Annotated in this window: 49 protein-coding genes and 3 pseudogenes (2 of these 52 running past the window's edge); 37 read left to right on the top strand and 15 right to left on the bottom strand. The window is 72.0% G+C overall.

Annotation, left to right across the window (positions count from 1 at the left end; translation table 11 throughout):
* Window positions 1-118, bottom strand: the 5' portion of a protein-coding gene (locus tag ACZ4NB_RS09525) for a winged helix-turn-helix domain-containing protein (RefSeq protein ID WP_467659711.1). It extends 2642 nt beyond the left edge of the window; 118 of the gene's 2760 nt are visible here — the first part of the coding sequence; the start codon lies at window positions 116-118; its stop codon lies off the left edge, out of view.
* Window positions 119-540: 422 nt separating this feature from the next.
* Here ACZ4NB_RS09525 and ACZ4NB_RS09520 point away from each other — a divergent pair, with 422 nt between their 5' ends.
* Window positions 541-1923 (top strand): diacylglycerol/lipid kinase family protein, encoded by a 1383-nt coding sequence (locus ACZ4NB_RS09520; RefSeq protein WP_467659709.1) that lies wholly within the window; start codon window positions 541-543, stop codon window positions 1921-1923.
* Here the strand turns inward: ACZ4NB_RS09520 and ACZ4NB_RS09515 are convergent.
* On the bottom strand, window positions 1872-2813 hold the full coding sequence (locus tag ACZ4NB_RS09515; protein WP_467659707.1) for an MBL fold metallo-hydrolase: 942 nt from the start codon (window positions 2811-2813) through the stop codon (window positions 1872-1874). The two genes, ACZ4NB_RS09520 and ACZ4NB_RS09515, sit on opposite strands and share 52 nt — an antisense overlap.
* A gap of 232 nt (window positions 2814-3045) precedes the next feature.
* Here ACZ4NB_RS09515 and ACZ4NB_RS09510 point away from each other — a divergent pair, with 232 nt between their 5' ends.
* From ACZ4NB_RS09510 to ACZ4NB_RS09455, 12 genes and pseudogenes are all read left to right on the top strand, one after another.
* Window positions 3046-3291 carry a hypothetical protein gene (locus tag ACZ4NB_RS09510; protein WP_467659705.1) on the top strand — a complete coding sequence of 82 codons (246 nt, stop codon included), beginning with the start codon at window positions 3046-3048 and terminating at the stop codon, window positions 3289-3291.
* Window positions 3278-4669, top strand: a complete 1392-nt coding sequence (locus tag ACZ4NB_RS09505; RefSeq protein ID WP_467659703.1) for an amidase — start codon at window positions 3278-3280, stop codon at window positions 4667-4669. Before ACZ4NB_RS09510 ends, ACZ4NB_RS09505 begins: the two co-directional genes overlap by 14 nt.
* A 96-nt stretch (window positions 4670-4765) precedes the next feature.
* A complete protein-coding gene (locus tag ACZ4NB_RS09500; RefSeq protein WP_467659828.1) occupies window positions 4766-5320 on the top strand; it encodes a TetR/AcrR family transcriptional regulator in 555 nt (184 codons plus the stop codon).
* A gap of 212 nt (window positions 5321-5532) precedes the next feature.
* Window positions 5533-6006 carry a carboxymuconolactone decarboxylase family protein gene (locus tag ACZ4NB_RS09495; RefSeq protein ID WP_467659701.1) on the top strand — a complete coding sequence of 158 codons (474 nt, stop codon included), beginning with the start codon at window positions 5533-5535 and terminating at the stop codon, window positions 6004-6006.
* A gap of 149 nt (window positions 6007-6155) precedes the next feature.
* The gene (locus ACZ4NB_RS09490; RefSeq protein ID WP_467659699.1) at window positions 6156-7091 is read left to right on the top strand and encodes an RNA polymerase sigma-70 factor; all 936 of its coding nucleotides are present in this window, start codon (window positions 6156-6158) and stop codon (window positions 7089-7091) included.
* Window positions 7027-7566, top strand: a pseudogene (locus tag ACZ4NB_RS09485) (CapA family protein); the annotation flags it as partial. The gene ACZ4NB_RS09490 and the pseudogene ACZ4NB_RS09485, both read left to right, overlap by 65 nt.
* 13 nt (window positions 7567-7579) lie before the next feature.
* A complete protein-coding gene (locus ACZ4NB_RS09480) occupies window positions 7580-7909 on the top strand; it encodes a CapA family protein (RefSeq protein ID WP_467659697.1) in 330 nt (109 codons plus the stop codon).
* A 70-nt stretch (window positions 7910-7979) separates the two neighbouring features.
* Entirely contained in the window at window positions 7980-9182 is a 1203-nt protein-coding gene (locus ACZ4NB_RS09475; protein WP_467659695.1) for a DUF6183 family protein, read from the top strand.
* A 169-nt stretch (window positions 9183-9351) separates the two neighbouring features.
* Complete coding sequence (locus ACZ4NB_RS09470; RefSeq protein WP_467659693.1) at window positions 9352-10191, top strand: SDR family oxidoreductase; 840 nt, start codon at window positions 9352-9354, stop codon at window positions 10189-10191.
* 65 nt (window positions 10192-10256) lie between these two features.
* The gene (locus ACZ4NB_RS09465; protein ID WP_467659691.1) at window positions 10257-11756 is read left to right on the top strand and encodes a cytochrome ubiquinol oxidase subunit I; all 1500 of its coding nucleotides are present in this window, start codon (window positions 10257-10259) and stop codon (window positions 11754-11756) included.
* Window positions 11753-12793, top strand: a complete 1041-nt coding sequence (locus ACZ4NB_RS09460) for a cytochrome d ubiquinol oxidase subunit II (RefSeq protein WP_467659689.1) — start codon at window positions 11753-11755, stop codon at window positions 12791-12793. The genes ACZ4NB_RS09465 and ACZ4NB_RS09460 overlap by 4 nt, the downstream gene beginning before the upstream one ends.
* A gap of 48 nt (window positions 12794-12841) precedes the next feature.
* Complete coding sequence (locus ACZ4NB_RS09455; protein WP_467659687.1) at window positions 12842-14641, top strand: cation:proton antiporter; 1800 nt, start codon at window positions 12842-12844, stop codon at window positions 14639-14641.
* A 45-nt stretch (window positions 14642-14686) separates the two neighbouring features.
* Here the strand turns inward: ACZ4NB_RS09455 and ACZ4NB_RS09450 are convergent, their stop codons facing one another.
* Entirely contained in the window at window positions 14687-16522 is a 1836-nt protein-coding gene (locus ACZ4NB_RS09450) for a glycoside hydrolase family 15 protein (protein ID WP_467659686.1), read from the bottom strand.
* 184 nt (window positions 16523-16706) lie between these two features.
* Here ACZ4NB_RS09450 and ACZ4NB_RS09445 point away from each other — a divergent pair, with 184 nt between their 5' ends.
* The 6 genes from ACZ4NB_RS09445 to ACZ4NB_RS09420 all read left to right on the top strand — a co-directional run bounded on the left by ACZ4NB_RS09445 (window position 16707) and on the right by ACZ4NB_RS09420 (window position 23437).
* Window positions 16707-19559: an AfsR/SARP family transcriptional regulator gene (locus ACZ4NB_RS09445; protein WP_467659685.1), complete on the top strand. Its 2853-nt coding sequence runs from the start codon at window positions 16707-16709 to the stop codon at window positions 19557-19559.
* Between the two features lie 117 nt (window positions 19560-19676).
* A complete protein-coding gene (locus ACZ4NB_RS09440) occupies window positions 19677-19841 on the top strand; it encodes a hypothetical protein (RefSeq protein ID WP_467659683.1) in 165 nt (54 codons plus the stop codon).
* Window positions 19842-19936: 95 nt separating this feature from the next.
* Window positions 19937-20497: a MauE/DoxX family redox-associated membrane protein gene (locus ACZ4NB_RS09435; RefSeq protein ID WP_467659681.1), complete on the top strand. Its 561-nt coding sequence runs from the start codon at window positions 19937-19939 to the stop codon at window positions 20495-20497.
* Window positions 20498-20553: 56 nt separating this feature from the next.
* Window positions 20554-21117, top strand: a complete 564-nt coding sequence (locus ACZ4NB_RS09430) for a TlpA family protein disulfide reductase (RefSeq protein WP_467659679.1) — start codon at window positions 20554-20556, stop codon at window positions 21115-21117.
* A complete protein-coding gene (locus ACZ4NB_RS09425) occupies window positions 21114-22997 on the top strand; it encodes an ABC transporter ATP-binding protein (protein WP_467659677.1) in 1884 nt (627 codons plus the stop codon). Before ACZ4NB_RS09430 ends, ACZ4NB_RS09425 begins: the two co-directional genes overlap by 4 nt.
* Entirely contained in the window at window positions 22994-23437 is a 444-nt protein-coding gene (locus ACZ4NB_RS09420) for a S26 family signal peptidase (protein ID WP_467659675.1), read from the top strand. The genes ACZ4NB_RS09425 and ACZ4NB_RS09420 overlap by 4 nt, the downstream gene beginning before the upstream one ends.
* A gap of 60 nt (window positions 23438-23497) precedes the next feature.
* On the opposite strand, the gene ACZ4NB_RS09415 is transcribed toward ACZ4NB_RS09420, so the two are convergent.
* Window positions 23498-24217: a hypothetical protein gene (locus tag ACZ4NB_RS09415; RefSeq protein ID WP_467659673.1), complete on the bottom strand. Its 720-nt coding sequence runs from the start codon at window positions 24215-24217 to the stop codon at window positions 23498-23500.
* A gap of 398 nt (window positions 24218-24615) precedes the next feature.
* Between ACZ4NB_RS09415 and ACZ4NB_RS09410 the strand changes: the two genes are divergently transcribed.
* From ACZ4NB_RS09410 to ACZ4NB_RS09385, 6 genes are all read left to right on the top strand, one after another.
* Window positions 24616-24795, top strand: coding sequence for a hypothetical protein (locus tag ACZ4NB_RS09410; protein ID WP_467659671.1), 180 nt, complete (start codon window positions 24616-24618; stop codon window positions 24793-24795).
* Window positions 24796-25001: 206 nt separating this feature from the next.
* Complete coding sequence (locus ACZ4NB_RS09405; RefSeq protein ID WP_467659670.1) at window positions 25002-26468, top strand: sensor histidine kinase; 1467 nt, start codon at window positions 25002-25004, stop codon at window positions 26466-26468.
* A 26-nt stretch (window positions 26469-26494) separates the two neighbouring features.
* Window positions 26495-26869 (top strand): roadblock/LC7 domain-containing protein, encoded by a 375-nt coding sequence (locus ACZ4NB_RS09400; protein ID WP_393491289.1) that lies wholly within the window; start codon window positions 26495-26497, stop codon window positions 26867-26869.
* Between the two features lie 20 nt (window positions 26870-26889).
* Complete coding sequence (locus ACZ4NB_RS09395) at window positions 26890-27219, top strand: DUF742 domain-containing protein (protein ID WP_467659826.1); 330 nt, start codon at window positions 26890-26892, stop codon at window positions 27217-27219.
* Window positions 27200-27814: a GTP-binding protein gene (locus tag ACZ4NB_RS09390; RefSeq protein ID WP_467659668.1), complete on the top strand. Its 615-nt coding sequence runs from the start codon at window positions 27200-27202 to the stop codon at window positions 27812-27814. The genes ACZ4NB_RS09395 and ACZ4NB_RS09390 overlap by 20 nt, the downstream gene beginning before the upstream one ends.
* On the top strand, window positions 27811-29196 hold the full coding sequence (locus tag ACZ4NB_RS09385; protein WP_467659666.1) for a cytochrome P450: 1386 nt from the start codon (window positions 27811-27813) through the stop codon (window positions 29194-29196). The genes ACZ4NB_RS09390 and ACZ4NB_RS09385 overlap by 4 nt, the downstream gene beginning before the upstream one ends.
* Before the next feature lie 253 nt (window positions 29197-29449).
* Here the strand turns inward: ACZ4NB_RS09385 and ACZ4NB_RS09380 are convergent, their stop codons facing one another.
* From ACZ4NB_RS09380 to ACZ4NB_RS09370, 3 genes are all read right to left on the bottom strand, one after another.
* On the bottom strand, window positions 29450-30361 hold the full coding sequence (locus ACZ4NB_RS09380; RefSeq protein ID WP_467659664.1) for an SAM-dependent methyltransferase: 912 nt from the start codon (window positions 30359-30361) through the stop codon (window positions 29450-29452).
* A 527-nt stretch (window positions 30362-30888) separates the two neighbouring features.
* Complete coding sequence (locus ACZ4NB_RS09375; protein WP_467659662.1) at window positions 30889-33027, bottom strand: toll/interleukin-1 receptor domain-containing protein; 2139 nt, start codon at window positions 33025-33027, stop codon at window positions 30889-30891.
* Between the two features lie 200 nt (window positions 33028-33227).
* Complete coding sequence (locus ACZ4NB_RS09370) at window positions 33228-34040, bottom strand: maleylpyruvate isomerase family mycothiol-dependent enzyme (protein ID WP_467659660.1); 813 nt, start codon at window positions 34038-34040, stop codon at window positions 33228-33230.
* A 293-nt stretch (window positions 34041-34333) separates the two neighbouring features.
* On the opposite strand from ACZ4NB_RS09370, the gene ACZ4NB_RS09365 reads away from it, so the two are divergent.
* Entirely contained in the window at window positions 34334-35740 is a 1407-nt protein-coding gene (locus tag ACZ4NB_RS09365; protein WP_467659658.1) for an amino acid permease, read from the top strand.
* Window positions 35741-35915: 175 nt separating this feature from the next.
* Entirely contained in the window at window positions 35916-38747 is a 2832-nt protein-coding gene (locus ACZ4NB_RS09360; protein WP_467659656.1) for a helix-turn-helix transcriptional regulator, read from the top strand.
* A 102-nt stretch (window positions 38748-38849) separates the two neighbouring features.
* On the opposite strand, the gene ACZ4NB_RS09355 is transcribed toward ACZ4NB_RS09360, so the two are convergent.
* Entirely contained in the window at window positions 38850-39989 is a 1140-nt protein-coding gene (locus ACZ4NB_RS09355; RefSeq protein WP_467659654.1) for an RICIN domain-containing protein, read from the bottom strand.
* Window positions 39990-40423: 434 nt separating this feature from the next.
* Between ACZ4NB_RS09355 and ACZ4NB_RS09350 the strand changes: the two genes are divergently transcribed.
* The 3 genes and pseudogenes from ACZ4NB_RS09350 to ACZ4NB_RS09340 all read left to right on the top strand — a co-directional run.
* Window positions 40424-41113, top strand: coding sequence for a DinB family protein (locus ACZ4NB_RS09350; RefSeq protein ID WP_467659652.1), 690 nt, complete (start codon window positions 40424-40426; stop codon window positions 41111-41113).
* Window positions 41114-41566: 453 nt separating this feature from the next.
* Window positions 41567-42154, top strand: coding sequence for a response regulator transcription factor (locus ACZ4NB_RS09345; protein WP_467659650.1), 588 nt, complete (start codon window positions 41567-41569; stop codon window positions 42152-42154).
* Window positions 42155-42312: 158 nt separating this feature from the next.
* Window positions 42313-42597, top strand: a pseudogene (locus ACZ4NB_RS09340) (GNAT family N-acetyltransferase); the annotation flags it as partial.
* A gap of 29 nt (window positions 42598-42626) precedes the next feature.
* On the opposite strand, the gene ACZ4NB_RS09335 reads toward ACZ4NB_RS09340, so the two are convergent.
* The 5 genes from ACZ4NB_RS09335 to ACZ4NB_RS09315 all read right to left on the bottom strand — a co-directional run bounded on the left by ACZ4NB_RS09335 (window position 42627) and on the right by ACZ4NB_RS09315 (window position 50026).
* Complete coding sequence (locus tag ACZ4NB_RS09335; RefSeq protein WP_467659648.1) at window positions 42627-44471, bottom strand: ATP-binding cassette domain-containing protein; 1845 nt, start codon at window positions 44469-44471, stop codon at window positions 42627-42629.
* Entirely contained in the window at window positions 44468-46222 is a 1755-nt protein-coding gene (locus tag ACZ4NB_RS09330; RefSeq protein WP_467659646.1) for an ABC transporter ATP-binding protein, read from the bottom strand. Before ACZ4NB_RS09330 ends, ACZ4NB_RS09335 begins: the two co-directional genes overlap by 4 nt.
* Before the next feature lie 255 nt (window positions 46223-46477).
* Window positions 46478-46606 (bottom strand): SapB/AmfS family lanthipeptide, encoded by a 129-nt coding sequence (locus tag ACZ4NB_RS09325; RefSeq protein ID WP_136738041.1) that lies wholly within the window; start codon window positions 46604-46606, stop codon window positions 46478-46480.
* 63 nt (window positions 46607-46669) lie between these two features.
* Window positions 46670-49294, bottom strand: coding sequence for a class III lanthionine synthetase LanKC (gene lanKC / locus ACZ4NB_RS09320; protein WP_467659644.1), 2625 nt, complete (start codon window positions 49292-49294; stop codon window positions 46670-46672).
* A 171-nt stretch (window positions 49295-49465) separates the two neighbouring features.
* Window positions 49466-50026 carry a hemerythrin domain-containing protein gene (locus tag ACZ4NB_RS09315; protein WP_467659642.1) on the bottom strand — a complete coding sequence of 187 codons (561 nt, stop codon included), beginning with the start codon at window positions 50024-50026 and terminating at the stop codon, window positions 49466-49468.
* Between ACZ4NB_RS09315 and ACZ4NB_RS09310 the strand changes: the two genes are divergently transcribed.
* The 6 genes and pseudogenes from ACZ4NB_RS09310 (at window position 50003) to ACZ4NB_RS09285 (ending at window position 54614) form a co-directional block, all read left to right on the top strand.
* Complete coding sequence (locus tag ACZ4NB_RS09310; RefSeq protein ID WP_467659640.1) at window positions 50003-50455, top strand: MarR family winged helix-turn-helix transcriptional regulator; 453 nt, start codon at window positions 50003-50005, stop codon at window positions 50453-50455. The genes ACZ4NB_RS09315 and ACZ4NB_RS09310 overlap by 24 nt on opposite strands.
* Before the next feature lie 2 nt (window positions 50456-50457).
* Window positions 50458-50637: pseudogene (locus ACZ4NB_RS09305) on the top strand (VOC family protein); the annotation flags it as partial.
* A 98-nt stretch (window positions 50638-50735) separates the two neighbouring features.
* Window positions 50736-51479, top strand: coding sequence for a hypothetical protein (locus tag ACZ4NB_RS09300; protein ID WP_467659638.1), 744 nt, complete (start codon window positions 50736-50738; stop codon window positions 51477-51479).
* Between the two features lie 163 nt (window positions 51480-51642).
* On the top strand, window positions 51643-52074 hold the full coding sequence (locus tag ACZ4NB_RS09295) for a Fic family protein (protein WP_467659636.1): 432 nt from the start codon (window positions 51643-51645) through the stop codon (window positions 52072-52074).
* A gap of 197 nt (window positions 52075-52271) precedes the next feature.
* Entirely contained in the window at window positions 52272-52853 is a 582-nt protein-coding gene (locus ACZ4NB_RS09290) for a hypothetical protein (RefSeq protein ID WP_467659634.1), read from the top strand.
* Window positions 52854-52970: 117 nt separating this feature from the next.
* On the top strand, window positions 52971-54614 hold the full coding sequence (locus ACZ4NB_RS09285; RefSeq protein WP_467659632.1) for an amidase family protein: 1644 nt from the start codon (window positions 52971-52973) through the stop codon (window positions 54612-54614).
* Window positions 54615-54675: 61 nt separating this feature from the next.
* Here the strand turns inward: ACZ4NB_RS09285 and ACZ4NB_RS09280 are convergent, their stop codons facing one another.
* Window positions 54676-55554, bottom strand: coding sequence for a LysR family transcriptional regulator (locus tag ACZ4NB_RS09280; protein WP_467659630.1), 879 nt, complete (start codon window positions 55552-55554; stop codon window positions 54676-54678).
* Window positions 55555-55671: 117 nt separating this feature from the next.
* Between ACZ4NB_RS09280 and ACZ4NB_RS09275 the strand changes: the two genes are divergently transcribed.
* Entirely contained in the window at window positions 55672-56649 is a 978-nt protein-coding gene (locus ACZ4NB_RS09275; RefSeq protein WP_467659628.1) for an aldo/keto reductase, read from the top strand.
* Between the two features lie 75 nt (window positions 56650-56724).
* On the opposite strand, the gene ACZ4NB_RS09270 is transcribed toward ACZ4NB_RS09275, so the two are convergent.
* Window positions 56725-57011: the 3' end of a LysR family transcriptional regulator gene (locus ACZ4NB_RS09270; RefSeq protein WP_467659626.1), read on the bottom strand. The gene runs 628 nt beyond the window's last position; the window shows 287 of its 915 coding nt (coding positions 629-915); the start codon falls outside the window, past its right edge — the gene reads right to left on this strand; it ends in the stop codon at window positions 56725-56727.

Below are 57011 nucleotides of genomic sequence, written 5' to 3'. Positions count from 1 at the left end.
TCGGCGCCAGCTGCGCGGGGGTGCCGCCGCCGTCGGACACCGTGGCGAGCGTCCGTAGAGCGGGGGTGGTGGACTCCCCGTCGTCGGCTGCCGCTGCTGAGGCTGTGCTGCGGGGCATGGACATCACCGTCTGGGTGCGGGCTCCCTGACACTGACACCGCCGTCCGCCCGCCGCCGCACTGTGCCGGACGAGGCAGCCATCTCACGTCGATCCGCTTCCCGCCCCGTGAGGACCCGTCTCCCACTGTGCGGCCACGGAACCATGATCGCCATACGAGGGGCCGAGGCGGCACCGGGCGCTGCGTACCGCCCAGGGGCCCGGCGCACCATCACCGTCACCGTTCACCCTCCCGGGGTGATGCCGGGGCCGGCCGCGGGCGGTGGACTGGCAGCCGGCAAGCAGGAGTGGCAATCCGGAGCGGTGGCACGCAAGGCGTTGCTCCCGGGGACCGCAGGGCATTGCCCCCGGGGCCATGTCCCGGGACGACATGGCCCGGGAGATGCCCAAACCACCGGGCCCCGCGACCGCCAGGAGTCTCCATGGGCAGTACGGACACCGGCGCACGCGACCGGGCGCAGCGCTGGTCCGCACTCCTGGCCCTGGCGGCCGGAGCCGCGGCGGCCCTGGTCCCGCTGCTGTTCGCCGGGCTCCGGAGCTTCGCTCTCCTGGGCGTCGGGCTGGCCGGACTCGCCGTCGGTGCGGCCGGCGTCTGGTGGATGCTGACCCGTCGCGGACTGGTCAGGGTGCTGGCGGGCGCCCTGTCCGTCGTCGCTCCGGCCGTCGTGCTCGTGCTGTACGCATCGGCGGGTCTGCTGTGGGTGGTACTGGTCTGTCTCGCCCTGTGCGCACTGGCGGTCTCCGCCGGCGGAGCCGCGCTCAGCAGGGACACCCGGCCGGGCGGCCCGCCAGGCGTCCGCGTCGCACCGCCGCGGCGCCCCTTCCTGATCATGAACCCCCGCTCGGGTGGCGGAAAGGTGGGCAGATTCCGCCTGAAGGAGCGGGCCGAGGAACTCGGTGCCCAGGTGCACCTGCTGGATACCGCTCACCATGAGGACGTGGTCGCGCTCGCCCGCCGCGCGGTGGACGACGGCGCCGACCTCCTGGGTGTCGCGGGCGGGGACGGCACCCAGGCCATGGTGGCCGGTGTGGCCGCGGAGCACGGCCTCCCGTTCATGGTGATCTCGGCCGGCACCCGCAATCACTTCGCACTCGATCTCGGCCTGGACCGGGACGATCCGGCGAGCTGTCTGGACGCCCTCACCGACGGGGTCGACATCCGCGTCGACCTCGGCTACATCGACGGGCGGGCCTTCGTCAACAACGCGTCCTTCGGCACGTACGCGTCCGTGGTCCAGAGCCCCGCCTACCGCGACGACAAGGTGCGGACCATCCTGGAGCTGCTTCCGGACCTGCTGACGCACCAGCGCGGTCCGCGGCTGGCCGTGCGCGTCGGGGGCACGGCCATCGACGGCCCGCAGGCGGTCCTGGTCAGCAACAACCCCTACCGCATGGGGGATCCGGCCGGACTGGGACGGCGCGAGGAGCTGGATGCCGGCGTCCTCGGGGTCCTGGGCGTCAAGGTCGACAACGCGGCACAGGCCGCCGGAATCCTGCGGGGCAGGCACGGCCCCGGCCTCACCGTGCTGACCGCCCAGGAGGTCATGGTCGACGCCGACGAGCCGGAGGTCCAGGCCGGCGTCGACGGCGAGGCGCTGACCCTGCCGACCCCCGTCCGCTGCACGATCCGGCCCCGAGCCCTGCGCGTAAGGGTGCCGCGGCGCCGCCCTGGTGTGCCGCGCGCGAAGCCGCCGATGGACTGGCGGCGGCTGCGCAGGCTCGCACTGGGGCGGGAGCGTCCGGCGGCGGATCCTCAGCCGCCGACGCCGGGCCGGCCGGACGGGGGGACCGGCAGCAGCCGGTAGGCGTCCCCGTGGGCGGCCACCCGGCCGGCCGTGGGCGGCGCGAAGTGGGTGCCGAGGACGAGGGCGTCGGTGCCGGCGAGCGAGCCCAGCAGGGAGCGGCGGGTGGCCTCGGACTGCTCCGGGTCGATGTCGACACAGCTGCCGATCGCGGGATGGGCGAACTGGACGGGGTGGTGGATGCAGTCGCCCGTGATCAGCGCCGTCGCGCCACGGCTGCTCACCTGGACGGCGACGTGGCCGGGGGTGTGGCCGGGGGTGGGCAGCAGGCGTACGCCGGGGGCGACTTCGGCGCCCTGGGCCGGGACGTCGACGAGGTCGAGCAGTCCGGCCTCCTCGACCGGAACCACGGAGTCGCGGAACATCTGCCGCCGCGCCTCGTCCATGTCGTACCCGCTCCAGAACTCCCGCTCGGCGCGGGCGGTGACGTACCGGGCGCGGGGGAAGGTGGGGACCCAACTGCCGTCGTCCTGGGCCCGGGTGTTCCAGCCGACGTGGTCGGCGTGCAGGTGGGTGAGGATGACCAGGTCGACGCGGTCCGGGGGGAATCCGGCGCGGGTGAGGCGATCGAGGTAGTCGGTCTTCAGGTCGTGCCAGGCCGGGTTCGCGCGCGTCTTGCCGTTGCCGATGCCGGTGTCGACGAGGACGCGCAGCCCGCCCGCTTCGAACGCGAAGCTGTGGCTGTCGAGGTGCAGTACGCCGTCGTTCCCGGCGAAGTCCGGGCGCAGCCAGTCGTGTGGGGCGACCACGTCGGCGGAGGCGCCGGGCAGCAGCCAGGTTCCGGTCGAGAGCGGCAGGGGGACCTCGTCGATGCGGTGAACGGTGACGTCGCCCACCGTCCAGGACGGGGTGGCGGCGGGCGGGCGGAGTTCGTTCAACGGTGAGGTGTGCACGGTCCGTCGATTCCTTTCCTTCGGCTCGTCCGAGCCGGTCCTTCGTCAGCCCGAGTCGGGCTCGGCTAAAAGCAATGGGTTTGCGTTAAGTGACTCTAGGCCCTACAGTCACTTAAAGCAAACACTTAGCTTTTGTGTCGCCGTACCGCACGGCACCGCACGGCGCGGTACCACGCCTCGCCGCCACCCGACCACTCCGCCGCTCCACCTCTCCAACCGATGAGGGAGACCCATGTCCGCCGATACGCCCGCCGATACGCCCGCCGATGAACCGACCCCGGAACTCACCCCGTCCGAAGCGGCCCGATGGGCGGCCCGCGCCGGACTCCCCTTGGAAGACGACCGCCACGCCGAGGTGGCTGCCACCGCCCAGCACATCCACGCCGTCGTCTCGGTCCTGCGGGAACTCGACTTCGGTGACACCCCGCCCGCATTCGGCTACCGCGCCGGAGAGGAGCAGCACGATGCAGCCGTCTGAACTGTCCCTCACCGCCGCCGCGGACGCGCTGCGCGAGCGGCGGTTGTCGCCCGTCGAGTTGGTGGACTCGGTGCTCGACCGCATCGCACGGGTGGAGCCGCACCTGGGGGCCTTCGTCACGGTGACGGCGGAGCGGGCGCGCGACGCGGCGCGTGCGGCCGAACGCGAGGCCGCGGCCGGCCGCTTCCGGGGCCCGCTGCACGGGATCCCCATGGCGCTGAAGGACCTGATCGACGTCGCCGGCATGGCGACGACGGCCAGCTCCCGGGTCCGGGCCGACCATCGCGCGAAGGCCGACAGCACGGTCGCCGCGCGGCTGGCGGCGGCCGGCGCGGTCCTGGTCGGCAAGACCGAAACCCATGAGTTCGCCTACGGGTTGACCACGCCGCAGACGCGCAACGCCTGCGACCCCGGCCGGGTCGCCGGCGGATCCAGTGGCGGTTCGGCCGTCGCCGTCGCGGCCGGGACCGCGGTCTTCGCCCTGGGGACGGACACCGGCGGTTCGGTCCGGGTGCCCGCCGCGCTGAACGGGGTCGTCGGCCTCAAGCCGACGTACGGCCTCGTGCCCCGGCACAATGTGACCTCGCTGTCGTGGTCGCTGGACCACGTCGGCACCCTCACCCGCAGCGTCGAGGACGCGGCGCTGGTGCTGTCCGCCGTGGCCGGGCACGACCCCCGCGACCCGGCCTCCCTGTCCGCGGCCACCGGGGACTACCGGCCGGGCGGAGCGGGGGACCTTACGGGGCTGCGCGTCGGCGTGCCGGGCAACTACTACTTCGACCGTGTCCACCCGGAGGTGGAGTCCGCCGTGCGGCGCGCCGTCGACCGGCTCCAGGCCCTCGGCGCACGGCTCGTCGAGGTCGAGATCCCGATGACGCGCTACATCCAGGCGACGCATTGGGGCCTGATGGTCCCCGAGGCCACCGCCTTTCACGAGCGGACCCTGCGCACCGTCCCGGACCTGTACGGGCCGGACGTCCGCGTGCTGCTCGAAGCGGGGGAACTGCTGTCCGCCGGGGACTATCTGCGCGCCCAGCGGGCCCGGACGCTGATGCGGCAGGCGTGGGCGGGCATGTGGGAGGAGGTCGATGTGATCGCCGCCCCGACGGTCCCGGTGACCGCCGTACCGGCCGGGGAGTCGTCGGTCACCTGGTCCGACGGTACGGAGGAGAGCGTCTCCGACGCCTATGTGCGCCTGTCGTCGCCGGCCAACATCACCGGGGTGCCCGCGTTGTCCGTACCGGTGGGCCACGACCGGGCCGGGCTGCCGATCGGTATGCAGCTGCTCGGGCGGCCCCTCTCCGAGGCCCTGCTTCTGCGGGTGGGCCACGCCTACGAGCAGTCCGAACCCGCCCCTGGGCGCGCGCCGACGCGTTGAGGGCATCGAGGGAGTCGAAGGCGTCGAGGGCATCGAAGGTGCGCCCCTCTAGAAGCAAGGATTTTGCTTTAAGCTGGAGGCATGGCTCGCAGACAGATGGTGCGCCCAGGAGGGCGCAGCGCCCGGGTCCAGGAAGCGGTGCACGCCGCCGTACGCGAATTGGAATCCGAGGTCGGCCGGGACGCCCTGACGGTGCCGCTGGTGGCCCAGCGCGCCGGAGTCACCCCGTCGACGATCTACCGCCGCTGGGGCGACCTTCAGGAACTGCTGTCGGACGTGGCCGTCGAGCGCCTGCGCCCCGACACCCGGCCGGGGGACCACGGTGACCTGGCGGCCGACCTGACGGCCTGGGCCGAGCAGTTCCTCGACGAGATGGCCGGTCCCTCGGGGCGCGCCTACATCCGCGATGCGCTGCTCGGCGACCCGGACGGCAGCAACGCCGGCCAGTGCTCGGCCTACGCCGCCGAGCAGATCGAGACCGTCCTCGCCCGCGCGGCCGACCGCGGGGAGCGCGCACCCGACGCCGAGACGGTCATCGACCATGTCGTCGCCCCCATGATGTACCGCATCCTCTTCCGCCCCGGCGGGCTGGACGCCGACTACGCACGCGGGCTCGTGGCGAAGCTCCTCACCCGGGCCCGCAAGCGCTGACGAGGCGTCAGTTCCCCCTGTCGTGTGGCAGATCGTCATAGGCGTCGGTGCGCTGGGCGCGACGCTGCTTCGCGCGGATCGCGTCCTGTTGTGGAGGGAACGACGGGGTACGGCGGACGTCGGGAGACGCAGGTCACATGCGCCCATGTCACAGGGGGTCGGGCTACCTCGTCTCAGGGGTGTAGCCACTCACGATCACCAAGGAGCGCACCATGGACGCACGCCTGAACTTCTTCGCCTCCCCGTTCGCCGGCAAGGCCCTCAAGCACATCATGGCGGCGGGCCAGACGGTCAAGGACTCACCGCTGCCGGCCGCGACCCAGGAGCTCGTGGCGCTGCGCGTAAGCCAGATCAACGGCTGCGCCTTCTGCATCGACATGCACACCAAGGACGCCGCCGCTGCCGGCGAGACCTCGGTGCGGCTGCACCTGGTCGCGGCGTGGCGGGAGGCCACGGTCTTCACCGAGGCCGAGCGGGCCGCCCTGGAGCTGGCGGAGGCGGGGACCCGGATCGCGGACGGGGCCGGCGGGGTGGACGACGCGGTGTGGGCGTCCGCCGCCGCGCACTACGACGAGGGGCAGCTCGCCGCCCTGGTGATGATGATTTCCTTCATGAACATGGCCAACCGGCTGAACGTCATCTTGCAGCAGCCGGCCGGCAACTACGAGGCCGGGCAGTTCCACTGACGAGCACCGGTCGGTGGTCCGGGGTCCGGCTGCGGGCCCCGGGCCCCGTACTGGGGGCACCAACTCCGGCCCGCCGACGGGCCGGACGATGACGGGAAGCAGCGCACCGGCACGTACGGCCGGGCGTGGGGATCCAAGGAAGGACTGGCGTGAGCAAGGTCGAGGAGTTCGAGGAGCTGCGGCCGCTGCTGTTCTCGATCGCCTATCGCATTCTGGGCAGTGTGGGCGAGGCCGAGGACGCGGTGCAGGAGACGTGGCTGCGGTTCGACGGCTCGTCGGCCCGGCCCGCGTCGACCAAGGCGTTTCTGTCGACCACGGTGACGCGGATCTCGATCGATGTGCTGCGCTCCGCGCGGGTACGGAGGGAGGAGTACGTGGGCCCGTGGTTCCCCGAGCCGCTGCTCAGCGATCCGTACGAGGATCCGGCGCGGTCGGTGGAGCTGGCCGACTCGGTGTCGATGGCGGCGCTGCTGCTACTGGAGCGGCTCAGCCCGCTGGAGCGGGCGGTCTTCGTGCTGCGGGAGGTGTTCGCCTTCGGGTTCGACGAGGTCGCCGCGGCGGTGGGGCGGTCCGAGGCGGCGTGCCGGCAGCTGCTGGTGCGGGCGCGCGGGCATATGGCGGCCGGGCGGCCGCGGTTCGCGGCAGACCGGCAGGAGCGGCAGGAACTGGCGACGCGGTTCTTCGACGCGTTGAAGGACGGCGATGTGGGCGAGCTGCGGACTCTGCTGGCCGCCGACGTGCAGCTGGTCGGGGACGGCGGCGGCAAGGCCCCGCAACTGGCCAAGGGCGTCATGGGCGCGCAGAACGTGGCCCGGTTGCTGGGCACGGTCTTCCCCTGGCTGTTCCGGATCGACGCGACGTGCGAACCGCGCGAGGTCAACGGCCAGCCCGGTGCCGTCTTCCGCGACCGGGACGGCAAGGTGCTCCACACCCTGGCCCTCGACGTGCTCGACGGGCAGATCCAGACCATCCGCACCGTGGTCAATCCCGACAAGCTCGGCCACCTCGGGCCGGTCGCCGATGCCTGGGCCGTCGACCGCGAGGTCAAGCAGGCCCGCAGGCAGTGGAACCGACCTGAGCAGTAGCCCCGGCCGGCGTTCACCGGCCGATCTGGCGATCTGCCATCTGGAGACCCCCCTCGCGCCGGCCGAGGGGCCGTTCACGGGTTTCCCGAACTTCGCCGCCCCGCCGCAGATCGCCAAGGCCCTGGCGGACGTGGGGTTCCACAGCTGCTCGACAGCGTCCAACCACACGCTCGACCAGGGCGAGGCCGGTGTGCGGCGGACCCTGGACGCCCTGGACGCGGCCGGCCTGCGGCACACCGGCTCGGCACGGAGCCGGGCGGAGGCGGACCGGCCCACCATCATCGAGGTCAGCGGCGTCCCGGTCGCGCACCTGTCCTGCAGCTACGGCTTCGGCGGCCGACGCCGGCCGGCGGACAAGCCGTGGCTGGCCAACGCGATCGGTGAACGCGTCCTCGACGAGGCCCACCGGGCTCGCCGCGCGGGCGCCGAAGTGGTGATCCTCAGCATGCACTGGGGACGGGAGCACCGGCACGAACCCAGCCCGCGCCGTGGAGCTGACCGCCGGTTCGGCGCTCGACGTGATCCTGGGCCACCACGCCCACGCGGTCCAGCCGTTCGAACGGATCAACGGCACCTGGGTGGTCTACGGCCACGGCAATCTCCTTGCCCGGCACCGCATTCCACGAGGCACCACCGAGGAGGGCCTGCTGTCGTGGTTCCGGTTCGTCCGGGCCGACGGCTCCTGGCGGGTCCGGCGCCTGGGCTTCATCCCCACGTTCATCGACCTGACCGGGCCCGTCCGCGCCGTCGCCCTGCCCGCCGCACTGGCCGACCCCGGTCTCCCGCCCGAGCACCGGAGCCGCTACGAGCGTGCGTAACACGGGACTCGGACCGTCGCCCTGCGCCGCGCACGCAGGGCGGCGGACCGGTCCACGTAGCGTTGCCTCCATGCCACAGCCGCCCCACGAGGCCCTCTTGCCGCACTTTTCCCCGCTTACCCCACTGCCCCAGCTTCCGGACGACGCGGCGCTGCGGGGCCGTGCCGCCGAGGACCCCGAGGGCCTGTACGAGCTCGCCGCCCTCGTCGCGCGCACGGGGGCGGACGACGCGCCCGCCGCCCTGTGCCGGATCGCCGTGGCGCTGTGCTCCGAGCCGTCCTCCGCGGCGATCACCTGTGCAGCCCGGCTGGTCGACACCCTGTTGCGGCTCGACGGGCCCGAGTACCACCGTTCGCTGCTGCGCCGGATGGCCTGGCACCTGCAGACGGCGCAGAAGCCGGGCTCCACGCTCCTCCTCCCGCTCTTCGAACGGCTTCCGCAACGGCTGGACAGCGCCGCGGAGTTCCGCGCCTGTCTGCTGCAGGAGAGCGCGCTGCGCTCGTGGGGGCCGTGGGACGAGACGCATCTCGCCTATGCCGCGCGGCTGCGCGAGCTGGACCACCCCCTGGCATGGCTGCCGCCCCAGACCCTGTCGTTCGAGGACCGCGCCCGGAGCTACTCGCGCCGCCGCAACATCGGGCTGGGCACCCTGACCCCGAGGCACCTGCGCGCCCGGTACCCGGAGATCCCGCCGACCGAAGAGGGGGCGCGGGCGGCACGCGGCGCCCGCGAGGTCGTCGACCCGCGGCGCGCCGCGGCGGCCGGGGAGCCGCTGGCCGCGCTGGAGATGTGGGAGGCGCGCTTCTACGAGCTGCCCGAGCCGCTGCCCGCCGCCGACTGGAACGCGGCTCTGCTCACCGGCCTCCCGGCCGACTGCCTGGCCGCTCTGACGACGGACACCCTGACCGCCGTGCACACCACAGGCGATGACGTACTGGCCGACCTGTTCCTCACCGCGTTCGCGGGCGGGATACAGGGCGGGCGGCAGGAGGGCGCCTATGCGCGGCTGGCGGCCTGGCGCGGCTGCTACGCCCTGCTGGACCTGCCGCGGGACGTCCCGCACACCGACGCCGTCCGGACCGCCGCCGAGCACCGCTGGCTGCGCTTCGCCGCGGCGGACGGCAACCACAACGACTGGTTCACCGACAGCCAGTGGGAGCCCTTCGGCTGCAACCAGCTCGGCTTCGCCGTCCTCGATCCGACGGGCCGGCGGATCGCACTGCTGGCCGCCACGGACACCGACCCGGAGCTGGAGAGGGACGAGAGGTACTGAGGACCGGGGCGGTGGAATCCCGCCGCCGACCGGGCGAAAGACTCTCGGCCGGGCGGCGTAATCCCCGCACGCCCCGGCCGTCGCCTCGCCGCCGTGGTGATTGCGTGACGCTCGACCTTTCCGGGTGCGGTCCGGCCGCCGGGTCACGTGGCTGAGGAGGCTGTGGATCGTGAGTCCTGCTGAGGGCGCCGCCGAGGACGTGGTCCCGGTGCAGCTGCTCAAGGGCCAGAAGGCGCTGGTCACGGGCGCCAACTCCGGTATCGGCAAGGCGACGGCGGTGGGGCTCGGCCGGGCGGGCGCGGATGTGGTGGTGAACTACGTGGCCGGCCGGGAGGCGGCCGAGCAGGTGGTCGAGGAGATCACCTCGTTCGGAGTGCGGGCGGCGGCGTACGAGGCGGATGTGTCCCAGGAGGACCAGGTCGTCGCGATGATGGACCGGATGGTCCAGGAGTTCGGGACGATCGACATCCTCGTCGCCAACGCCGGACTGCAGCGTGACTCCTCCTTCACCGAGATGTCCCTCGCCCAGTGGCAGAAGGTGCTGGACGTCAACCTCACCGGGCAGTTCCTCTGCGCCCGCGAGGCGACCAAGGAGTTCCTGCGCCGCGGGGTCGTGCCCGAGGTCTCACGCGCCGCCGGCAAGATCATCTGCATGAGTTCGGTGCACCAGGTCATCCCCTGGGCGGGCCACGTCAACTACGCCTCCTCCAAGGGCGGCGTACAGATGATGATGGAGACCCTGGCCCAGGAACTCGCCCCGAAGAAGATCCGCGTGAACGCGATCGCCCCGGGAGCCATCAAGACCCCCATCAACCGCAGCGCCTGGGAGACACCACAGGCGCAGCGGGACCTCCTGCGCCTGATTCCCTACGACCGGATCGGCGAGCCCGAGGACATCGCGAACGCGGCCGTCGGCCTCGCCTCCGACCTCATGGACTACGTCGTGGGCAGCACGCTCTACGTGGACGGGGGGATGACCCTCTTCCCCGGATTCGCCACCGGCGGCTGACCTCCGCTCGGTCGCCACCGGCGGCCGACCTCCGCCCCTCTGCGCCGGCTCCCGGGGGAGAACCCATGCACACCACGCTTCACCTGCTGGCCGACGCGCCGCCCCAGATACTGCCGGCCAGATCGCTGATGGCCTTCACCCTCGCCTCCCACATCATCCTGGTCCCCCTCGGGGTGGCGCTGCCGCTGATCACCCTGATCATGCACGCCTACGGACTGCGCCGCGGCTCCCCGACCGCGCTGCTGCTGGCGCGGCGCTGGTCGGCGGTCATGGCGGTGCAGTTCGCGATCGGCGTCGTCACCGGCACCGTCCTGTCCTTCGAGTTCGGCCTGCTGTGGCCCGGCATGATGGGCAGATGGGGCGATGTCTTCGGCATCGGCTTCGGCGTGGAGGCATGGGCCTTCTTCCTCGAAGCGGTCCTCATCGCCATCTACCTGTACGGCTGGCGCAGACTGCCGCCCCGTGTGCACTTTCTGCTGGCGCTCCCGCTGCCGGCCGCCGCCCTGCTCGGGGCCTTCGGCATCCTGGCCGCCAACTCCTGGATGAACACCCCGCGGGGCTTCGCCCTCGACTCCGCCGGCGATCCCATCGGCGTGCACATCTGGAAGGCCGTCTTCACTCCGATGTTCGGGCCCCAGTACTGGCACTTCGTGGTGGCGATGCTGGTGACCGCGGGCTACGTCGTGGCCGGGGTCTACGCCACCGGCTGGCTGCGCGGCCGCCGGGACCGCTACCACCGGCTCGGCTTCACCGTTCCCTTCACCGTCGCCGCGGTGCTCACCCCCGTCCAGTTCGCACTGGGGGACGCCATCGCCCGCGCGGTCTTCCACGAGCAGCCGGTGAAGTTCGCCGCCATGGAGATCGTCTGGCGGACCGACACCCACGTACCGGAGTACCTGTTCGGCCGCCTCCATCCGGACGGCAGCATCTCCGGAGGTATCAGGATCCCGCAGCTGGACTCCCTCCTCGCCGGGTTCCGGGCGGACACGAAAGTGACCGGGCTGACGTCGGTACCAGCAGAAGATCGCCCGACGGCCACTCAGGCCACCATCGCCCACTGGGCCTTCGACATCATGGTCGGGATCGGCTCGGTGCTGGTCCTGCTCGCCCTCTGGTACGGCCTCGTCTGGCTGCGCCGCCGCCGGCTGCCCGAGTCGAAGTGGTTCTTCCGGAGCGCCGCCGGCGCGGGCGCCGCCTCCGTCGTCGCCGTGGAGTGCGGCTGGATCACCACCGAAGTGGGCCGCCAGCCCTGGATCGTCTACCAGAACATGCGGGTCGCCGAAGCGGTCACCGCGACCCGTTCCGCGGCGCTGTGGACCACCTTCGGCGTCGTCGCCGTGGTGTACGTGTGCGTCTTCGGCTCGTTCCTCGTCGTGCTGCTGAAGATGCGCACCCGCTGGCGGCTCGACGACGCACGGCACGAGGAGGCGGGAGCGGTGGAGCAACCGGAGACGGACACCCCCTACGGACCGCGCTCCCGGGTCGCGGCCGGTGGCGCTCCGGCCGCCCCCGGCCAGGGCCCGCCGACCGAACAGGGCCCACCGACCGGGCGGGTCCGGCCATGACCGCCGGTCTCGTCGCCGTCGTCCTGCTGCTGGCGGTCGCCGCGTACGCCTGCGCCGGAGGCACGGATTACGGGGCCGGGTTCTGGGACCTGACCGCGGGCGGCGCGGAGCGCGGCAAGCGGCCCCGGTGGCTGATCGACCACGCCATGGCCCCGGTGTGGGAGGTCAACAACGTCTGGCTGATCTTCGTCCTCGTCCTCATGTGGACCGGTTTCCCGGTGCTGTTCCAGAGCGTCTTCTCCGCGATGTGGCTGCCGCTGGCGCTCGCCGCCGTCGGCACCGTGCTGCGCGGCGCCGGCTTCGCCCTGCGCAAGCCCACCCGCCGGCTGGCCGGCCGACGCCTCTACGGGGCGGTGTTCGCCCTCTCCTCGCTGCTCACGCCGTTCTTCCTCGGCGCCGCCGCCGGGGGGATCGCCTCCGGCCGGGCGGCACCGGGCACCGAGCCGTCGGCGGCGGCCTGGGCCAACCCCACCTCGATCCTCTTCGGCCTCCTCGCGGTCACCACCACCGCCTTCCTGGGAGCGGTGTTCCTGGCCGCGGACGCCCGCCGCTTCGACGCCCCCGACCTCGACGGCTACTTCCGGCGGCGGGCCCTGATCGCCCTCGCCGCCGTCGCCGTACTCGCCGTGCTCACCCTGTTCATCACCCACGGCGACGCCCCGCACGTATGGCACGGCCTGACCCACGGCGCGGGCCTCGTCCTCGTCGTCATCGCGGCACTCGCCACGGCCGCGACCGCCTGGCTGCTGCTGCGCACCTCCGCCGCCTGGTCCCGGGTCACCGCCGTCGGCGTGGTCGCCTCGGCCGTCCTGGCATGGGGCATGGCCCAGCGCCCGTACCTCATCCCGACCTCGCTGACCGTCGCCGAGGGCGCCGGCGCCCCCACCTCACTGCGCTGGCTGATGCTCGTCAGCCTCGTCGCGGTCGTCCTGGTCCTCCCGGCGGTCGCCCTGCTGTACTGGCTCGACACCCATGGCGAGCTGGAGGCCCTCGGCGACGCCGATCTGCGGAGCAGCGGTGCCCGGGACGAGGGCTGAGGGCGAGGACCCCGTGGCCCACCGGGCGCCCCGCGGGGTGCGGACGCCATGACCACGGACGAGATCCTGCTGGGCATCGGCCTGACCGTCGCCCTCGCCGTCGGCTCCCAGATCCTGGCGAGCCGGTTGCGGGTCCCGGCCCTGGTGGTGCTCCTTCCGGCGGGCTTCGCCGCCGGGGCGCTGACGGACGTCGTCCACCCCGACGAACTGGTGGGGCCGGACTTCTCCTCCCTGGTGTCGCTGTCGGTGGCGCTGATCCTCTACGACGCCGGGCTGGGCCTGGACCTGCGCCACCTCAAGGGTGCGACCAGGAGTGTCGTCGTCCGGCTCATCCTGCTGGGCGTGACGGTCACCTGGGGAGCCGTCATGGCGCTGGGACCCGCCCTGTTCGGGGTGCCGCTCGCGGTGGCCTGCATGCTCGGCGTGATCCTCGTCGTGTCGGGGCCGACGGTCGTCGGACCGCTGCTGGACCATGTGCGCCCCACGGACAAGGTGCGCCGGGTGCTGATCTGGGAGGGCTCCCTGATCGACCCGGTCGGCGGCATCCTCGGCGCCGTCGTCTTCCACTCCATCGTCTCCGGCGGACTTCGGGCCGGGCACGGATTCCGGTTCGCCGACTTCTTCGCCAGCATCGCCGTCGGGCTCGTCGGCGGTCTGGTCGGGACCGCGCTGCTGTGGCTCACCCTCCGGGCGCTGCGCCTCGGCGAGACGCTGGGCACCCTCGCCCAACTGGCCACCGTGGTCGTGGTGGCCGCGGGCTGCGACATGGTGCTCGACGACACCGGCCTGATCGCCGCGATCGTCACCGGGATGACCGTGGCGAACCTGCCGGGCTTCGACATGCCCGCACGGCGGCCGTTCTTCGAGACGCTGGTGCAGCTCATCATCGGCCTGCTGTTCGTCTCCATCTCGGCCACGGTGACGCCGAAGTCCGTCGTTCCGGTGCTGCTGCCCACCCTCGTACTCGTCGCCGTGCTCGTCCTGGTGGCGCGGCCGCTGATCGCCCTCCTCTCGACCGCACGGACCGAGCTGACCACCGGGGAGCGGGCGTTCGTCGGCTGGATGGCGCCCCGCGGCATCGTCGCCGCCGCCACGGCCGCCACCTTCTCCGCCGACCTCGTCCGCGACGGCCTCAGAGGCGCCGACCGGATCCTTCCGGTCACCTTCCTGACGATCGTCGGCACCGTCCTGGTCTACGCCCTGACGGCCCGGCCGGCGGCCGCCGCACTGGGCGTCGTCAGATCCGCGCGCACCCGCCCCCTGCTGGTGGGCGGCGACCCCTGGGCGGTGGACCTCGCGCGGTCGCTGCGCACCGCCGGGCTCGACGTGCTGATGTGGGCCGGACCGGAGCGGCAGCGGGACCGGATCCGCGACGCGGGGATCGAGCTGGCCGCCGGGGAGCTGATGGCCGTGGCGACCGACCCCGAAGCCCGCCTGGCGGGCGTCACGGCGGTGCTGCTGCTCACCGACGACGACGACTTCAACGCGCTCGCCTCGATCGTCGTGCAGGACGGGGTCGAGGGGCCCGTCTACCGCGTCGGCCCGCCGCCCGGCACACCGGGCGCGGTGGCCCCGACCACCGGCGGCGGCGTCCTCTTCGGCTCCGCACTGCCCCGGAACACCCTCGCGGCCCGCCATGAGCAAGGAGCCCGCTTTCCCGTGCAGCCCGCCGGCCGACCGCTGCCACCGGGGCACCGGATCCTCTTCGTCGTACGGGCCGACGGCCGGCTCGAACCGGTCACCGAGACGCGGCACGCGGCACCGGCGGAGGGCGACACGCTGGTGCTCTTCGGGCCCCTGCCGCACGACCGCTCGGACCCCACCGGGGCCCGGCACGACCCGGGCTGACCGGCTACCGTCCCGCGTGCCAACTAGGGCAGCCCCGCGTCCCGGCTACCGTTTCCGGTTCAGGGCCGCGTCCAGGGTGATGGCCGCGTCGATCAGTGCGAGATGGGTGAACGCCTGGGGGAAATTGCCCAGTTGACGACCCGTCAGAGCGATCTCCTCCGAGTACAGGCCCAGGTGGTTGGCGTACCCCAGCATCTTCTCCAGCACCAGCCGGGCCCGGTCCGTCCGCCCCGCCCGCGCCAGCGCGTCGACGTACATGAACGTGCACAGCGAGAAGGTGCCCTCCGATCCGCGCAGCCCGTCGGGCGAAGCCTCGGGGTTGTACCGGTAGACCAGGCTGTCGGTGACCAGCTCCTGTTCCATCGCGTCGAGCGTGGAGACCCACATCGGATCGTCGGGCGTGATGAACCCGACCGTCGGCGCCCGCAGCAGCGAGGAGTCCAGCACATCGCTGCCGAAGTGCTGGACGAACGCCTGGCGTTGCGCGTTCCAGCCCTTCGCCATGACCTGTGCGTAGATCTCGTCCCGCGCGCTGCTCCACCGGTCGGCGGTGGCCGGTCGGCCGTTGTCCGCCGCGAGCCGCAACGCGCGGTCGAAGGCGACCCACGACATCACCCGGCCGTACGTGAAGTGCTTGCGGCCGCCGCGGGTCTCCCACAGGCCCTCTCCCGCCTGGTCCCAGTGGTCGACCAGCCAGTCGAGCACCGTCAGCAGCGACGTCCAGCCCCGGTGGCCGAGCTGGAGCCCGTGCCGGTGGGCGAAGGAGATGCTGTCCAACGCCTCCCCGTAGATGTCCAGTTGGAGCTGGGTGGCCGCGCCGTTGCCGATGCGCACCGGGGCGGAGCGCTCATAGCCCTCCCAGTGCTCCAGGACCTCCTCGTCCAGGTCCGAGGAGCCGTCGACCTTGTACATGATGTTCAGCGGTCCGGAGTCGCCCTGGCTGCCGACCCGTTCCCCGACCCGGTCGCTCAGCCAGCCGATGAACGCCTTCGCCTCGTCGGTGAACCCCAGCCCCAGCAGGGCGTAGACGGAGAACGAGGCGTCGCGGATCCAGGTGAAGCGGTAGTCCCAGTTGCGTTCGCCGCCCAGCTGCTCCGGGAGCCCCGCCGTCGGGGCGGCCACGAGGGCGCCGCTGGGCGCGTAGGTCATCAGCTTCAGCGTCACGGCCGCGCGCTCCACCGCCTCGCGCCAGCGTCCCGTGTACCGCGACTGCCCCAGCCAGGACCGCCAGTACTGGACGGTGTCGTCGAAGAGCTGCTGGAACTCGTCGAGCCGGATCTCCCGGGGCGGTCCGGCCGCCGACGACTCCAGGACCATGCCGCGCTGCTGGCCGGCCTGCAGGGTGAGGGCGAAGTGCAGATCGTTCTGGCCGGTCAGGGAGTTGAACAGCCGCTCGTCCTGCGGTTCGCGGACCGGGTGGACGGTCAGCTCCAGCCCCTTCGAGGCGAACACCACGCCCTGCTCGGTGAGGTGCAACTCGTGCGGCCGGCGTCCGTAGTCGAACCGCGGCGCGATATCGATCTCGAAGGTCATGCTGCCCCGAACGCACCGGACCATACGGACCAGGCGGTGGCGGGGCGAGGCCGTGCACCCGGTCACCGGCATGAAGTCGACGACCTCGCCGGCGCCCGCCTCGGTCATGAACCGGGTCACCAGGACCGCCGTGTCGGGGAGGTACAACTGCTTGGTCGCATAGGTCGTATGGGCCGGCCGGACCGTGCAGTGTCCGCCCTTCTCCCGGTCCAGCAGGGCGCCGAACACACTGGGGGAGTCGAAGCGCGGGCAGCAGAACCAGTCGACCGTGCCGTCGGTGGTCACCAGGGCCGCGGTCTGCAGATCCCCGATCAGGCCGTGGTTCTCGATCAGCGGGTAGTCGTCCATCGGGGCGCCCCTTTCGGCGTGCGCTGTCACCCGGAAGCCGCCCCATGACCAGCGTAGTCCGGAAACCCGCCACCGGCCCGCCGAGCGGCCGGCAGGCACCGGGCGGACGGAAGAACGTCCGGGATGTCCCTTGATTCCCCTGCCCGATCCCCGAACACTGGCGCGCAGGGGGAAGGGGTACGGGGTGGCCGTCGAATTCTGCTTGCTCCACACCATCAGCGCGCAGGTGGACGGCCGGGAGGTGGATCTGGGGCATCTGCGCCAGCGCCAGGTGCTCGCGGCCCTCCTCGTCGACGCGAACCGCCCGGTCTCCGTGGAGCGGTTGACCGACCGGCTGTGGGGCGAGCGCCCGCCGCAGCGCGCCGCGACGACGCTCTACAGCTATGTGTCGCGGCTGCGTCGCGTCCTCGAACCGCTCGGCGCGTCGATCAGCCGCCATCCGCACGGGTACGTGTGCGAGGTGGACCCGCGAACGGTCGACCTGCACCGCTTCCGCGACCTGGTCGCACGTGCCCGTTCCGCCGGGGACGACACCCACGCCGCAGGGCTGCTCGCCGAGGCGCTGCGGCTGTGGCCCAGCGACCCGCCGGCCGAGCCGGACACCCCGTGGTTCAACGCGCTGCGCGACACCCTCGACGGCGAGCGCCTGGCCGCCGAGCTGGACCTCAACGACCTGCTGCTGCGGCAGGGCCGGGAATCCGAGCTGCTGGCCCCGCTGCGCCTGCGGGCCCGGTCACACCCCCTCGACGAGCGGATCGCCGCGCAACTGATGCGCGCCCTGCACCGGCAGGGCCGCACCCCGCAGGCGCTGGAGGTCTACCGGGGCATCACACGGCTCCTGGACGCCGAGTTGGGCCTCGCCCCGAGCCCCGCGCTGCGGCAGCTGCATCAGGACATCCTCGTAGGCGCGCCGCTGCGGGGTGCCGACAGTCCGGGCGGGCCCCACGGCGACACGCCCCCCGGCTCCCGCTCCGATGAGGGCCCCGGCCCCTCGCCGGTGGCGGCGCCCGAGGCCGCCCTTCTCCCCGTACCGCGCCAATTACCGCCGCCCCCACCGGTGTTCACCGGCAGGGGGCGTGCCATGGCGGAGCTCGACCGGCTCCTGCAACCGCCGTCCGCCCACGGCGGTACGGTGCCGATCGCGGGCATCGGCGGATCCGGCGGCATCGGCAAGACCTGCCTCGCCCTGCACTGGGCGTACCAGCGGCTGGACCGTTTCCCCGACGGGCAGCTCTATCTGAACCTGCGCGGCTTCGAACCCTCGGGGACGCCGACGACCGTGGCCTCGGCCCTGCGCGACCTGCTCGACAGCCTGGGCGCGCCAGAGGGCTCCGTCCCCACCGGGCTGAACGCCCGCGCGGGGCTCTACCGCAGCCTCATCCAGGGACGCCGCATCCTGGTGATCCTGGACAACGCACGCGACGCCGAACAGGTCCTGCCCCTGCTCCCCGGCAGCCCCAGCTGCGTCGTCATCGTCACCAGCCGCCACCACCTGGCCGGCCTGGTCAGCACGCACGGCGCCCGCCTCCTCACGCTCGGCCCGCTGTCCACCGCCGACGCCGCGGCACTGCTGACCCGCCGGCTCGGCCGGGAGCGGGTGCACAAGGAACCCGCCGCGGCCGCCGGCCTGCTCCAATTGTGCGGCGGGCTGCCGCTGGCCATCAGCATCATCGCCGCCCGCGCCGCCGTCCACCCGACGTTCCCGCTGCGGGCGCTCATCCGCGATCTGCACGGGGCGGGCGGCGCCCTCGACACCCTCGACGCGGGGGACGACTCCGCCGATCTGCGGGCCGTCTTCGCCTCGTCCTACGGCGCGCTCGGTGAACCCGCACGCCGGCTCTTCCCCCTGCTCGGCCTGCACGCCGGCCCCGACATCGGCCTGGCGGCGGCCGCCGCACTGGCCGGGACCGAGCCCCGTCAGGTCGGCCGGGCCCTGACCGAACTGGTCCGCTCGCATCTGGTGACCGCCCACCGACCCGACCGCTACACGATGCACGACCTGCTGAGCGCCTACGCCGCGGAACTGGCCGCGGCCGACCCGACGAGCCGCTCCGCCTTCGAGCGCCTGGTCGACCACTATCTGCACACCGCCCACGCCGCCGACCGACTGCTGTCCCCCCACGGCGACCCGATCGCCCTGACCCCGGCCCTGCCCGGCGCGGCCCCCGGCCGGCCGGCCGACCACCAGGCCGCCCTGGCGTGGTTCGCCGCCGAACGCGCCGTGCTGACCTCCCTCGTGGCACAGGCCGGCCACCACGCCGAACTACACGCCAAAACCTGGCAGTTGGCGGCAGTCCTCCCCACGTTCCTGGCGCGACGGGGCCTTTGGGACGAGCTCACCGCGACCCAGTACGCCGGGCTCGAAGCGGCGACCGCCCTCGCCGACCGCTCGTACCAGGCACGCGCCCACCGCGAACTGGGCAACTCCTGCTGCGAAACCGGCCGCTTCGACGAGGCGCACACCCACCTGCAACAGGCCCTCGCCCTGTACCGGCAGCTGGGGGACACGGTCGGCCAGGCCCACACCCACCTCAACCTCGGCTGGCTGTGGGAGCGCCGGGGAGATCAGCAGAAGGGCCTCGAACACGATCTGCTCGCACTGGACCGCTTCGAGGCCGCTGACCACGAGACCGGCCGGGCCAGGGCCCTCAACGCCGCCGGCTGGGACCATGCGCAGCTCGGCAAGTACGAGGAGGCCGCCGACTTCTGCCGGGAGGCCCTCGCCCTCCAGCAGCATCTCGGCGACCGCCGCGGCGAGGCGAACACCTGGGACAGCCTCGGATACGCGCTCCAGCACCTCGGCGACCACCGGCAGGCCGCCGACTGCTTCCGGCGGAGCCTGCGTCTGAACGAGGAACTCGGCCACCAGTACAACCAGGCCGAGACGCTGGAGCATCTCGGCGACACCCACGAAGCCGGCGGTGACACCGCGGCGGCCCGCGCGGCCTGGCAGCGGGCGGCGGACCTCCTGCACGCCGTGGGACATAACGACACGGATCTCCACCGGCTCCGCGGCAAACTCCAAAAGCCCTCCTGACCTGCTCGTTCAAGAAACGGACAAGGTTTGTCCAGGACCGCCCGAGCATCGTGGCAGATGCCAGAACGGCACCCGGAACGAGTAGGGAGTGTGGACGTGTACCGGAAGATGGAAGCGATGGGGAGCAGGCTCCTGGAACGGTTCGTGCCCAAGGCCGAGGCCGCCGCGGCCGGCTGCTATGTGTGCGTCACCGGCGGGCCGGGCTCCGGCTGCGCCCGGTGGAACCACACCTGGGTCAAGGACCAGTGCACGAATACGTTCATCCGCTGCGGCTGCTTCTGACGGCGCGGTTTCTTACAGGTATCACCGTTGTCCGGCCGGGTCGCGCACTGCCGCGCCGCCCGGCCGGCTCCGGCGCACTGAGGGGCATCCGTACCGTGGACATACTCGCTCTCACCTGCGCGTCCTGCCTTGCCGTGGTCTTCGCGGCGGCGGCGCTCGGCAAGATCCGCAGCCGGGCCGCGTTCTCCCGGTTCGCACAGTCGCTGACCACCATGGACCTGCTGCCGGCCGGCTGGGTGCGCCCCTGCGCCGTGCTCGTGGCCGGGAGTGAGCCGGCGGTGCTTCTGCTGCTGCTGGCAAGCCCGTTGACGCCGCCCGCGGGTCTTGTGGGGTTCGTCCTCGCCGCGGGACTGCTGCTGGCGTTCACCGCGGGCGCCGCGCTCACGGTCGTCCGAGGCGTACGTGCGGTGTGCCGCTGCTTCGGGGCCTCCGGCTCCCCGATGGGGCGGCTTCATGTGCTGCGCAACGGCGTGCTGACGCTCATCGCGGCGGGGGGAGCGCTGAGCAGTGGCGGTGTCGGCGCCGTCGCACCGGCGTACGGGGCGGTGGCCGTGGCGGGCGGAGCCGTCGTCGGGGCGCTGGTGACCAGGCTCGAAGACCTCGCGGCGCTGTTCCGCCCGTCGCTCGCGGCCCGGCCGGAACGCGCCCGCGACTGAAGGGTAGACACCGGCCCGGCATCGCAAGGGCCGCACGGAACAAGAGGAGTTGGGGAATGTCCTTCCTGATTGCGGCAGTACTGCTCGTCGGAACGCTGTGCACGCTGGACCTGGTACTCACCCTCGGGGTGATCAAACGGCTGCGGGAACACTCCGAGCAGCTGTCCGGGGTGAGCGGTCCGGGCGGCGGCCGGTTCGACACCCTCGACATGGCCGTGGGGGAGGAGGTGGGGGAGTTCGCCACGGCCACCGTGGACGGCGAAAGGCTGACCCGCGGCATGCTCGCCGCGGACACGCTGGTGGCGTTCTTCGCCCCCGGTTGCCGGCCGTGCCGGGAGAAGATGCCGGCGTTCGTGGACCACGCGCGGACCCTGCCCGGAGGGCGGGCGCAGGCGGTGGCCGTCGTGGTCGGCGAACCGGCGGAGGCCGCCGCGTTCGTGGCCGAGCTGTCCCCGGTCGCCCGCGTGGTCGTCGAGGAGGGGCCCGACGAACCGCTGAGCGCCGCCTTCCGCGCGCGATCGTTCCCCACGTTGCTGCGGGTGTCCCCGGACGGCGACGGCAGGGTCCTGGTCACCGCGAACCGCATGGTGCTGGACCGACCGGCCACCGCGGCGCGATGACGGGCACGGACGGCACCCCGCGCGGACGCCGGGTGACCCGGGGCACGGGGGCCCGGGTCACCACGGCGTGGTCGCTCGCGGCGAAGGCCGCGCCCGGCACCCTGGTCACCTTCGTGCTGCTGACCCTGGCGACCGGCGGGCTGCCGGTCGCCGCCGCCCTGCTGACCAAACTGGTGCTGGACCACCTGGTCGCCGGCGCCTCCACCGCGACCCTGACCGGGTTGGGGCTCTGCCTCGCCGCGGTCGGCGTGGTGTCCGGGGTGGCGCCGCAGATCGGCCAGTATCTGCGCGCGGAGCTCGACCGCCGGGTCGGACTGCTCATGCAGGACCGGCTGTTCACGGCCGTGGACGGGTTCGTCGGACTGGAACGGTTCGAGAACCCCCGCTTCCTGGACCGGCTGCGGCTGGCCCAGCAGACCGCCGGCGGCACCCCCGACGAAACCGTCTCCGGAGCACTCGGCATCGTCCGGGCCGCCGTGACCCTCATCGGGTTCGTCGGCTCGCTGCTGGCGCTCAGCCCCGTCCTGACCGGGCTGGTGCTGGTGGCCGGAGTGCCGGTGCTGCTCGCCGAGATCGCGCTGTCGCGACGGCGGGCGCGGATGGTGTGGGACATCGGCCCCGCCGAGCGCCGGGAGCTGTTCTACAACGATCTGCTCTCCAGCATGGAAGCCGCCAAGGAGGTCCGGCTGTTCGGCATCGGGGGCTTTCTGCGCGGGCGGATGCTGGCCGAGCGGCGCACGTCCGACGCCGCCAAGCGGGCGGTGGACCGGCGGGAGGTCCGCGCCCAGGCGGGGCTCGGGCTGCTCGCCGCGCTGATCTCCGGCTGCGGGCTCGTATGGGCGGTGGGCGCGGCGCGGTCCGGCCATCTGTCGGCCGGTGACGTCACCATGTTCGTGGCCGCGGTGGCCGGCGTACAGGGCGCGCTCGCCACGCTCGCGCTGGAGGTCGCCCGCACACACCAGGCGCTGCTGCTGCTCGACCACTATCTGGCGGTGACCACCGCCGGTCCCGATCTGCCGCTCGCGGCGGTGCCCCGGCCGCTCCCTGCCCTGAGCGGCGCCATCGAACTGCGCGATGTGTGGTTCCGGTACTCCGAGGACCAGCCGTGGATCCTGCGCGGGGTCAGCCTGCGCATCCCCCACGGCCGGGCGCTGGCGCTCGTCGGGCTCAACGGAGCCGGGAAATCCACGCTGGTGAAGCTGCTGTGCCGGTTCTACGACCCGACCCGCGGGGCGATCCTGTGGGACGGGGTGGACCTGCGCGAGGTGGACGTCAGCGCCTACCGCCGACGCCTGAGCGTGGTGTTCCAGGACTATATGCACTACGACATGACGGCGGCGGAGAACATCGCCCTCGGGGATCTGGACGCGCTCCACGACGAGCGGCGGCTCAGCGCCGCCGCCGAACGGGCCGGCATCCACCAGAAGCTGGCGGGCCTGCCGCACGGCTACCGCACCCTCCTGTCGCGGATCTTCTTCACCCGGCCCGAGGGCGACGGGGTGCGAAGCGGGGTGATGCTCTCCGGCGGACAGTGGCAACGGCTGGCGCTGGCCCGCGCGTTCCTGCGCGAGGGGCGGGACCTGATGATCCTGGACGAACCCTCGGCCGGGCTCGACGCCGCGGCCGAGCACGAGATCCACGCCGCCCTGTGCGGCCACCGGGGCGACCGCACCGGTCTGCTGATCTCCCACCGGCTCGGCGCGGTACGCGACGCGGACCGGATCGTCGTCCTCAAGGACGGCCGCGTCGCCGAACAGGGCAGCCATGACGCGCTGATGGCGCTGGACGGCGAGTACGCCCGCCTGTTCACCCTCCAGGCGACCGGTTACCGGACCGACGGCGAGTCGCTGGGCGCCGAGCCCGGTGCGGCGGCACCGTGAGGGCGGCGTCCTGGGCCCTGGCGGGGGGCGTACCGGTGCTGGCGTCCGGCCTCGCGCTGACCGCCCGCGCACTGCGACGGCGGCTGATCGCGGTCACCGTACGCGGCGCGAGCATGGAGCCGGCCTACCGGGACGGCGACCGTGTCCTCGTACGCCGAGGCCGCCCGCCCGCACCGGGCCAGGTGGTCGTGGTGCGAGACCTCCCGGCCCGCGCGGTGCCCGGTCCGGCGCTGCTGATCAAGCGGGTGGCCGCGGTGCCCGGGGACCCCGTGCCCCGCGACCGGGTGGCCGCGCTGGCCGGTGTTCCGGAGCGGAACGTACCCCGCGGACAACTGGTCCTGCTCGGGGACAATCCGGCGGCCAGCTTCGACTCCCGCCACCGGGGCTACTTCGCGACTGCGCAGGTCGTGGGGACGGTGTGGCGCTCGCTGCCCGGCTGACCGGGGGTTCGGCGGCCGGCCCGCCGAACCCCACCGCGGCACTGCCGCACGACCGGCCGGCTACTTCGCCTGCTGCAGCCCTGCCACGATCTTCTTGGTCAGATCGAGGCCGGCGGCGCCCTTGTCATCGGACTGGACGCTGTAGAAGGTCGTCACGACCACGTTCCCGACCCGGCTCGCCACCAGCGTGGTGCCGCCCTCCCACTCGGGCGCGAAGAGCTCGGCCTTGAGGGTCTGGTCGCCCATTTTCGGCACGGCGGTGGTCTTGACCGTCACCGAGGCCGTGGTGTCGCCGGAGGTGTCCTTGAAGTGCGCGCAGTGCTGGAGGACCTGCCCCAGACGCTTCATGACCGTCTGCGCGTCCGTGCCCCGGAAGCTGTCGAGCTCCTGGTTGAACTCCTCCTGGGAGGCGTTGACGAAGTCGCCCTGCGCGAAGGCGGCGCCCTCGATGCCACCGGTCTGGATCCAGGCGCTGGCCTCCAGCTTCGGGCAGGCGCCCGCCAGGTCGACGGGCTTCTTCGCGGACGCGGCGGCCAGGCTGCGCCCGGAGTCGCGGGTGGCCTCCGGGTCGGCCTTGTAGCCCTTGGGCAGCGCCCCGACCGGAAGCAGCAGGGACTTCAGCCGGGTGCCGTTGAGCAGGCGGGCCTCGGGGGCGCCGGCACCGGCCGAAGGGGCGGACTTGTCCTTCGAGGGGCTGCCGGAGCCGCCGGAGCAGGCGGTGAGGGCGAACGGCAGCACGGCGGTCGCGGCGACCGTCACCAAGGCACGACGAAGCTTCATGAAGCCTTCTTCTGGATCAAATAACGAGGTCAGGAAAGGAAGAGGGCCGTCGCGGTATGGGGGTGCGCGGTGCGGCAGGCGCTGATCGTAAGGCTGTGCGGCCGCGTCGCCCAGCGATCAGCCGCCGGCCGGCGGACGGGCGGCCGGGAGCCCCAGGGGATAATCTCGCCGAAACCGGGCAGTTGCCCCTGGTTTTCGAGAATTTCCTATGGCAACCATCACGCCGCCCGGGCACCTGTTCCGGGCCCCGGCCGCGGTGCCAGTGGTCACTGCCTCTGTCTGTTCCAGGGCAACGCCTGGCTGTCGCTGGAGAGCATGGTCGCCGAGCACGCCGACTGGAGCGGCGGTGACCTCAACGACGCCACCGACCTCGTTGACCTCTCCCTCACCGCACGCCAGTGGACCGCCCTGCTGGACGAGGACAAGGTGCCCCCACCCTCGCCGCCGCCCGCCCGGCCGACGCGGACGCCACCTTCGACGACGCCCTCGCCCTGGCGTCCCGCCGCGGCCTCGACACCGACGACGCCCTCCGCGCCACCGGCACCCTCCAGATCGCCGACGCGGACGGGAGCCGGTGAGGGTTGCGTTCGTGACCTGAGGCATCCCCTTCCTCAGGGATGCGGGGCGGCATTGTGCCCGTACGGAAGCAGGATCGCCACCGGTATCAGAAAGGACCGCTCGTCCCAGTGGTGATCTGACGCCCTGCCAACTTCCTTGCGCATATGCCGGATACGCTCCCGCAGGTCGTCCTACGATCTTCTATTCCCATGGGTTGAGGGTGCTAATGGTCCGGAAGAAGTCGTTGTCGAGATTGCCTTCCGTGGCGGTTTACGCGTGGCTGATACCAGTAGTTGCGTCCGCGATCGTGGTGAGCATCGTCGGTTCGTCGGCGTTCGCCGCGGCACTGTGGATCGGCGTGCCGGCGGTGCTCGCGGTGGCCGCCACCGCGAGCCTGGCCGCGAGGCGGAGCCGTGAGGCCGTCGCGCTGGCGGAAGGCGGACAGTCGCAGACGGCCGCGATCGCGCGGCAGCAGGAGGCGACCGTACGGCTGGCCGACAATCTGGTGCCGGACATGCTGACGCGGCTGCGCCTGAACGAGGCTCCCGAGGATGTGCTCAACTGGCTCACCGCACGGTGGGCGGACTCCTACAACGGTCTGCCCCCCGAGTTCCAGGCGGCGCACTGGTCGGTGCTGCGCACCGTGATCGAGGCCGTGGACGCGGAGGAGGGCCTGCGGGACTCCGCGCAGCGGTCGCTGGTGAACCTGTCCCGCCGCGTGCAGGCCATCGTGCACCAGCAGGCGCAGGAGCTGCGGGAGATGGAAGACCGGCACGGCCGGTCGCCCGGGGTCTTCGGCGACCTGCTGCGGATCGACCACAACACCGCGCTGATCGGCAGGCTCGCCGACTCCATCGCCGTACTCGGCGGCGCCCGCCCCGGCCGCCAGTGGAACCGACCGGTGCCGCTGTACAGCGTGCTGCGTGGTGCGATGTCCCGGATCGTCGGCTACGAGCGGGTCGATCTGAGCACCACCACGGACGTCGCCGTCATCGGTCCGGCCGTCGAGCCGCTCATCCACGCCCTGGCCGAGCTGCTGGACAACGCCACCCGCTACTCGCCGCCGCACACCCGCGTCCATCTCACGGCCGCGGAGGTGCAGTCCGGGATCGCGGTGGAGATCGAAGACGGCGGCGTGGGCATGAGCGAGTCCGCCCGTCGGCGCGCCGAGCAGATGCTCGCACAGGCACAGCAGGGCATCGACCTCGGCGACCTGGGGGAGACCCCGCGGCTCGGCCTGGCCGTGGTCGGCAGGCTGGCTCAGGCCTACGGCCTTCAGATCGCCCTCCGCGCGTCCGCCTACGGCGGCGTACGGGCCGTGCTCATCGTCCCGCAGCAGCTGATCACCACCATGGCCGAGGCATCGGGTGTGGCGCACGGGATCGGTACCTTCTCCGGCCCCAGGGTGGCGGGTGGATCGCCGCAGTCGCTCCCCCGCCAGTCGATGAGGCCGCAGATGGCGAGCCACGACACCGAGACGCCGTCCGCGGTCGAGCGTACGGCGAACGGCCTGCCGCAGCGGCGCCGCAGGATGCGCGTGGCGGAGGCGGCGGAACCCACTACAAGCACACGACAAGCGGAGCCGGGACCACGACGAGCGCCGGGGGAGTGGCTGGTCGCGTTCAAGGACGGCCTGACGGGCGACGGCAACAGCGGCAGCGACGACGCCGCCGCGCCGAGAGGAGAACAGTGAATCAGCGGCAGGCCAACCTGGACTGGATGCTCAAGGATCTGGCGGAGAGCGTGCCGCAGACCCGCAACGTCGTGGTGCTGTCCGCGGACGGGCTGCGCATGGGCCGGCACGGTGGGGACACCGACGCGGCCGACCGGCTCGCCGCGGCCTGCTCGGGACTGCAGAGCCTGGCGGGTGCGGTGGGCGCCGAGTTGCCCCAGGCGGGCAGCATGAAGCTGGTGGTCATCGAGATGGAAGGAGGCTTCTTCTATCTGATGGCGGCCGGTGCGGGCGCCTACCTCGCGGTGCTGGCCGACGAGGGGGTGGACGCCGGCCTGATGGGCCAGCGCATGCGCGACCTCATCATCCGGCTCGGCGAACACATCACGAGCCCGCCCCGCAGCGACGGGCAGGTCAGGTGAACGACTCCGACCAGGACGGGATGGATGACGTCCCGGAGCGTCTCTATGTCATCACCGGCGGCCGCGCATCCGCCTCCAACCGCCTCGACCTCGTCACCCTGATCGTGGCCAGGTCCGGTCCCACGCCCGGGACCCAGCCGGAACACGCGGCGATCCTGAGGCTGTGCCAGACGCCGCTCTCGGTGGCCGAGATATCCGCCTACACCGGACTGCCGGTGAGCGTCGTGACCGTATTGATCAGCGATCTCCTGGACGAGCAGAGGGTGCTCACGCGCGCACCGGTGCCGCCTGCAGAGCTCCCCGACATCTCACTTATCGAGAAAGTGATCGATGGACTTCAAAAACTCTGAGCCCATGGCGCCGCTCAGTGAGGAACGGCTGCCGCACACGGCGTCGGCCGCGGTCAAGATCGTGGTGGTGGGCGGCTTCGGGGTCGGCAAGACGACCCTGGTCGGTTCGGTGAGCGAGATCCGGCCGCTCACCACCGAGGAGACGATGACGCAGGCCGGTGTGGGCATCGACGACCCTGCGGGTGTGGAGCGCAAGACCGCGACCACCGTCGCGATGGACTTCGGCCGGATCAGCATCAGCGACGAACTGGTCCTGTACCTCTTCGGCACCCCTGGTCAGCAGCGGTTCTGGTTCCTGTGGAACGGCCTGTTCGAAGGCGCCCTGGGCGCGGTGGTGCTGGTAGACACCCGCCGTCTGGAAGTCAGCTTCGATGTGATGGGCCGGCTGGAGGAGAGCGGCGTCCCCTTCGTCGTCGCGGTCAACTCCTTTCCGGGCGCGCCGGTGCATTCGCTGGACGAGCTCCGCGCCGCCCTCGACCTTCCTTCGGGCGTTCCCCTCCTGGCCTGCGACGCCCGGCGCCGTGACTCCAGCCGCGACGTCCTGATGACCCTCATGCACTACCTCCACTCCCTTGTCGTATCGGAGACCTCATGAGCACGACTCCCCTCCCACCGCCCGGGTGCCCGGCCCACGGCCTCGGCCCGGACGGTCTGCAGCGCCTGTACGGCGCGGAAGCCGAGCGGGACCCCATGCACCTGTACGAGAAGCTGCGTGCGGAGCACGGCGCGGTGGCACCCGTACTGGTCCACGGAGACCTGCCGGCCTGGCTGGTCCTCGGCCACAACGAGAACCTCGAAGTGGCCCGCAACTCCGGCCGGTTCGCCCGCGACCCGCGGGTATGGCGCGCCGTGCAGGAGGGGGAGGTGGTTCCCGAGGAGCACGCACTGGGTCCGCTGGTGACCTGGTGGCCGGTGATCAACTTCAATGACGGCCCGGTCTTCGAGCGGTTGCGCAGCGCGGTGCTGGAGTCCCTCCAGCGCTTCGACCGACGCGGGATCCGCCGTTATGTGATGCGCTTCGCCCACCAGCTGATCGACGAGTTCGTGGCGACCGGCCGCGCCGACCTCGTGGCGCAGTTCTCCATCCAGTTGCCGATGCTGGTGATGACGCAGCTGATCGGGGCGCCGGACGAACACGGCCCGAAGCTCGTACGGGCGGTCCCCGACATGCTGGAGGGCTCGGACACCGCCCTCGCCAGCGACGAGTACGTCACGACCATGCTCTACCAACTCGTCGAGAACAAGAAGGCCGCCCGCGGCCACGACCTCACGTCCTGGCTGCTGGACCACCCCACGGAGCTGACGGACGTCGAGGTCCTGGCGCATGTCCGGGTGGTCCTGGTCGCGGCCTACGCGACCACGGCCAACCTGATCGCGAACACCCTGCGGATGGTGCTCACCGACCCGCGCTTCCGCGCGAACCTCTCGGGTGGCCGGATGACGCTCCCGGACGCGCTGGAGCAGGTGCTGTGGGACCAGCCTCCCATCAACACGGTCCTGGGACGCTGGGCGACGGCGGACACCGTGCTGGGCGGACAGCAGATCAGGCGCGGGGACATGCTGCTGCTCTCCCTGGCCGCCGGCAACGTCGACCCGGAGATCCGCCCGGACCTGTCGCAGCCGGTCCACGGCAACCGCTCGCACCTGGCGTTCAGCGCCGGCGCACACGAGTGCCCCGGTCAGGACATCGGCCGCGCCATCGCCGACACCGGCATCGAGGTGCTGCTGGCGCGCCTGCCCGATATCGAGTTGACCGTGGACGACTCCGAACTCAGCCGCCGGGGCACGCTGATGTCCCAGCAGCTCGTGGAACTGCCGGTGACGTTCACGCCCAAGCTCGCCGGCGCCGCCCCCGCCGCACCCCCCGCGCCCGGCCCGATGCCGTCCCCCACGCCCGCGAGCACCTTCCATGTGGCGCCACCGCCCCGGAGCCGGCGGCTGTGGCCGTGGCTGGGACGCCTGTTCCGCCGTCGCTGAGCCCGTCGAAAGCCGTCGCCGAGCCCATCGGAAGGGGCCCGCAGCCCATCGCTGCGGGCCCCTTCCGCCCTCCCGTACCCGGCCTCCTGGACCGGCTCACCGGTCCAGCTGCCGCCACCACCACGCCAGCGCGGGCAGCGAAGGCGGCGCTCGATCTCCTTCGCCTCGGCGTGCGTCCAGGCGTTGAACGGGCGGAAGAACGGCGGGAGTTGTCGCCCGATACGGGAGCGGTGCCCGTGCTCGGGAAGCATCGTCAGCCTCCGAGCCGGAAGAGCAGCAGCCGGGTCTCGACGGCGTGGTCGCGCCATATGCGGAAGAGCTTGCCGTGGGCGATCGCGCTCTCCTGAAGCCGCGTCAGGGACCACGCGGCCTGTGGCCCGCCCTGTTCGATGCGGGTCAGCTCGGTGGTGTTCCACGCCATCGACTGCAGCCAGAACTCGCTGACGCCGTCCGTGACGTCCTCGTCCTGCTCCAGTTCGAAGCCCGCCTCCTTGGCGGCGATGATGTACTCGGTGAGGGTGCCCAGCCGGGTCTTGTAGTAGCCGTTGATCCAGTCGACCCATTCAGGACGGCAGATGAAGTGCTCCTGGATGCCGAACCAGCCCCCGGGGCGCAGTGCGCGGGCCACGACCTGGAACAGCCGTCCGCGGTCCATGTAGCCGGAGCTCTCGTTCGCGTACGCGGCGTCGTATCTGCGGTGTTCGGACAGCTCGTGGATGTCCCCCAGGCGCGGGGTGACGCGCTGGCCGACCCCGGTCTGAGCGGCGAACGCCTCGACGACCGGGATGTGTTCGGCCGCGACGGTGAGGGCGGTGACGTGTGCGCCGTGCTCCTGGGCCCAGTACAGCGAGCCGCCGCCCAGTCCGCAGCCGATGTCGAGCAGGTGCACCGGGGAGGGGCCGCCGGCCGTCCACGAGCGGGCCGCGTGCGCCACTATCGCCTCCTGCGCCGCGACGATCCGCCGCTTGAGGACGCGCTGCGGGACGGTGGTGTTGAGCGTGACGGCCGGGTCGAAGAGACCGACATGGAAGTGTACCCGCGGCCCCGGGCCGTACTTGTGCAGTATGTCGGCGGTCTTCCGCCGGTAGTACAGCGGCACCGCGCTCTCATCGAACGTCTGGTTGCCTGACGTCGGCCGAATGGCCAGGTCACCGATTCTCTTCATGGGCTCTCCGGGCGTACTCGGGTGTGCGTGGGAGACCGGACCACACTGCCCACAACGGGCCAGATCAATTCGTTTCTGAATCATCTCGCCACCAGGCGATGCATATTCGTGATCATGATTGCAGGTTTACCCTCGCCTGCCGGATCGGTCGCACAGGAGCCGTCGCGAGCAGTGGCTCCGGCGCCAACATCGAGCCTCGTGCGCCGAGTCGACCGGCTTCCGCTCCATGGATCTCACCGCTTCCAGGACAGGCGTGCGGGCCGGATCGCCCGGCTCTCACCAATAGATCGAGTGCTGTCGAACGGGCGGACTGCTGTGCAAGCCCATCACTTTACGGCCAAAAGTGCGCCGGAGGAGTGTGCCTGTGCGCCTGAACACCACCATGCGCCCCCGGCCGAGCTCGTCGAGCCGGCAGCTCGTCACCTGCCCCGCACCTTCGCCGGACCCAAGGGGACGCCGACCCCCACTCGGGAGAGCGTCATGTTCACGTGGTGGCTCCGATCGGGCCCTCGAACTCCCGTCGACCGCTATCCGTACGCCACCCAGAACTCGATCAACAGGGCGAAATACATGCCGGGGGCGCTCGACACCGGTTCAAAGCCCGTCCATGTCCCCATGTGGCGAGGCAGGATGGGCGAGTTGGCGCGGGTCACCGTCGGCGGCAGCCACTGTCCGCGGAGCAGTAGGTAGAAATAGGGGAAGAACAGGGTGATGAGCGCGGGGAGGGCGGCCGTCGCCGCCAGCAACGCGACCACCGTCAGGCCGGACACCCTGTCCTTCGGCACGTAGGACCACTGTCCTCGCCACGTCGAGGAGAGCGTCACGGGAATCCACAGCACCGAGATCGCCACGCCGGCCCAGGCGAACGACAGCACCGACGCCACCACGCAGTGTGTACGGAACCGGGACGCGGAGACCCGGCGCGTCGCCGCGAGGTTCCCCATGCGCACCAGGTGCACGACCAGCGGCACGGTCAGCGCGGCCAGCAGCGTGCTCTGGACCTGCCACGGCCGCAACACCACGGCCACCAGCGCGAAGCCGGGAAAGAAGGCCGTGATGTTCCGGCAGGACGTGACGAAGTAGCGCACCCAGGTCGGTGCGAGGTACCGCTCGGTGATGACCGGCGTCGGGGGGAGGAAGTCGCCCGCGGTCTCGGCTTGAGGCGACCGGAGCGCGGACAGCAGCTGGAACAGGCTGCCGGGACGCCGTTCACGGAAGTCCAGCCACTGGTGCCGACGGAGTTCCGCCGCGTCGGACGGCAGCCGGACGGTGTCCAGGAGGACGCAGATCGCGCGGGGCCCCAACTGCCGTATCGCCCGCGCCGTCTCCTGCCAGGGTGCCAGTGAGCTGACCAGTACCAGGACCCATCGTGCCGGAGCCGTGCCCGCCGCCATGCCCGCCTGCCGGCACGCCACCCTGAGGTGGTGGGCGACGGCCTCCTCCGCCGGCGCCGGACACCGCACCTCGACCGTCACCGGTGCCTCCCCGTCGGGCGCCGGCAGTGCGGCCAACCGCTCACAGAGGATCTTCCACTGGGTCAGAAAGACCACATCCGCACCGCGCGGCAAGGCGGAGGTGTCCAGCGAGGGGTAGGCGTCCCAGGCCGCGCGAAACTCCTGCCACTCCACGGCGAACTGCTGGCGCGCACGCCGCTTCCTGATGATCCGCGTGCGGTGATGGTCGCCGTTCGTCCCGGTGGGCAGCCACAGATGCAGTGTGCGCGACCACCCGACCACGACCGCGCCGGCCGCTGCGCACACCACCGCGCCCGCCAGCGGTGCTCTGAGCATCGTCGCGACGGAGGTCATCTCGGGCGGGGTCGGGAGGAACAGTTCGGTGACGGCGGCATTCCGCAGGTCCCCGGCCTTCATCGCGAGCCCGACGCCGACGAGGACGGTCGCTCCCACGCCCGCGGTCACGGCGAAACCGATCGCCAGCGCCGTGCGGCTGCTTCGGCGCCGCAACAGCCGTATGCCGGGGATCAGCACACAGGGCACCAACGGCGCCGCCAGAGCGGTCAGGCCCAGCAGGCCGAACATCATCCCCTGCCAGCGCATGGTGCGCATCACCTCCAGCGCGCTGCCCCGGTCGACCCAGGAAACGTCGTGGTCGAAGGGGTTCCACGCCAGGCGCACGACCGAGAGGTCCAAGCCCACCAGGAGCACGATCGCCCACACCAGGGCGATCGAGGTGAGCGCCGACAGCACCACCGTCGCGGCCACCGGGGCGGGCATCCGGCCGGGCAGGCCGAAGCGGTTCGGCCGGGGGGCGGCGACGCCCGTTTCGGTGCGTCCCTGGGCCATCGCCTCCGCGAGCCCGGCGGCGCGCTCCCAGAAGCGGGTGCGCAGGTCGTGTACGGGGAAGCCGGCGAGTTCCGGGGGAAGCTCGACGGCTTCGACGACGCCGATGCGCATCGGGATGCCGCGCTCCAGGGCCCGGGTCCATTCGCGCCGTACGTAGGCCGAGGCGAGGGCCGCCGGCGATGCCAGCAGGAGCAGGGCGTCAGCGTGGTCGAGGCTCTCGTCCAGGGCCTTGGCCCAGTCCGTCCCGGGCCGCAGCCGCTGCACATCGAACCACGGGTCCAGCGCGACCTGCGCTCTCAGCGTCGCGGTCACCGCCTCGGCGAAGTGGAATTCACGCCGCGAGTAGCTGACGAACACCGTCACCGTTCGGCGCGCGCCGTCCGGCCGCCCAGGGGGATCGGCGGTCCCCCTGGTCCCCTCGGTCGCCTCAGCCCCCTCATGCCCGCCCCCAGTCATCCCCTCATGATGCCCGGGGCGCTTCGGCTGTCAACGAACCCGCAGCAGGGGGCCGGGAGTTGCCCTCGGCGCCGGTCCGCTGCGGGCCCGGGTGCGTCGGTGGCGGGTCAGAAGGCCGTGTGGCTGAACCAGTGGTCGAGCGTGGCGACTTCGCCCGAGATGTCGAAGGCCGGGTCCTGATACGACCGCCGCTTGTAGAGCAGCAGCAGGAGGTCGGCGGCCTGCCCCCGTACGACTGTCTGCGCCTCGGACGGCGGGGCGTCGGCCGCGGCCCGGGGCAGCAGGCGGAAGCCGTCCGGCTCCAGTCGCACCCGCCACTCCTCGCCGGTGCCGCCGTCGGGCTCCGCGCACTGGAAGACGATGGTCTCGCCGTTGCCGCGCAGCTTCGCGACAGCCGGGGCGAAGAAGCCCGCGGAGGGCAGGTTGACGAGGAACTCGTCCACCCCGTCCGCCGCCAGTGCGGGTTCGATGTCCGACTCCCGGCCGACGGCTCGCTCCGCGTCCACCCGGTGCACCAGGGTTTCGAACAGCATCCGGCGGGCCCAGAAGCGCGCGTGCTGGTCCGCACCCCAGGCCCACATCGGCGCCTGGGGATCCGTCCTGCGCAGCACGTCGGCCACCGCGGGGACACCCGCGGCCAGCCAGTCGGCGTAGCCCGACGGATGCTCCGGCAGCCCCAGCTCCACATCGCGGCTGCGCGGCGGCTCCTGCACCAGCCGGGTCAGCAGAGCGGAGAACCAGCGGTGCACCGCTCCCACATGCCGGGTGAGGTCGGCCAGCGTCCAGTCGGGGCAGGAGGGCACGGGGGTCGCGGGGTCGGCGTCCTTGGCCACGTCGGCGAAGCGCAGGGCCTCCCGCTCGATCGCCTGCCGGTAGGTGTCGTACGGCAGAGGGTGCCCCGCCGGGCTCGTCGTCTCCATCAGCTGCCGCCCTTTCCGTCCGCCGCGCGGATCTCGTCGCGCCCAGTGTGGATGCTGGAGTGCACTCGAAGGCAAATCCCGCCGCCGGGAAGCGGGGGCACGGTCGTGGTGTCCGTAGGCATGTCACCATCGGACGGGCCCCGTCGCGTGTGACGCGATCTTCGCTGGGTGACATGATCTTCACTGCGGGTGAGGGAAAGTTCCGAATAGTGGGCGTTCACGTCATACGTGCAACGCGTCCCCTCAGACTCGTCCGGCTCACCGAACGTCTCACGCAATGAACAGGCACGACCATGAGTCGGACAATCACCCGGTCCACCCCGGAATCCCCGCAGGCCGTGCAGAGCGGCGAACCCGTGCTGTCGCACGGCCTCAAGCAGCGCCATCTGTCGATGATCGCCCTCGGCGGGGTGATCGGTGCGGGACTCTTCGTGGGCTCCGGCGCCGGTATCGCGGCGGCCGGCCCGGCCATCGTCCTGCTCTTCATGGGTGCCGGCGCGCTGGTCATGCTGATCATGCGCATGCTCGGCGAGATGTCCGCGGCCCGCCCCTCCACCGGCTCGTTCTCGGTGCACGCCGAGGAGGAACTCGGCTCCTGGGCCGGGACCACCTCGGGCTGGATGTACTGGCTGATGCTCTGCGCCGGCGTGGCGGCCGAGGCCACCGCGGCGGGCGCGATCATGCACACCTGGGTGTCGTTCATCCCCGCCTACGGCTGGGTGGCGATCTTCATGGCGTTCTTCTGCGCCAGCAACCTGACCGCGGTCAAGAACTTCGGCGAGTTCGAGTTCTGGTTCGCCGCCATCAAGGTCGCCACCATCGTCGCCTTCCTGGTGCTGGGCGTGCTCGGCATCCTCGGGGTGTTCGGCAGCGCGCCCGGCGCCGGCCATCTCACCGGCCACGGCGGCTTCTTCCCGACCGGCGCCGCCGGCCTCGCCGCCGGGCTGCTGACCGCCATCTCCGCGTTCGCCGGTCTGGAGACCGTCACCATCGCGGCGGCCGAGTCCGACAATCCGAGCCGGAACGTGGCCCGCGCCGTCCGCACCGCCGTCTGGCGCATCGCCGTCTTCTACATCGGCTCCATGGCCGTGGTCGTCACCCTGGTGCCGTGGAACGACCCGAAGGTCGCCACGGAGGGCCCGTACGTCACCGTGCTCGACCGGCTCGGCATCCCGGCGGCCGGCACGATCATGCAGATCGTGGTGCTGGTGGCCCTGCTCTCCGCGATGAACGCCAACATCTACGGCTCGTCGCGGATGGCGTACTCCCTCGTCAGCCGGGGCCAGGGCCCGCGCCTGCTGGGCAAGGTCACCAGGGGCGTGCCGATGGCGGCCGTGCTGGCGTCCTGCGTGTTCGGCTTCGCGGCGGTGATCGCCGGGATCATCTGGCCGACCACCGTGTTCGCCTGGCTGCTGAACATCGCCGGCTGCTCGGTGCTGGTCGTCTGGTCCATCGTCTGCCTCACCCAGCTGAAGATGCGCCGGCGGCTGGAGCGCGAGGCGCCCGAACTGCTCTCGGTGCGGATGTGGGGCTTCCCCTACCTGACCTGGGTCGCGTTCGCCGCCATCCTCGGCGTCTTCGGCGTCATGGCCGCCGGCTCGGACGGCCGCCATCAGCTCGCCGGCACGGCCGTCGTGGTGGCGGCGCTGGCCGGTGCGGGCCATCTCAAGCAGCGCCGCGACCGGCGAGCCACCGCCTGAGAAGTCCTCACCCGGCGGTCATTTCGCTGCTGCGTATCGGTGCCCCGCGGCACGCGCCCCTGTGGGCCCGTGTCGCGGGGCACCGTCGTTTGTGTCCGGAGGACGGTCGTTCACTAGATATATCCAAGAAGTGTGCTATTAAATCCCTGGCATTGCATGGCGCGTGGGGGAGTTCATGGCTTCTTTCGAAGGTCGTCTCCTGGGGCGGACGGCCGAGCTGGCGGAGCTGTCCCGGTTGGCGGAGTCCACCCTCGCGGGCAGGGGGCGGGCCGGCTTCGTGGTGGGGGAGGCGGGTCTCGGGAAGACCGCGGTGCTCGACCGAGCCGCGGCGGACGCCCGGCGCAGGGGCCTCCAGGTGCTCTCCGCGAGCGCCCAGAACCTGGCGCAGCCATGCCCGTTCGCCGTGATCTCGCACTGTTTGAGGCTGGAGGAGTCCCCCTCCGACGCACGGCGAGCGCAGGTCGCCCAGGTCCTGCGCGGCGACGCTCGCTACGGTGTGCCGGGCGCCAGGCACGAGGCCGCGGGGGCGGATGCCGCGACGATCGAGGCGATGGTCGGGCTGGTCGAGGACCTGTGCGCGCAGGGGCCGTTGGCCCTGTTCCTCGACGATCTGCAGTGGGCCGATCCGGCGAGCCTGGCCGTGCTGCACAAGCTGGTGCGCTCGGTGCATCAGCTGCCGCTCCTGGTGGTCGGCGCCCACCGGCCCGTGCCCGGAGCGGGGGACGTCGCCCATCTGTCGCAGAGCCCGATCGCCGGCAACCGCACCCTGCTGGAACTGGCGCCCCTGGACACCCAGGCCGTGGCGGCCCTGCTGGCAGACCTGTGCGGCCGGGAGGCCGGGCCGCGGCTGCGGCGGATGGCCGAGGGAGCCGGCGGAAACCCGCTGTACCTCACGGAGTTGATCGCCGCGCTGCAGCGCGAGCACGCCATCGAGACCGGCGGGGCCACCGCGGAGATCGCCGACGGCTGTGCGCTGCCGCCGCTGACCGCACTGGTCACGCACCGGCTCCGCTACCTGCGCGAGGACGTGCTGCAGATGCTGCGCATCGTCTCCGTACTGGGCGCCGGCTGCACCACCGCCGAACTCGCCGCGGTCATGGACATCCCGCCGAGCGATCTGCTGAGGGCCATGGCGGAGGCCGAGGCGTCCGGAGTCCTGCGGGACACCGGCCAGGGCCTGCGCTTCCGCCATGAGCTCATCCGGGACGCGCTGTACGACGCCGTACCGGGGTCGGTCCGGGCCATGCTGCACATGAGGGCGGCGCAGCGGCTCGCCGAGGCCGGCGCGGCTCCGGAACGGGTGGCCGAGCACCTGCTCGACGGGGTGCCGAGCCCGGAATTCCTGATCACCTGGCTGGAAGGATCCGCCGCCCGGCTCACCACGCGTGCGCCCGCCATGGCGCTGCGGCTCCTCACCACGGCGCTGGAACTCGGCGACCCCGCGGACGCCGGATACGGCAACCTCCGTCTGCACCACGCCGTCGCACAGCTCTCCTGCGGCCACCTCGCGGAGGCGGAGGAGAGCGCCCGCTCCGCCCTGGCCAAGGCGCCTGCCGCCGGGTTGGAATCCGTGCTGCGCTGGATCGTCATCCAGGCCGCGTTCGCCCGCGGCCGACCCGACCTGGCGCTGGCGGAGGCGCGGGCCGGACACCGGAGCCCCGGTGTCGGGGCGATCGAGCGGGTCCAGTTCCAGGCGTTCAGCGCGGTGTGCCTCTTCGCGCTGGGCGACCTCACCGAAGCCGGTGCGGTCGCCTCCCGCGCCCGGTCCGCCGCCGACGAGGCAGGTGACAGCTCCGCTCTGGCCAGCACTCTGCACGTACTGGCCGCCAAGCGCTTCCTCGAAACACCCGACGCCGAAGCGGTCGAACTGGCGCGGCAGGCCACCCGTCTCACCCCCGACACCATGCACCCCGCGCAGTGGCTGGGTCTGCAACTCTCCCTGGTCAACTGCTATATCGACCTCGACCTCGGGCCCGCAGCACAGCGGACCCTCGCCGCCGTACGAAGACCGGCGGAGCATATCGGCGGGGTGTTCCTGCCCTGGTACCACCTGTCCTGCGCGCTCCTCGCGTTCCACACGGGGCGCTGGGACGACGCACTGGCCGAGATCGAAGCGGGTCTCGACTGCGGAGACCAGGCCGCGATGAGCCGGGCGCTCCGGGCGCTGGCGGCGGTGATCGCCGCACACCGAGGCCGGCGCCCCCTCGCCGAAGCACATCTGACCGCCGTACGGCCCGAGCTCGACAACGCGACGGTCGCCGCCTTCTACGAGTACCTGCCGATGTGCGCCGGCGCCCTGTTGGACGAGGCGCGGGGCGACGACCGGCGCGCGTACTCCCGGCTCGCCGAGGCGTTCGACGAGGGCGTCGGCCATCTGCCCGGCCAACTGATCCTGGGCTTTCTGACCCCCGATCTGGTCCGACTCGCCCTGGCCCAGGGGGATCACGACAGCGCACGGCGCTACGCCGCCGCCGCGCAGCGACGGGCCGAGGACAGCGGCGGCCTCTACCACCTCGGCGACGCCTACCGCTGCGAAGGTCTGCTCGGCGGGGACCCCGATCTGCTCCTGGAGGCGGTCCGCTGCTACCGCAACGCACCGCGCCCGCTCAACGCCGCACACGCCTGCACCGATGCGGCCGAAGCGCTGGCCCGCCGAGGGCGCCTGGACGACGCCCGCGTCCTGCTCGACCAGGCGCTGGAGACGTTCACCCGGCTCGGCGCGGCCTGGGACGCGGCACAGGCGACGTCCCGGCTGCGGGCGGTCGCCGTCCGCCGCGGCTCGCACCGGGCCCGAACCGGCGTACGCGACGGCTGGCAGGCACTCACGCATACGGAGCGCCTGGTCGCGGAGCATGTCGCCGAAGGGTGTGCCAACCCCGAGATCGCGGCTCGGCTGTCCATCGCCCGGAGCACCGTGCGCACCCATGTCTCCAGCATCCTCAGAAAGCTGGCGATGACCTCGCGGGTCGAGATCGCCGCGGAGGTGACCCGCCGGCACCGGGAGTAGGGGCCGCGGGGCCGACGCGTTGTTCCCCGGCTCCGTTCGCGGAGGCCGGGGAACCGTCCGACGGCGTGCCGTCAGATCACGAGGTGGCGTGCGGTGCGCCGGTCACCGGTTGTCGACGCACTCCTTGGCGAGGCTGTCGCTCGTGCACAGCACCAGGTTGCTGCTGCGATCGTCGGTGCCGTCGACGGCGGGGATGGTGGCGGTGCCGTCGCCGGACCACTTGTCACCGAGGTCGTTGGTGAACGTCCACTTGCCCGTCACCGTCTTCATCAGCTGGCCGCGCATCGCCCAGCTGTAGTTGTTCGGCTTCACGGATATCTTGTTGGCGTCGCTCACGGTGTTGGTCTGGGTCCAGGAGTGCTCGTAGCGTGCGCTGATCGCGCTGCTGACCTTGACCGAGACGACTTCGATGTTCACCCCGACCTCGCTGGTGACGGTGATGGAGCTGCCCACCGTGTTGGTCTCGGACGAGGTCTGCGTCCAGGTGATGGTCCGGTCCGCCGGATCGGTGCTGTTGTTCCACACGTTGGAGCTGACCCGCTCAAGGTTCCCCACGGACGCCACGCTGTCGCCGGTGACCGTGTAGTCGCAGGACTTGATGATGCTGGAACTGTTGCTGCACTGCTTGAGGGCGTACGCGGTGGCCAGGTCCGACAGGGTGGGGCCCGTGTACCCGGGGCTGGGCGTCGGCCCGATGGTCCACTCCTGGTTGCTGTTGCCGTTGCAGTTGTAGAGGCCGACCGTCGCGCCGTCGTGACCGCTGCCCCCGAACACGTCCATGCACTGGTTGGTGTTGACGTTCCGGATCAGGTAGTAGCCGCCACCACCGTCCGAGGGCTGCAGATACCAGTTCTGCTTGGCGTTGGTCTGGTCGCAGTACACCGGCTCGACCAGATGGTTGTTGTCGGTGTTGTAGTCGAGGCACTTCTGCGTCTTGTCGTTGCGGATCAGGAAGCTTCCGTCGCCGTTGGGCACGATGCTCCAGTTCGCCATCGGCGTCTTGTTGACGACGATCTCGGTCCCGTAATCGGGCGAGTCCTTCGCCAGGTCCAGGGACGGCGCGAGGCCGTCTGCCTGGGGCAACCGCGGTGACAGGGACAGGCCCGCCAGCGCGGTGGTGTCCGCCTGGGCCGTTCCGGTCGTCAGCGGAGACACCGATGTGGCGAGCGTGGCGAGGGCGACGGCGGCGAATGCGGCCAGCGTCCGCCGCACCGGCCCGTGAGGGGTCGACTCGGTGATCATGATGGGTCTGTTCTCCTTCGGCAGTTCTTGCCTGCGCGGCGGGTTACGGGGAAGGAAGCGCTCCGCCCCTGGCGATGGCCCGCCACGGCGGTGTCAACGTACGGACGTCCGCGCGGCGATACATCCGTCAACTGACGGAGGCTTGCGGGGCGGGCGACGGCGGTGGGCGACGGCGGCAGGAGCCGGGCAGCGTGACCGACGGCGGATGTCGGCCGAGTGCGTCGGCTGCTTCCGCTGCGGTGGTATTGCGTACGTTCGAGGACCGGCGATAGCCTGAGAGATTTTCCAGTCCCGAGCCCTGGGCTCGCACAGCCGTCGGCGCGGAAATGCGTCGCGCTCCGTGAGGGGGAGCCGTTAGCCTCCGCCTGAGCGTAGCGAGGTACTCGACCGCGAAGGGACCAGCCGTGGCCACGGAACGTAGGGGGACCGGCCGTTTGAGCTTGCTGCTCGACCAGTTCGACCGTGCCAGGGAGATGGCCCAGGTGCGGCTGACGGGGCTTTGCGACGAGGAGTTTCTGTGGGAGCCGGCCCCCGAATGCTGGTCGATCCGGCGCCGGGGCGAGGCGGCGACGCCCCGGGCGTTCGGACCGGGTGACTGGGTGCTCGACCAAGGCGCCCCGCAGATCCCGGCGAGCGAGTACGCCGAGGTCGCCCGGCAGGCCGCCGGCGGCATGACGGTCGCCAAGATCGCCGAAGACTGGGGCGTGAGCGTCGAGCGGGTCGAGGAGGTCCTCGGCCACACCGGTCCCTCGGAGCCCGACCGGACGCCGGTCACCACTATCGCCTGGCGGCTGGGGCACCTGCACTATTGCTTCGCGGGCGAATGGGAGTGGACCTTCGGCGAACGCCGGCAGGACCCGAAACTGATGGTCGACTTCACCCCCAGCGCCGCCGTGGCCGTCGAGCGGTTCTGGGCGGTGATCGACCGCTGGCGCGACAGCCTCGCCACGGTGACCGACGAGCAGCTCGACACGATCGGCTTCTCGCAGTATCCGTACGGCTCCCACCCGGACGACCCGTTCGTCGACGTGCTGTGGGGCTCCAACCTCGAACTCATCCACCACATGGCAGAGGTCGCGCTGCTCCGCGACCTCTGGCGGACCCGCTTCACCGCGCGCGGGTAGCCCTGGCGTGCGGCCGAGTCCGCCGCGTCACTTGGGGCACAGCCGTCACAGGTGCATCCGAGGTGGACCTGTAATGCGGTGTGCTGCCATGCTCAGGTTGGCGAGAAGCGGCCCTCCATCGGGAGGTGTCCCTCGTGGCATCGCCCCGGGTGGTGTGTGCAGTTCCTCTGATTCCGCTTGCGCGCGGGAGGTGGGGGAGCCCGGCTCGGTCGGCGGTGTGCGGCGGCGACTCCCGTGCGTACGAGAGTGATGGCTGCCGGGGTGGGTACGGCCGTGATCGGCGGATGGTGTGCGGAGTTGTGGACTCCTGCCATTCCCATGGGTAATGAACGGAACGTCAGTACGGTGGAAGCGTACGGGTTCCGGTCAATTCCCTCGAAGCTCCCTCTGGCTGGAAATCCGGGCCGTGACAATTCAGCAGTGCAAACTGCATGGCCGAACGGAGGGACAAGGGTGATCCGGGTCTTGGTGGTCCATGAGACGCAGCTGGTGCGATCGGGGCTTGCCGCGTTGCTGCGCGACGCGGAGGGCATCGACGCCATCGCGGCGTGCTGGGCGAGCGCCCCAGGGAAGGCGCGTTCCTTCCGGCCCCAAGTGTGTGTGGTGGACGGTGACTCCGCGGGGTCGGGGCAGCCGACGGGCCATCCCGGAGGGCCGGGCTGCGCACTGCTCGTGCTCGCCAGCTCCTGCCGACCCGGCACTCTCCGACGCGCCGTCGCCGCGAAGGCGCGTGGGTTTGTGGACAAGGACGCCCCGCCGTCCCGGTTCCGGCACGCCATAAACCAGGTCGCGGCGGGACAGCGGTATGTCGACCACACGCTGACACTGGACTTTCTCCAGGCCGCCGAGATGCCCCTGACCGCACGGGAGTTAACCGTTCTCTCGCTCGCCGCGGGCGGGGCGTCGGTTCCGGAGATCGCCCGCGAACTGCATCTGAGCAGAGGAACGGTGCGCAACTACATGGCGGCGATCAATCGCAAGACCGGTGCCCGAAACCGGGTCGACGCCATTCGCATATCGCAGGGGGCCGGCTGGCTCTGACCGGCGTCGGGCCTCCTGGACCTGCTCATGCTGTGCGGCTGGCACCACGCCATCAGTTTCACGGCCCGGGCCACCAGACTGCCCCTGGAGTCCGGCGCACCACGCTTCCTCGAATTCTCCGCGACGTAACGAGCGCCACGTACCGTCTTGCGGAAGAGCCCGAGCAGCTGGGGCGCGGTGTCGGCGGCCTGCTGTACGCCTCGCTCTTCGAGGTGCTGGAGCGGGAGGACGTCCATACCGCGCTCGCCGGCATCGCCCTGCCCAACGCGGCGTCACAACGGCTCCATGAACGCTTCGGCTTCCGGCCCGTCGGCGTCTACGAGCAAGTCGGGTGGAAATTCGGGAGGTTCTGGGATGTGGGTTGGTTCCAGAAGCTGCTGTGCCGAGAGCCGATGGACTCGGGCAGTGAGTCGCCTGGCGTTCGCGGTCGACTGTTCCGTTAGGGCGCCCCCGCTGACCGTTCCCCTGGTCGTCACCGGCTCCTTTCGGCGGACTCCGGTTGCCAGTTGCCGGCCAGTTCGCGGTAGAGGGGCGAGCGGTCCAGCAGCTCGATATGGCTGCCGATGGTGGCACGGTTGCCGTCCAGCACCAGGACGCGGTCGGCGCGTTGGGCCGAGGTGATCCGGTGGGCGATGACGATCAGGGTGCCGGGCCGGTCGGCGAAGGCCCGCTCGGCGCGCTCTTCGGCCGGGGGGTCGAGATGGCAGGTGGCCTCGTCGAGGACGACCAGCGGCGCCGGCGCGAAGTGGGCCCGGCCGAGCGCGATCAGCTGGCGTTCGCCCTGGGAGAGCGCGGCCGGGTCGATCTGTGCGTCCAGACCGCCCAGCCGGGACACCAGCGGGCTCAGCCCCACGGCCTCCGCTGCCGCCGCCACGGCCGCGGCGGACGCGCCGTCAGGACAGAGGTAGCGCAGGTTGTCCCGCACGGTGCCGGAGAAGACATACGCCTGCTGTGGGATGAGGACCCGGTGGTGGGACGGACCGGGATCGGGGAGGGGGAGCGGAACGGAGCCAGGTGCGTTCGGCCGGCGCCCGTCCACCCGCACCGTGCCCTCCGTAGGGCGCAGCAGGCCGGTGATGAGGCCGGCGAGGGTGGACTTGCCGATGCCGCTCGGGCCGACGACGGCGAGGTGCTCGCCCGGTTCGACGACGAGATCGAGGTCGTGCAGGACCGGTTGCGCGCCGGGACCGTAGGCGAAGGTCACCGAGCGTAGTTCGACCCGGGCGGCGGACGGATCGGCGCGGTCGCTGGAGCGCGGCGCGGCGCTTTCGGGCTCGGAGGCGGCGTCGCCGGAGTGCGGGTGCTCGTAGTCGGAGTCGGCGTGGTCGGCCGCAGCCGGTCCGCCCCGGGGCGTCTGGCCAGGAGGCTCGGTGAGGCGGTCCAGTACGACCAGGAGCCGGGTCCCGGCGGAGCCGAGCGCGTTCATCAGGGTGTGCAGGGCGGGCAGCAGGGCCTGCGTGAGATACGTCAGAGCGCCGAGCACCGTGCCCGCGGTGAGGTGCTGCCGCAGCAGCCAGGGTGTGCTGAGGAGCAGCAGCAGGACCGGCAGCTGACCGGCGACGCCGAGGGCGAGACAGCGGGCCGCGGCCCACCCCGCTAGGCGCCGGGCTGCCCGTGCCTCGGCGTCGATCAGGCCGTGGGCGCGCCCCGTGACGGTGGCGCGCGCGCCGCTGGCGGCCACGTCGCGCAGCCCCGCCGCCACGGCACCGAAGTGGGCCGAGAGCGTTTCGTCGGCCTGGAGGAAGGCGCGCTGCTGCCGTGCCATCGGGCGCAGCGTGGCCAGGAACAGCAGCAGTCCGGCCACGAGGGGCGGCAGCACGATCAGCAGCAGCTGCGGGGCCAGGGAGAACAGCCCGAGCAGCGCCCCCGCCGAGGTGAAGACGAAGGAACGGGCCACCAGGACCAGTCCGGCGAAGCTGTCCCGCGCCAGCTCCGTCTGGTTGGTCAACCGCGAGACCACCGCGGTGTCCGCGGCGCGGGCCGGATCGGCGACCGCCCGGTCCAGCGCGCGGGTCACCACTGTACGGACCAGGGCGTCACGCAGCGGTTCGACCAGGTCCGCGAGCCCGCGGAAGACACCCCGGCCGGCGGTCCCACCGAGGACGACCGCCACCGCGGCGACGGCCAGCCAGGCCATGGCCGTACCGGTGCGGCCGACCAGGAAGCCGTCGTCCAGGGCCTTGGCCACGCCGTAGCCGCTGACGAAGGTGTGCCCGGACTCCAGCAGCGACCAGCCGCCCATCAGCAGCAGCACCCGGGTGCGGCTCCGTAGGAAGCGGAGCGCGCGCGGCAGCAGCCGGCTCGTCGCCGTGCTCATGAGGGGGCACCCGGGGCCGGCGCGGTGGGGGAGAAGACCGCACGGTAATCGGGGTCCCGCCACAGCACATCGTGCGGTGCGACCGCCCGTATCCGCCCTCGCTCCAGCCAGGCGACCAGATCGGCGCGGGCGGCGGAGGACAGCCGGTGGGTGATCAGCAGCCGGGTGCCCGGCCGTACGTCCTCCAGGAGCGCCCGGCTGACATGGTGCTCGGTGACGGTGTCCAGGCTGGAGGTGGCATCGTCGAGGATCAGCAGGCGACCGGCGTGGGCGAAGGCCCGTGCCACGCCGAGGCGCTGGAACTCGCCCCCGGAGAGCGGGGCGTCGGCCAGCGGCGTGGCGTAGCCGCCCGGCAGCAGCCGTACGAACGGGTCGGCGCCGGCCGCACGGGCCGCGGCCTCGACGCCGTGGGCCGGAACCGGCCGGGGCCCGAACGCGATGGCGGCGCCGACGGTGTCGCCGAAGAGCGCCGGCCGTTCGAAGGCGTAGCCGACTTCCTGGCGCAGCTGGGCCGGATCGGCCTGGTCGAGCGGAACCCCGTCCAGCAGCACCGCGCCGTCGTCGGGGTCGGTGAGCCGCCCCGCGACGGCGGCCAGCAGGGACTTGCCCGCCCCCGACCGCCCCACGACGGCCATGGTGGTGCCCCCGGGGACGACCAGATCCACACCGCGCAGTACGGGCACGCCGTCGCGGGCGACGGTGACCCCGCGCAGTTCGAGCCGCCCACGGCCGTCAGCGGGCAGCGACCGGGAACCGTGCTCCGCGGGGGGCAGCGCCAGCAGTTCGCCGATGCGCCGGGCCGCGGCGCGGCTGCGCACCAGGGCGTTGAGCTGACCGGTCAGCCCTCCCAGGCCCGCGGTGAGCGCCGCGTACCGGGAGGCCGCCAGCAGTCCGCCGACGGTCAGGGCGCCGTGCGAGAGCCGGAGCCCGCCGACCGCGAGGACGGCCGTGGTCAGCAACGGCACGAGGATGCTGCTGCCGACCACCGCCCGCCCGTAGACCTGCCACATGAGCCGGCCCTGCGCGCCGAGTTCGGGCAGTGGGGCCAGGATGCGGGCGCCTTCGCGGCGCGCCGTGCCCGCGGCGGCGATCGTCCGGGCCCCGCCCAGCGCCTCCACGAGCCGGGAGGCGATCTCCGCCTGTACGCGTTGATAGCGCCGGACGCTGTCGGAGGAGCCCCGGGCGAAGGACCGCAGCAGCAGGGTCAGCAGGGGGAGCCCGGCCAGGAAGACTGCCGCCAGCCAGATGTCCGTGAGCGCCAGCGCGACCAGGGCCCCGACCGGGGTGAGCAGTGCGGCCAGGGCGGCGGCCGCGGTGGTGGGCGCGTATCCGGCCTCGGCGGCGTTGCCGGTGAGGCGGTTCACCAGATCGCCGGTCGTGAAGCGGTCGGTGGCGCGCAGCGGTCCGAGCGCCAGCAGATGGCCGATGCCGCGGCGGCGCAGCCAGGCGGTGCTGCGGGCGGTGGTGACGCCGCCGGTGAGCGTCACCAAGGCGTCCAGCAGCACCTCCGCCACCAGCAGGACGGCACTCAGCGCGAGGGCGGTGCTCGTTGCGGGTGCGGAGCCGAGCGCGAGGTCGAGGGTGCGGCCGAGTACGGCGGGCAGCGCGACGGCCGTGGCGGCGGAGGCCGCACCGAGGAGGGCGACGGTGAGGGTGCGCAGCAGGCTGTGCCGGAGCGCACCGGTCAGAACGTGCCGCCCGGCGTCCGGTTGCCGCGTCGGCACTGGCGGCGGCCCGGGCGTGGGGGACATACGAGGGACCGTGCGACCACCGGCCCTGCGACCAACCATGCGACCGACCATGCGAGGGACCGGGCCTCCTTCGGACGTATCCACGCGGGTGGGATCTCTGGCGGGTGGGCTCTATGGGGGTGGCCCTGTGCGGTGGGATCTGGCGCGGGCCTCCTGCTGAGGGGCTCCATGCGGGTGGGCGGGCTCCGGGCGACTGGCGCCCGGAACCCGCCCTCCTTGTCGCTACCGGACCAGGGGCCCCGCGGCGACCGGCAGTCAGTTACAGGTGGTGACGCTCAGGCTGCTGTCGCCGCAGAGCAGCAGGCTCGCGCGGCTGCCGGTGTGCAGCTCCTCGGTGGCCTCGGGCTTGGGGGTCTCCATCGTCTGCAGGTCGAGAAGCGACATGATGATTCCTTTCGTTATGGGGACGGGGATGACTTTCTTGATCGACCCCTTTCGGGGCCGGCTTCAGGGCCGCCGGAGCGGCGGGAGGAAGGGCAGGTGCACGGGTTCGTCGTGCAGCGCGCTGCCCAGGGCGAGCAGACATCCGGCCGTGCCGGTGCTCAGGTCCATCGAGAGCCGCATCATCTGCTCACCGGCGAAGGCCAGATGCCCTTGGTAGGGGACGGCTCCCCAGGAGAGGGAGTCGATCTGGCGGCGCAGGTCCGCGGTGTCGGTGCCCGGTCCCGGGGCGGTGGTCCGGCTCAGGTACAGCACCATGCCGGCGGCACCGCGGAACAGCCCCGGCTGGGCGTAGAACTTGGCCTGCGCGGCCCGCACTATCTCGTCCCGCGCCGCCGCGAAGCCGTCATCGGGCCGATGGGAGAGGTAGTCGTCGAGCACCATCCCGATGCCGACACTGCCGGCGCCGAGGTAGGGCATGGTCCGCCAGCCCTCGTCGACCTGGAGGGTGCCCGACGCACTCCGCACACAACGTGCCAGATCACGTCGCAGGGCGTCCCCGGCCAGATCCAACAGGGCGCCGTCGCCGGTGCGTTCGTACAGCCGCAGGAAGAGCAGGGCGGCTCCGCTGTCGCCGTGCAGCAGTCCGGCGCGGGAGGGTCCGGGCTCCTTCCCGGCGATCGTCCGGCCGAGCCGATCGGCGATCAACTCGGCGCAGTGCAGGGCGTGTTCGCGTAATCCCGGGGCATCGGCGGACTCGGCGAGACTGTCCAACGCCAGCCCCACACCGGCCAGTCCGCCGTGCAGGTCGGAGCCGACGTCCTGCCGGCTCTGCGCCGTGACCAGGTCCATCAGGTCCAGAGCCGGTGCGCGGTGCCCGAGCCGGTCGAGGACCCAGGCGACGCCGGAGAGGCCGTCGTAGAAGCCGACCGGACTGCCCGAGGCGGGCGCCTTCACCCGCTGCAGCAACCACTCCTCCGCCTGCGGACATCGCTCGGCGCCCGTCGCGTCGAGGGCGTAGAGCACGCCGGCCGCGCCGTAGGCGAAACAGCTCCCGCCGCCGGTGAGGGAGAACTGGGCGATATCGCCGGGAAAGATGCGGTCCTCCCGCGCGGGGGTGGCGGAGGCCAGCACGGCGCGTACGGCGGAGTCCCGGCTGCGGGGCCAGTCCGCGAGCGAAGCCGGTAAGTAGTCGTGCCCGCTCCCGTCGCCCGTGGAGCCCGAGGGGGCCGCCGGCCGCCCTGTCGCGCCTGCGACGCCTCGGTCATGGCCCCGCAGAATCTCGTCGACCGCCGCGTCGAGGAACTCGGCCGGCACCGGAAACTGCTCGGCGGCGATCTGCGCCAGATGCCGGCTCTTGGCCCGGTCCACCGCGAACAGGCTGGTCAGCGGTAGGAACAGGGCCAGCCGCAGACAGGCCAGGGCATAGCGGTCGACGTCGGGGCCGCGGCGGTCGGCGGGGGCCACGAACCCGGGGTTGGCGATCACCTGCCGGCTGCCGGGGTCGTCGATGGAGGCGGCCTCGAAGTCCAGTAGCACCACCGAGGATTCGTCCTCGGAGAGCATGATGTTGAACAGATGGAGGTCGTTGAAGACCACGCCCCGGGCGTGGATCGCCTCGACGGCCTCCTCCACCAACCGGTGCACGCGCAGTGCCCATGCGGTGTACTCGGCCAGCCGCTGCGGACTGGGATCGGACTCGATCAGCGGGTGCCGATGCGCGAAGAAGCTGTTGAGCGGGCGCCCCTCGATGTGCTCCAGCACCAGGAAGGTGTGCTCGCCGAGCGTGAACCAGTCCAGCACCTCGGGGGCGCACCCCAACCCGGACAGCCGCCGCAGGGCGTCCCGTTCCCGCGCGAGCCGGGTCACCGCGTCCGCCTCGTCCGCAGCCAGCCCGGCGTACGGACGTCCCTCCTTCAGCACCACCCGCTGCTGGGTCCGCAGATCCCGCCCGACGTACACCCCGCCGCCGTTGGAGAAGTGCAGCGCCCGCTCGATGGCGTACGGGAGGTCGGCGACGGTGGTGGCCGAGCGCGCCGCCAGATGCGGCTTGAGGAACTCCGGCAGCGAAACCCACTCCGGCACCCGGAACGCGGGCTCGCGGCGGTCGGGAACGAGCCGGCCTTGGTCGTCCTCCACGGCAGGACACAGCTCGCCCTTGTCGTCGTAGCAGTGCCGCTCGGTGAAGCCGCCGTAGCGCACGTACACCGGACCGGCGCCCCAGCGCAGATCGCTGAGGATGTACGGACCGGGCTCACCGGCCAGCAGCGCGTCCAACTCCTCGGCGATGACCCGGCACTGCTCCTCATCCGCCGGATAGACCGTGATGAACTTGCCGCTCGCGCCCCGGTCGGTGTACTTGGCGTTGCGGATGTGCAGCAGATACCGGCTCGGCATGCACTTGAAGGCCACCGAGCGGGGTACGCAGTACTCCCAGACCTTCGTGAGTACCCGTTCGGCGTTGTCGAGGCAGGCGGACACATGGATCTTCCACCCCTGCGGGGGCAGTTCACGGTCGAGCGGCCGGAACGCCAGCCAGTCACCCGAGCGGTGGCGCTGCCAGCCGGCCGGCAACTCCCGGTTCAGCACCGGGTACTGGCCGCCGCGGCCCTGGGCGTCGCCGGACAGCCGGTGCGGAGCGTCGTAGAACTGGCGGTCGGCGTCGCAGAAGACCGCGTATCCCTTGTTCATCCCACTCCCTCGGCCGGTGACGCCACGACGCTGTCACAGCCGCAGAGGCGTGAACCAGTCATGATTGTCACGAAGAGATCGTGAGAAGTGCATGTTTTGTGTGAAGGGAAGCGGCCGAGCCCTGTCGCCCCGCGACTCAAGGCCCGCCCGGGCGACCGCGCCCTGGTCGGATCAGGCTCGCTGGGCGCCCTGCAACGCCCACGCCTCCGGTACGCCGAGGTCGTCGTAGAGGCGTTCGCGCTGGTCGGGGCCGAGGGTCGAGGAGACGGCGAGGAGTGTTGCGGCCGCCTGATCCGGCGTGGCCTCGACGACACCGCGCACGATCGCCGCACGAGCCGCGGGCGGCAGAGCGGGCAGCATTCTGCGCAGGTCGGTGAGGGCCTCCTCGGGAGTTCGGGAGGAACGGAAGGCGGCGAGCACGGCGCTCAGCTCCTCGTCGCCGGCGTACTCCCACAGCGCCGGCATCGCGACCGTCTCTTCCAGGTGCAGATGTGAGAGGTAGGCGCTGATCACTTCGCTCAGCGCCAGATACAGCGCGTGCTGGGCGTCCGGCAGGGCGTCGGCAGGGGTGTCGGGCAGGGCCCGCGCCCGCTCGTCCAGGGCGGCGAAGGCCGCGTCGAGACGTATGTGCTCGGCCTCCAGCGCATCGGCTGCCTCCGGCGCCCGCTCCCGGAGGAGCTGATGGATGAAGGTGTCTTCGTGGTCGGCGTGCTCGCGCAGCTCCTGCGTCATGGCGAGGCAGCGATGCGCCTGCTCGCCGGCGGGGCCCTGCGCCGTCTGGGCGAGCAGACCGCCGGTGCGGAGGGGCTCACTCAGGCCCGATGGCAGGTGCTGAGCGCGGTGTCCGAGGACTCGCTCACCGTTCCCCAGGCCGCGCGCCGCCTCGGCGTCAGCCGCCAGAACGTCCAGCGGGTCGCCAACGACCTCGTGGCCCTCGACCTCGCCGCCTATGCGTCCAACCCGGATCACCGCGGCTCGCCGCTGCTGACGCTGACGCCACGCGGCGAGGAGGCGCTCGCCCGGGTGACCGACAGGGCGGCGAAGCTGCACCGCACTCTCTTCGCGGCCATGCCCGACGAGGAGGTCCGTGCCACCAGGGCCTCGCTGCGCCGGCTACTGGCCGAACTCGACCGCCACGAAGGGGCGACGGGCAAGCGGTAGCCGTGTGTCTGCGCCCGGAGACCTCGCGCGAGCAGGAGGTGGAACGGCTGCTGGGCCTCGGTGCCGCCCTTGTCGCCGATCGCCGGAATCCCGATGGCTCCGGCTGGGCGGTCCTTGCTGATCCCGAAGGCAACGAATTCTGCGTTCTGCGCAGCGGGTCCGACCGGGCCGCCATGACGTCGAAAAACCGGTCGCGACCCGAGGGCCTTCGAGCTGAGAATGGTGGGTCGATCACATCGGACAGGAAGAGTGGCCGGCGCTGACGTACAACCGTGACACCTTGCCCCTCCCCGAGAACCGTGTGTCCCCCCTCACCTACGAGGGCACTCGGAACTGGGATGAACTCGACCCGGCCCGCCACCCGTTCGCCTGGGACGAGGGCGAGGAAGCCCACCTCCGCTCGCTGGTCCGCGAGTGGGTGCCACCTGTGCTCTCCGGTATGGATGGCTGGTGGCAGGGCGAACGCTGGTGTGAAAGGCAGGTGGACGCGATCATCCGGGAGCGATACGGCAGCTGGGCCTGGGGATGGAGCTGGTGCTACCGCGACGGCGGGCCCATCGGTAGCTGGGTCAGCGGGGCAAGCTCGGTGACGACCCCTGACGAAACCGCAGCCCGCGTCGTATCCGCGCTGCTGGAGTGGCGGGAGTGGTTGGAGCGGACGGCTCAGCGCTTCGCCGAACTGGCGCCGCCGTCGGACGCCTCCCCCGAGGATCGCAGCTGGCATCTGGAGCGGGCCTGCGTCCGGCTCGTGACGCACGCACTGGACTCGGGAGCGGAGGGTGGCTGGTACGGCCAGGCCACGCTGGTTCTGGGCTGGTTCCTCACCACCACTGGCATGGACCGAGCCGAAGCAGGGCGGGCGGTGGAGAGCGCGATCGGCGGCCGGTTCGAGAGCTGGGTCACCCCTGAACGGACGGTGATCGAATCCGTCGGCGAGGACCTCGCGGTGGGCCTCACCGGCCACGCCCCCTACCGGGACCACCGTGAGAGGGCGGCTCTGGAGGATCTCCATGACCGCTACTGACAGCCTTTCGGTTTGGCTGCGCGTGCGCCGTGAGGCCGACTGGCGGCGCGCACCGGTCCTACGGCGCGTTCCGCCTGCGCGCGACGGGTTCCGGACTTGGTGCGAAGGGCCGGTGCGCCGGCGCGACCCCGTTCGCGCCGAGCGTCTGCTGGCTGCCCACGCCTTGGCCCGAGCCGATGCCGCACGACGTACCCCGCTGCACTTCGCCCTGCTGGCCGGCTGGCAGCGCGAGGTCCTCGGCGAAGCAGAGGCGCCGTTTCGCATGAGCGATGCCTATGCGAAGGCCGGCAGCGAGCGCTACGGCCTGACCCCGCGTACCCAGGCCGACTTCGCTTCCTGTCTGCGCGAGACGACCGACCCGGACCTCCCGCTGGCGGCCCGCGCGGCCCGCGCATACCTCGACGTGGCGTTCTTCCACCCCTTCACCGATGGCAACGCCCGCGCTGCCCTGTTGACCTTGGTCCACGTCCTGGCCCGGGAGGACATCGTCCTTCCCGAGGTCGGCCCTCTCCAGACCACCCGCTACGCAGACGACCCGGCGGGCGCCGCCGACCTTGCCACTCTCATCGGGGTGCTCAACCGCCGCCGGTACTGAAGCCCTCGGGCGAGAGCACCGACAGACCCACGTCGGCCACACCCGATGGTGCAGTCACCGCCTGACGTTCCCTCGTGCCAACGGGCGGCGAATGGCGAGTCGTTGCCAGGAGTGCCAAGCCCGCCCTGTGATCCAACTGCCCGGGTGAGTGTGGCAAAGGCGGCACCGGAATGATCTCCGGCTGGCAGGATGACGGCATGGCGGAGTCCCCAACGATCAACTACATACGGGTCGGCGAGGTCCTGATCGACCTCGGCATGATCGACCAGGAGAAGGCGCGAGGCGTCGTCGAGTACTTCGGCGATGTGGCGCACCACGAACTGACCTCGTCCGACGAGATCGTCAGCAGCCTCGAATCCTTCGGCGTGGCCGTCAGCATCCACGCCGACGACGTCGACTTCGCCGACGAGCACTATCCGTGGCTCCTGGAAGAGGCGGCAGCCCTCACCGGAGGAAAGGTCACCGTCGACAACTTCCGCTTCGACAAGGACGACGAGGACGACGAGGAGTGCGGCCACGGAACGCTGTACTTCGACCGCAACGGCGAGCAGCTCTCCTTCTCCGTCGAGCAGGATTCGAACGACTACCTCGACATGGGCGCGGCACAGGCCGCCATCGAGGCCCTCAGCCCCGACGACGATCCCCGGACCTTCCGTTGCATCGACAACGGCCCGGAGCATCCCCTCGGGAGCACGGACGATGTCATGGTCCTGGCCACCGAGGAGCAGCGCGAAGGGCTTCGCCGGCACTTCGGCATCACGTTCCGCGAGCCGTGGTGAGGGCCACAGGCCCGTAGGTGGGTCGGGGGAATCCCCAGGTCGTGTCCTAGGTGACTGCGGCGCGAAAGGCTCTTGTTCCGGGGTGCCGGCCTATAGTCCGCTGACCTCATGAGGAGCATGAGGAAGCGGAGCCTGGCCACGCTGATCGCTGCCCTGGTCGCGGGATCCCTGTGTACCGGCGCACCGAGCCCGCGTGCGGAGGCCGCGGCAGCCGCACGGGCCGCGGGAACCGCCGCCGGTACGCCAACGCCGGCCGGGGGCGCCGGGCGGCCGGGCGTCGATCTGGACACCGTGACGATCCCGCAGCTGCAGGCGCGTATGGCGGACGGTTCGCTGACCTCGTCGGCGCTGACCGCGGCCTATCTGCGGCGGATCAAGGCCATCGACCCCGAGATCAACGCGGTGCTGCGCACCGACCCGACGGCCCTGCGCCAGGCGGCCGCCAGTGACGCCAGGCATCGCGCCGGCGGCGTCCGTGGCCCGCTCGACGGCATCCCCGTCCTGCTCAAGGACAACGTGAACACCCGCGACCTGCCCACGACCGCCGGGTCGCTGGCACTGGCCGGCAGCCCGCCGGACGCCGACGCCGCGCTGGTGGCCCGGCTGCGGGATGCCGGAGCGGTGATCCTCGGCAAGACCAACCTGTCCGAGTGGGCGAACTTCCGTGCCGCGAAGCCGACTTCGGGATGGTCGGCGGTGGGCGGGCAGACCAGCAACCCTTATGTGATGGACCGGAACCCCTGCGGCTCCTCCTCCGGTTCGGCCGCCGCCCTCGCCGCGTCGTTGGCGCAGGTGGCGATCGGGACCGAGACGGACGGCTCCATCGTGTGCCCGGCCGGGATGAACGGAGTGGTCGGCCACAAGCCCAGCCTCGGCCTCGTCAGCCAGGCCGGTGTGGTCCCGATCTCCGCCGAGCAGGACACCGCGGGGCCCATGGCGCGCAACGTGATCGACACCGCGCTCACCCTCGCGGTGCTCAGCGGCAGGGACACCGCACACCCGGGCGCTCCCGGAAACCTCTCCGACCGGCTGACGCGCTCCACCGGGCTGCACGGCAAACGGATCGGACTGTGGCGACTGCCCTCGCTCGGGGCGGAGGTGGACCGGCTGATGACCCGTACCGCACGGCGGCTGCGCAGCGCGGGAGCCGAGGTCGTCGAGGTGACACCCCCGTACCAGAAGCGGCTGGCCGCACTCGAATTCCCGGCGCTGCTCAGCGAGTTCCACCGGGACATCGACTCCTACCTCGGCACGCGCAACGGGCCGCGGAGTCTCGCCGGGCTGATCGAGTTCAACCGCACCCACCCGGCGGAGCGCAGCTGCTTCGCCGGCCAGGAGCTGTTCGAGCAGGCCCTCGCCGCACCTCCCACCACCGACCCGAAGTACCGGGCGGTGCGTGCCGAACTGACGGACCTCGCGCGGCGATCCATCGACGAGACCATGGCCACCCATCAGCTGGACGCCATCGCCGCGCCGGCGAACCCGCCCGCCTGGACGACCGACTGCGCGCGGGGCGACAACGACATCGTCCCGTCCTCGACCCCCGCTGCCGTGGCCGGTTATCCGTCCCTCTCGGTGCCCGCCGGGTTCGTCGACGAGCTGCCCGTGGGGCTGCTCCTGATGGCGGGCGACCGCGAGGACGCCGAGCTTCTGTCGCTGGGGGGCGCGGTGGAGCACCGACTCGACGCCTGGCGGGCGCCGCGCTATCTGCCGTCGGTGGGGGCCGACGCGCCTACGGCACGGGGCGACGCCTCCCGATGAACGGAGCGGTCGTCCGGTGACCGCGCCCGGTCGGCAACCCACCGGGAAGCCATGACGCAGCTCACCGCGCCGCCAGCGTCCGCGCCGCCCGCACCAGCAGCGGTACGGGCGGCGCGGAGGTGTCCTCCCGCCAGAGGAGTTCGAGGTCGAAGCGGGGCAGGTCGTCGCCGATGCGCAGGGCGGCCGTGCCGGGCGGCAGGTGGCGGGTCAGGGCCTGCGGAACGACGGCGAAGGTGTGGTGGTCCAGGACCAGGTGCCGAAAGCCGGGCACCGGCTCCTCCTCGACGGGGAAGCGTTCGCCGGCGCCCCGGAGCGCGGCGAGGACCGCGTCGTGGAAGCCGGGGGCGATATCGCGTCTGATGGCCCGCAGTGTGTCGCCGCGCAGCTCGCGCAGCGACAGCTCGGTCCGGCCGGCGAGCCGGTGGCCGGCGGAGACGACCACGACGAGGTCCTCCCGTACGAGCGTCAGGCGGGCCAGGCCCGACCGGTGCGGGAGGCTGCGGGAGAGCGCGGCGTCGATCTCGTCCCGTTCGAGCGCGGCGGCGAGGTCGGCGGACCACATCTCGCGGGTCTCGACACGGATGCCGGGATGGCGGGCCCCCATGGCGGACAGCAGGGTGGGCACGGCCCAGTAGGCGGCGCTGGTGACATAGCCGAGCCGCAGCGTGCCGGATGTACCGTGCGCGACGGCCACGGTCCGCTCCACCAGGGCGTCGGCCTCGGCGAGGAGGGCACGGGCTCCCTCCACGAAGACTTTTCCGGGTTCGGTGAGGCGGGTGGGGCGTCGCTCGAAGAGCCGCACGCCCAGCTCGCGTTCCAGGGCGGCGATCTGCCGGCTCAGCGGTGGCTGGGCCATGTGCAGCCGGTCGGCGGCCCGCTGGAACCCGCCTTCGTCGGCCACGGTCACCACGTAGCGCATCAGCCGCAGATCGATCGTCATACCCGCAGGGTATCTGGACGGTGCCCAACCGGTCTTGGCCAACGGCGCCCGACGCGGACCAGAATCGACGACGTCGGGCCATCGCCCCTCATCCTCCCGCTCTCCCAGGAGTTCGCCATGCATACGCGCACCCTCGCCTCCCTCCGTGTCTCCGCCCTCGGCCTCGGCTGCATGGGGATGAGCGACTACTACGCCCCCGGTGACGAAGCCGATTCGCTCACCACCATCAGGCGGGCCCTCGATGTGGGCGTGACCTTCCTGGACACCGCCGACGCATACGGCCCCTTCACCAACGAGACGCTGGTCGCCAGGGCGATCGCGGGCCGCCGGGACGAGGTCGTGCTCGCCACCAAGTTCGGCGTCGAACGCCGTCCCGACGGGACCGCGGTGGGCGTCAACGGCCGGCCGGAGTACGTCCGGGCCGCCTGCGAGGCGTCACTGCGGCGGCTGGGAGTCGACCACATCGACCTCTACTACCAGCACCGCATCGATACGACCGTCCCGGTCGAGGAGACCTGGGGCGCGATGGCCGAGCTGGTCGCCGCCGGCAAGGTGCGCCACCTCGGCATCTCCGAAGCCTCCCCGGCGACGATCCGGCGGGCCCACGCCGTGCACCCGATCACCGCCGGGCAGTACGAGTACTCGCTGTTCACCCGGGACGTCGAGGACGCACACCTGCCGACGATGCGCGAACTGGGCATCGGACTCGTCGCGTACAGCCCCGTCGGGCGCGGTCTGCTGACCGGGGCGCTCGGCCCGCAGACGTACGGCGAGCGGGACTTCCGCCGCACCGCGCCCCGCTTCCAGGGCGAGAACCTGGCCCTGAACCTCGCCCTCGTCGAGCGCGTACGGGCGCTGGCCGAGGCCAAGGGCGTCACACCCGCGCAGCTCGCGCTGGCCTGGCTGCTGGCTCAGGGGCCGGACGTCACCGCTGTTCCCGGCACCAAGCGGGTGCGCTACCTGGAGGAGAACGCCGCCGCGGCCGATGTCGTGCTGACCGCAGGCGAGTTGGCGGCCCTCGACGAGGCCGTGCCGCGCGGCGCGGTGGCGGGGGAGCGGTACGACGCGGCCCGGCTGGCGCAGGTCGATGTGTGACCGAGCCGGCCGGGCAGGTCGGCCGGGGCCTCGCCGCTTCGGGCGGAAGTCCGGAATCCGGAAGGCCGGATCGGCTCAGGAGGCGACCTGGGGCGCCGCCTCCGCGCTGCCGACGCTGAGGAGATCGGCCAACTGCTGTGCGGCGCCGGTGGGGTGGGCGGCGTGGAGAAGCTCCGTACGGTGAACCAGGCGGGGTTCATCGACCCGGACCGCGGTGACGCCGGGGAGTGCGGCGGCCAGGGGGAGGGGAAGGGCCGTGAGCCCGTGACCTGCCGCGGCGAGGGCGGCGAGGCCGAGGAGGTCGGTGCCGAGGTGGCGGATCCGGGGGCGGAATCCGTCGGTACGGCAGACGGCGCGCAGCC

It is taken from the genome of Streptomyces sp. NPDC026575, from assembly GCF_055567415.1.
Note: the sequence above shows the minus strand (reverse complement) of the source record. Positions and strands in the feature narration are given on the sequence as shown.

Coding starts and splice junctions, on each gene's coding strand:
- ACZ4NB_RS09475 (WP_467659695.1), top strand. CDS start 7,980: ATGCCACAGCCGCCCCACGAGGCCCTCTTGCCGCACTTTTCCCCGCTT.
- ACZ4NB_RS09465 (WP_467659691.1), top strand. CDS start 10,257: ATGCACACCACGCTTCACCTGCTGGCCGACGCGCCGCCCCAGATACTG.
- ACZ4NB_RS09495 (WP_467659701.1), top strand. CDS start 5,533: ATGGACGCACGCCTGAACTTCTTCGCCTCCCCGTTCGCCGGCAAGGCC.
- lanKC (WP_467659644.1), bottom strand. CDS start 49,294: ATGAACAAGGGATACGCGGTCTTCTGCGACGCCGACCGCCAGTTCTAC.
- ACZ4NB_RS09370 (WP_467659660.1), bottom strand. CDS start 34,040: ATGGAGACGACGAGCCCGGCGGGGCACCCTCTGCCGTACGACACCTAC.
- ACZ4NB_RS09335 (WP_467659648.1), bottom strand. CDS start 44,471: ATGAGCACGGCGACGAGCCGGCTGCTGCCGCGCGCGCTCCGCTTCCTA.
- ACZ4NB_RS09440 (WP_467659683.1), top strand. CDS start 19,677: ATGGGGAGCAGGCTCCTGGAACGGTTCGTGCCCAAGGCCGAGGCCGCC.
- ACZ4NB_RS09380 (WP_467659664.1), bottom strand. CDS start 30,361: ATGAAGAGAATCGGTGACCTGGCCATTCGGCCGACGTCAGGCAACCAG.
- ACZ4NB_RS09365 (WP_467659658.1), top strand. CDS start 34,334: ATGAGTCGGACAATCACCCGGTCCACCCCGGAATCCCCGCAGGCCGTG.
- ACZ4NB_RS09395 (WP_467659826.1), top strand. CDS start 26,890: ATGGATGACGTCCCGGAGCGTCTCTATGTCATCACCGGCGGCCGCGCA.
- ACZ4NB_RS09510 (WP_467659705.1), top strand. CDS start 3,046: ATGTCCGCCGATACGCCCGCCGATACGCCCGCCGATGAACCGACCCCG.
- ACZ4NB_RS09400 (WP_393491289.1), top strand. CDS start 26,495: ATGCTCAAGGATCTGGCGGAGAGCGTGCCGCAGACCCGCAACGTCGTG.
- ACZ4NB_RS09455 (WP_467659687.1), top strand. CDS start 12,842: ATGACCACGGACGAGATCCTGCTGGGCATCGGCCTGACCGTCGCCCTC.
- ACZ4NB_RS09385 (WP_467659666.1), top strand. CDS start 27,811: ATGAGCACGACTCCCCTCCCACCGCCCGGGTGCCCGGCCCACGGCCTC.
- ACZ4NB_RS09500 (WP_467659828.1), top strand. CDS start 4,766: ATGGTGCGCCCAGGAGGGCGCAGCGCCCGGGTCCAGGAAGCGGTGCAC.
- ACZ4NB_RS09460 (WP_467659689.1), top strand. CDS start 11,753: ATGACCGCCGGTCTCGTCGCCGTCGTCCTGCTGCTGGCGGTCGCCGCG.
- ACZ4NB_RS09405 (WP_467659670.1), top strand. CDS start 25,002: ATGGTCCGGAAGAAGTCGTTGTCGAGATTGCCTTCCGTGGCGGTTTAC.
- ACZ4NB_RS09330 (WP_467659646.1), bottom strand. CDS start 46,222: ATGTCCCCCACGCCCGGGCCGCCGCCAGTGCCGACGCGGCAACCGGAC.
- ACZ4NB_RS09325 (WP_136738041.1), bottom strand. CDS start 46,606: ATGTCGCTTCTCGACCTGCAGACGATGGAGACCCCCAAGCCCGAGGCC.
- ACZ4NB_RS09355 (WP_467659654.1), bottom strand. CDS start 39,989: ATGATCACCGAGTCGACCCCTCACGGGCCGGTGCGGCGGACGCTGGCC.
- ACZ4NB_RS09520 (WP_467659709.1), top strand. CDS start 541: ATGGGCAGTACGGACACCGGCGCACGCGACCGGGCGCAGCGCTGGTCC.
- ACZ4NB_RS09505 (WP_467659703.1), top strand. CDS start 3,278: ATGCAGCCGTCTGAACTGTCCCTCACCGCCGCCGCGGACGCGCTGCGC.
- ACZ4NB_RS09285 (WP_467659632.1), top strand. CDS start 52,971: ATGAGGAAGCGGAGCCTGGCCACGCTGATCGCTGCCCTGGTCGCGGGA.
- ACZ4NB_RS09430 (WP_467659679.1), top strand. CDS start 20,554: ATGTCCTTCCTGATTGCGGCAGTACTGCTCGTCGGAACGCTGTGCACG.
- ACZ4NB_RS09275 (WP_467659628.1), top strand. CDS start 55,672: ATGCATACGCGCACCCTCGCCTCCCTCCGTGTCTCCGCCCTCGGCCTC.
- ACZ4NB_RS09360 (WP_467659656.1), top strand. CDS start 35,916: ATGGCTTCTTTCGAAGGTCGTCTCCTGGGGCGGACGGCCGAGCTGGCG.
- ACZ4NB_RS09450 (WP_467659686.1), bottom strand. CDS start 16,522: ATGGACGACTACCCGCTGATCGAGAACCACGGCCTGATCGGGGATCTG.
- ACZ4NB_RS09390 (WP_467659668.1), top strand. CDS start 27,200: ATGGACTTCAAAAACTCTGAGCCCATGGCGCCGCTCAGTGAGGAACGG.
- ACZ4NB_RS09415 (WP_467659673.1), bottom strand. CDS start 24,217: ATGAAGCTTCGTCGTGCCTTGGTGACGGTCGCCGCGACCGCCGTGCTG.
- ACZ4NB_RS09425 (WP_467659677.1), top strand. CDS start 21,114: ATGACGGGCACGGACGGCACCCCGCGCGGACGCCGGGTGACCCGGGGC.
- ACZ4NB_RS09290 (WP_467659634.1), top strand. CDS start 52,272: ATGGCGGAGTCCCCAACGATCAACTACATACGGGTCGGCGAGGTCCTG.
- ACZ4NB_RS09280 (WP_467659630.1), bottom strand. CDS start 55,554: ATGACGATCGATCTGCGGCTGATGCGCTACGTGGTGACCGTGGCCGAC.
- ACZ4NB_RS09315 (WP_467659642.1), bottom strand. CDS start 50,026: ATGACGCAGGAGCTGCGCGAGCACGCCGACCACGAAGACACCTTCATC.